We start from the raw sequence: 48339 nt of genomic DNA, 5'->3' as shown, positions 1-48339 counted from the left end.
AGAAAAAAGATGATATAATATGTATATGAAGTTTTCGTCTGGTGGCGATAGCGAAGAGGACACACCTGTACCCATACCGAACACAGAAGTTAAGCTCTTTAGCGTCGAATGTAGTTGGGCTTACGCCCTGTGAGACTAGAACGTTGCCAGGCAACAGTGAGAGCCTTCCTTTTGGAAGGTTCTTTTTTTACGTAGATTATACTAATAAATAAATGTATTATTTTTTTAATAGTATAATTTCATATATGATTAATAAAGAAAGAACTACTTAACATTTATTTGCTAAGTAGTTCTTTTATTTATTTTTTTGTTCTGTGGATATATGGTTTTCTTTCTGCTGGTTTAATTTCACCCATGATTGAATAAATATTAGTTTCTGTAGCTAATAAAGCATGTCCACAAGGAGCTTCAAAAGGAATTTCTCCTAATTGGTACCAGCGGTTTTCTTTTAAGTTGTATACTAATTCTTTTTTATTCCATCTGTAGTCACTTACAGGACGTCTGAAGTATGCATCACGGTATTTTGCGTGATCTTCACCTTGTAATGTTGTTAAGTTAAATACCGCATCTTTCCAAACATCTTTATTGAATCCACCGATTACTAGAAGTTCATGGTCATTTAATGGAGCCCAATCAGCACCTAATAGAGATACTTCTTCATTATCGATAACCACATCAGCAAGTTGAGTCCATGCTTTTGTTTCTAAGTTAAGTTTAAAGCCATCGTTATAAGTTTCACTCGCACCTCCACCATATACATAAAGTTCATTATTATGTACATAGCTTACAGCTTGATTACGTAATTTCCCAGGAAATTCAGAGAATACTTCAAATTTCTTAGTTGTTAAATCATATGCATATAGTTCATTGTTATTTGATCCATTAATAGATCCGATACCGAAGTATAGTTTATTGTCGTTAACTTTTGCGATAACATTTTCTACAGTAAGTGGAAGAGTATCGACTACTTCAACTTTTAATTTATTATCAACAACAGTGAATGCTAATAATTCTGATGATGTTTCGGTTTTATTCGCGATGTAGTACAGTGTATCGTTATGCACTGCACTTGGCCCATATGCTAGAGGGTAGTCAAATTGAATTTGATCTAATAAAGTTACTCCGTCAGCTGTTTCTTCATATAGATATATATCTTTATGATTTACTTTAACTCCTCCATCTACAGGAAGTCCACCTGGGAAGTTAGCCCCACCACCGAAGATTAGTTTATTGCCTAATACTCCTTTAACTAATCCTGCTGTACCAATATTATTTTCGTAGCCTTTTTGAGCCGCTACAGTAGCTATATTTGTCCATTTAAGTTGTGTACTCATATATTTTAGTACCTCCCTATTATTTTTAAAATCAAACGCTTACATCGATATATTTATTATAGTGGGAGGGCTCGACTAGTGATTTTTGTTTAGTCGAGGGCCACTCCCACAAATTTTGTTATTTAAAGTCGGCTTCTTTGTCTACTATTACATATACACTTGGGTGATTTTTTAGAACAGTACAAGGAATATCTTCAGTTATTTCCTCACCTGCTACTAAACTTTTAATCGCTTGTTGTTTTGCTTTACCAAAAGCTAATAAGATTATGTGTTTAGCCTTCATAATATCTTTTATTCCCATAGTTACTGCTTGTTTTGGTACTAGATTAATATCATTATTAAAGAATCTTGAATTTGCTTCTATTGTTTCTTGTTTTAAATCAACAATATGTACTCCAGTATCAAAAGAAGTTCCTGGTTCATTAAATCCGATATGACCATTTGAACCAACACCTAATAGTTGAACGTCAATATTAGCATTATTAAGCGCTTCTTGGTAAGATTTAAGAGCACTTTCTAAATCTTCAGCACTTGCGTCAGGAACATGTGTATTTTCTTTTTCTATATCAATATGATCGAATAAGTTTGTTTCCATGAATTTATGGTAACTTTCTGGGTGATCATAGCTGATACCTACATATTCATCTAAATTGTAAGATTTTACATTTTTATAGCTAAAATTTCCTGCTTTATGGTCTGCAATCATTTCTGCGTATAAACCTGTAGGTGATCCACCAGTAGCAAGACCTAGTGTTGAATTTTCATCAATTAAACTTCTTAAAATTTTGTACGCTTCTTTTGAAGCTTCTTGTTTAGAATCAAAAACTAAATATTTCATAGAATTACCCCTTACTTTTTAATCTTCTTTTTTATAAACTTCTTCTCCACGCGCGAATGTTGTTAGAACTTCGTATGTAGGACTAATAACAACAAGGTCAGCATCGAAGCCAACTTTGATTTTACCTTTACGATCAGCAAATCCTAACATTTCTGCTGGGTTTTTAGTACAAGAGTTAATGGCAGCATCTACAGGAACTAAAGCATCCTCAATTAAAACGCGTAGTCCATCGATAACTCTAAGTGTAGAACCTGCTAAACGGCCGTCATCGCGGTGAGCACTACCATCTTCATATATTTCCATATTTTCTCCACCAAAGATGTAAGAACCACGTCCACAACCCTTAGCACATAATGAGTCGGTAATCATAATTCCGTGATCGCGACCTTTAGCTGTGAAGTATGTGTTTAAAGCATCTGTAGTAGAGTGAATACCGTCGCAGATAATTTCTCCGTAAGCATCTCGTGCACGAAACGCGAAGCCTACTTGACCTCCGTCACGGTGATGGAAACCAACCATTCCATTATAAACGTGAGTTTGTGAAGTTGCACCGTTAGCGAATGCTAGGTAACTTTCTTTATAGTTACAAGCAGAGTGTCCTAGACTTACGCGAATGCCTTGGCTTACAAGGTATTTAGTAAGTTTGTAGTCGATGTCTTTTTCACATGCGATAGTAATAAGTCTAATTAGATTTTTACTAGCTGCTTGGAATTTTTTAAATTGTTCAACGCTTGGTGTTTGGATACAACTTAAAGGCTGAGCACCACGTTTTTCTACATCAAGATAAGGTCCTTCGAAGTGAATACCTAAAATTTCGGCACCTTCATAACCTTCTTCGTATACTTTTGCTACATTCGCAACAGCTTTTAGAAGAACTTCTTCAGTTTGTGTAATTGTTGTTGGTAAAAATGATGTTACTCCCTCAGAAACGATATTTTTAGTCCAGTTACGAAGCCCCTCTTCGTTAACATCATTTGTATCGTAACCATAAGCTCCATGAGTATGAACATCTATAAAACCAGGTAAAATACGATTAGATCCAAAGTCATAATCTACTTTATCGAATGCATCATAATCATAAACAGCAGTAATTTTTTTATCTTCTACTTCTACAATAAGAGGAAGAAATTGTCCGCTTGACCAAACTTTTTTACTTTTTATTAGCATAATAGCACCCCTTTTTTAAAAAATATTCTATCTTTAAATTTAATGTGTTAAATCTTCTTTAACTTAATGTTAACACATTTTAAATATATTTGTAAAGTAGAAAAGTAAAAGTTTTCAAAATTAATTTAAAGGTGTTTTTGGTAGTTTTTATAAAACAAGAAATTACTGATTTTTTAATGAAAAAATTTAAGGTGTTATGTCAATGTAGGAGAGCTAATAATGTAAAATACAAATTTTTTAATCGTGATATTTTCTTAGAATATAATGTCTTAAAAGTAAAAAAATTATGTAAACTGATAATAAAGTGGAAAATATTTCTAGAATAATAATTTTCTAAATATTACTTTTATTGATTTTATAGAGGAAAATCTCTTTTATATAATGATAAAAACTCAAGATACTTACTATTGACTTTGATTATAAGAGGAATATAATTATATTTAGAATATAATTACTGATTTTATAGAAGTAATTTTATGTTAACTTATTATATAAGAGGTTGAATATATGGATAAATCAAGATTAACCTTTCTTGGTGTAATAATAACAATAGGAATAATATTTGGTGATATAGGGACCTCGGTTCTTTATGTTATGAAATCATTTGTTAACAATGCTGATGCGACGATGAGTGAGAACTTAGTTCTAGGCTTTGTTAGTTTAATATTTTGGGTAATGACCTTACAGACTACGACGAAATATGTAATGATAGCACTGAAGGCTGACAACAAAGGTGAAGGAGGGGTATTCTCACTTTTTGCTTTAATAAAAAATAGAACAAGACGTAGTGTAGCACTTTTAGCGATGATAGGTGGAGCAACACTCCTTGCGGACGGAATAATAACACCTGCAATCACAGTTACATCTGCGGTAGAAGGATTACATGATATTATACCTTCTATAAATACCAATGATGTAATTGTCTTAGTGCTTATAATTTTTGTATTTATTTTTTCATTTCAACGCTTTGGAACGAAAAAAATAGGTTCGCTCTTTGGACCTATAATGAGTTTATGGTTTTTATCACTATTATTTTGGGGAGTGAAATCTATTAGTACTAGACCTGAAATATTAAAAGCTGTAAATCCTAAATATGCATTACAGTTGCTAATAAGTTATCCTGGTGTTTTTGTCCTATTAGGAGCGGTATTTTTATGTGTATCAGGAGCCGAGGATTTATATGTAGATTTAGGTCACTGCGGTAGAAAAAATGTCAGAATGGCGTGGTTTTCTGTAAAGGTATGCTTACTTGCGAACTATTTCGGTCAGGCAGCGTATCTGTTATCAACAAATTATAGCGCGATAAAAAATCCGTTCTTTGCGATAGTACCGGATAGTTTTATAGTATTTCAGGTAGTACTTGCGACACTTGCTGCGGTAATAGCGAGCCAAAGTTTAATCACAGGATCATTTACGCTAATATCAGAGGCGATAAAATTAAACCTTTTCCCGAAATTAATGATAAAATATCCTACAGAATTAAAAGGTCAGGTCTATGTATCGGCGGTTAATATAATATTATTTATCTGCAGTAGCTGTGTAGTATTATTTTTTAGAACAAGTAGTAATATGGAAGCTGCGTATGGATTAAGTATTAGTATAACGATGTTTGTAACAACATTGCTGTTAAGTATATATCTATACAAAGTGAAAAACAAAAAAACTTTTGCGCTAATTTTCTTATTATTCTTCGGAATAGAGGAGCTGTTTTTCCTATATGCAAATAGTTTGAAATTCGTAAATGGTGGTTATATAACTGTAATTATTGCTTTATTAATATTTAGTATAATGTTTATTTGGTATAAAGGAACAGAAATTAAAGAGCGTGAGAGTCAATATTTAACTGTAAAAAATTATACGAAACAGTTGTTGAAATTAAGTACGGATAAAAGTGTGCCAAAATATGCGACAAACCTAGTATATTTAACAGGGGCTAAGCAAGAGGAAGATGTGGATTATGCAGTCTTGTATTCTATCTTGAATAAACAACCTAAACGAGCAAATGTCTACTTCTTCGTTCATATAAATGTACTAGACGAACCTTATAGAAGAGAGTACAAAGTTACTAAATTTAGTGATAAAAAAATATTAAAAATTACCTTTAATCTAGGATTCAGAGAGAATCAAAGGGTTAATATGTTTATGCGACAGGTAATCGCGGATTTATTAGAAGATAAAGAGTTAGAATTGCAACCAACCAAGTATAACTTAAGAGGGAAAGCAGAAACTGTAGGAGACTTTAGATTCGTATTAATAGAAGAAGTATTAGGTAACAGCAATGGCTTATCTTCATTTGATAATTTTATTATGGGATTAAGGTTGAAACTGAAAAAAATTACAGTAACCCCAGAAAAATGGTTTGGATTAGATACTAGTGTTATTACTAAAGAAGCGGTACCTTTAAATGTTGTTCAAAGCACAGTAAAAAGATTAACAAGAATAAAATAAGAAAAACCAGCAACGCCAGAGGTTTCAAAGTTAGAAGAAAAACCAACACCAGAAATTCATAAAAAAGAAAATATTAAATTACTGAATACAGGTGAAAAAGAAGCTGAAACAGCAGCACTTAGAATGCTTATGTTACTATTATCAGGTGTTTTAAAAACTAAGAAAAACTAATAGTTATAAGTAAATAAGAGGAATCGATACTGATTCCTCTTATTTTTATGAAGTAAAAAGGGAAAGAGTATGGAAAATCCATACTCTTTAAAATTATTTATACACTAATTGCCTATTTAGAAAGTTTACGTCTTACAGCAAGTCCGATTAATCCGATTAAGCTTAATCCTAGAGCTGTAGTGCTAGATGTATTCATACCAGTGTTTGGTAATGATTTTTCATTTTTAGCTTCAACTTTAGCTGGCTCTTTAACTTCAGGAGCTTTTTGTCCGAAGTCTACACCAGGTGTAGAAGGTTGAGCAGTTCCAAGTTTAGCTAAGTCAAATGCTGGTACTTCGTGGATAGCAGGTTTGTTTTCTAATAAAGTATTTAATGCTTCTTCTAAGTCGTTGAATCTCTTTGTTAATCCTTCGATATAGTAAGGTTCAGCGCCATTTTCTTCACCATCTTTGATTTGTTGAACGATTTGTTCTAATTCGTCTAAGATTTTTTTGATTTCAGGGTTTTTAGCACCAAATGCAGGAAGTTCTGGTTGTACAAGGGCATCTCCGTTAGAAGCTTCAGGTTTAGAAGGTTTTGGAGCTTCTCCGTCTGGTTTACCAGGAACAGTTGTAGCATCTCCATCGTTAACTCCACCTTTAAATTCAGGAACTTCGTTAACAGCAGCTTCAACAGCGTTAACTCCACCAGTGAATTCAGGTTTTTCTTCAGCTACTGCAGCTTCAGCAGCATTAACACCACCAGTATATTCAGGAGCGTCAGCTACAGTAGGAGGAGTTGCATCATTTACCCCACCATTGAAATCAGATCCATTATCTCCAGATGGAGAGTCACTAGGGTTAACACCACCGCTGAATTCAGGAGCATTCGGAGCCGTAGGAACTTCGTCAGGTTGTTTAGCGTCATCAGTAGGAGCATCGCTAGGATTTACACCACCTGCGAAGTCTTTAGGTTCTTCACCTTTAGGAACTTCTTTTAAGTTTTCGATATAACCTAAAGTTGCGTTGTAATCGTCAGTTAGTTTGTCAATTTCGTCTTTGTATGCTTTTACTACTTCATTAACTTCGTCGAATTTAGCTTGAGCTTCATCAGCTGCAGTTTTAGCAGAAGCAACAGCAGCTTCTAATTTAGTTACAGCATCTTGTAATCCATCTTGAATAGCTTGCTCAGCATTGTTTTTCTTAGCTGTTTCAAGTGCAGTTTTAGCTTTTTCTAATGTTTCTTTTTGTTTATTTAATGCAGCAGTTTTTTCTTCTACTGCTTTAGCTTTTTCAGTAGCATCAGCTTTGTCTTTATCAGCTACTTTAGTTAATTTTTCGATTTTTTCAGCTATATCATCAGCGATATCTTGAAGTTTTTTAACGATTGGTTTATTAGATTCTTTGTTGTAAGCAGCATCTAATTTTTCTTTATCAGCAGCTGGAAGCTCAGATAGTGCTTTACCTTCTTGTTTTGTAGCACCGATTTCGTCTGCTTGAGGATTTTGATCTTTAGTTGCTTCAGCAGTCGTATTTTGATCTTCTAATTCTTTAGCAGCTTGAGTAGCTGTGATAACACCATCTTGGATAGCTTTTAGTAAAGCGTCTTTACCAATTGCAGCTTTAGCTTCTTCGATAGCTTTAGCTTTGTCAGTGATTTTAGCATTTTTATTAATTTCAGCTTCTGCATCTTTTTCAAGTTGATCTAAAGCAGCTTTAAGAGCTTCTAAGTTGTCTTTTTCTTCTTTTTTAAGTTCTTCAACTTTAGTTTTTGCTTTTTCAGCTTCTTCTTTAGCTTTAGCTAATTCAGCTTCTGCATCAGCTTTAGCTTTGTCTGCTGCAGTTTTTGCAGTTTCAGCAGCTGTTACATCGTCAGCTTCTTTTTTAGCTTTAGTTGTAGCTTCTTCAACTTTTTTAGCTTCTTCAGCAACTTTTTTCTCTAATTCAGCAACTTTAGCGTCAGCTTCTTTTTTAGCTTCAGCAGCTTTTTCAGCTTCTGTTTTTTCTTTTGGAGCTTCAGGTGCTGGTTCTTCTTTTTTAGGTGGGTTTTTAGCTTCTTCTTCTTTAGCAGCTTTTACTTGTTCTAGAGTTTTATTGTACTCGTCAGTAAGTTTGTTTAGTTCTTCAGCATAAGCTTGAGTATCTGAAGCAGCTTTATCGAATGCGTCTTGTGCAGCTTCTTTAGCTTTTTCGATATCTTTTACAGCTTTATCTAATAAAGTAACGATATCACTAGAAGAACCGTTGTCTTTAGCAGATTTTAATGCTTCTTTAGCTTCTTTTAATGTATCTTCTTGTTTTTTAAGAGCTTCAGCTTTTTTATCTTCTTCAGCTTTTAAAGCGTCAGTATCTTTTTTAAGAGCATCGATTTCTTCACCTAAGTCATCAGCTTTATCTTGAAGTTTTTCTGATGCAGGACGAGCAGCATCAGCTTTTTCAGCTTTATCGATTCCAGCTTTAATGTCTTGAGGAAGAGCATCTTTAGTTTTAGCTTCAGCAGCTGGAGTTGTAGCGGGTGTAGCACTATCAACTTGGTCTTTATTTCTTAATTTTTTCTCAGTTTCTTTATTAGCTTCAGCTTTTTCGTTATCATCAGCTAATTCTTTAAGAACATCACCAGCTTTTAAATCACCTTTTTCAACAGCAGCTAGTACATCTTCTTTAGCTAGTACTTTTTTAGCTTCTTCTTTATTTGTAATCTTAGCATTAGCATCGATATCTTTTTCTAATTGATCTAAAGCTTTTGATAGAGCGTCTTTAGAATCTGCTTCTTCTTTTTTAGCATCCTCTTCTTTTTTAGCTTCTTCGTCAGCTTTAGCTTTAGCTACAGCAGCTTTTTCTTTAGCAGCAGCTAATTCATCATCAGCAGTTTTTTTAGCTTCTTCTGCTTTAGTTTTTGCAGTATCAGCATCAGCAGCTTCTTTTTTCTCTGCTTCTAGTTTAGTAGCTGCTTCGTTAGCTGCAGGAGTAGTTGTGTCTACTTTTGCTTGAGCTTCAGTAACTTTAGCTTCTTTAGCTTTAGCATCAGCTTCAGCTTGTTTAATTTCTGGACTTGTAACTTCTGATTTAGGAGTTTCAGCTGTTCCAGATGCGTTAGTAGTACCAGTTTCTCCAGCAGGTTGTGTTTCAGCAGCTGCAGGTTGTGTTTCAGCAGCATGTGCTACAGCTGCTCCAGTAGTCGCTACACCTAGTCCAACAAGGACAGATGCTACACCTACCTTAAATTTACGTAATGAATATTTTCTTTTTGTTACCATAAAAATAAATCCCCTTTTTTAAAAAAATATATAATAATGACTTTGTTTCTAAAATGTTTGTTTTGAAGTTGTAAACAGAACTTTCAGAGACAATTAGTGTATTCATAATTTCTATTATACTAGAAGAAAAACTATAAAACAAGGACTTTGGTAAGTTATGTAATTTAATACCTGTATAGTAAACTGATGTTTTAAAAATTCTAAAACAAATAAAATTGCATAAAAAAATGAATAAATAAAAAATGAAAGTTAGGATGTAAGCATAGTAATACAGTGATATAAATAAATTGTATTTTCTGATAAAAATATAAATATAATTCTTAATAAGTGGATTTAAATGTTAAAAAAAATTAAATATTAAATTTATGTTACAAAGAATATGTAAAGCTTGAAATATTAATTTTTATAACTAAAGGAAGTTTGAATTTAAGGTGTATTTTATATTGAAAATAATATAAAATGCATTAAATTTTTAAAAGAATATGTGTGCAATATAGATTTTTTTATCTGTATCAAATAAAAGAAGAATTCCAAAAAATAAGATGTTCGAATCTGAAATTTTGAAATTCTTCTAAAAATATATATTATTAATAATTGTCTTCTAGTTTTCTGAATTCATCCCTAGTGTGTTGAGGTAAACTCTTACCGTAGTCCATCATTAGCACGATGTCTTTAAATGCGGCTTTTGGAATAGCTAGACGATCTATGTCTTCAACCCCAACATCTAGATTAATATCGTCTATATGATTTGATTTCAGTTTTTCTACAAAGTCTGGTTCTGCGACAAATGGTGAAGATAATCCAATCATATCTGCATGCAGTATAGCTGCTTCACATTTTTCTACAGTATTGATACCCCCTGATGCAATTAATGGAATTCTTCCATTTAAGTGCTCGTAGACAACTTCGTTAATAAGGCGACCGTGATGTGGACCTTCTGCACGTACCGTATTTAGATAAATATTTTGTCCCCAGCTGGCAATTGCCATATATGATAGAGGGACTCGTTCTAATAACCAATCTGTAAGTTGATTAAATTCTTCAACTGTATAACCAACTTCTTCTCCGCGAGTTTCTTCAGGTGTTGCACGATAACCGAAAATAAAGTCTTTAGGTGCTTCTTTTTTAATTACTTCATATACATCTTCAAAAACTTCAAGGATGAAGCGAGAGCGATTTTCTAATGTATCTACTCCATATTCGTCATGACGTTCATTAGAGAAGGTAGAGAAAAATGTCTGTAGCAGAAGACGTTGGGCACTAGAGATTTCTAAACCATCAAAACCAGCTGAGATAGCACGACTCGCAGCACGCTTGTAATCTTCTCTTATTTTTTGTATATCTTCTATAGAAAGAGGGTGAACGATATGTTCTACAGGTGAGTTAAGTTCCATATAGCTTGGACCGACAGCACGTTTATTAGTAGTAACGTAGTGGTTAGCGAAACGTCCTGCATGTGTTAGCTGTAGGATAGCTTTCGCTCCACCAGACTTCATAGCTTGCGCCATTTTTTTAAGTCCAGGAATACACGCATCATCATGAACACTAAAGCCGTATTCAAAAAGTTGACCTTCAAGATTTATATAAGCGGCTCCGGTAATCTGTAATGGTGCTGTGTTTTTTCGTCTTTCGGCATAAAGAAGATCTTCCTCTGTAATGTATCCTTCGGCAGTAGAAGAGTTCGTCGTCATAGGAGAAAGTACGAAACGATTTTCTAGTTCTATTCCGTTAGCTAATTTAACAGGTGTTAATAATTTTGATTTCATAAAAAATACCCCTTTAAGTAATGAAAATAACATACAACTAGAACCAATATATAAGTGATAAGAAATGCAGTACTAAAATCTGTAGTAACTTCTCTTTTATTTATGTAAATCTATAAAAGTTAAATAGATTAAATCACCATAATTTTTTTATAAAATTTTAAAGTAATGGTGCTAGGTGTGTGTACTTTTACTGAAAATGTGTTATAATAAATTCGTAGTTTCAGAAAAGGTTTTCTTACAATTAATTATATCAGATAATTTACTAGATAAAAAGGTAAAAATGAATTTGAGAATAGATAAATTTTTTAATAACTCTATAAAAAACAGAGGATAGAATTTATGTAAATCTAAATAATATGTAAGAAGTTGGCTGACCTGTCAAAATCGATTTCTCCGAAATCATGATTTTTGAGTCAGACCCAAATATAAAATAAATGTAAAACATAAGAGGATAATAATATGAAACTTAGTATTTTAGATTATGCTATTGTAGATGAAGGAAAGACTGCGATAGAGGCTATAGAAGAAAGTACAGAACTGGCTTGCCTAGCTGAAAAACTAGGTTACAGTCGTTTTTGGATGGCTGAGCATCATCAGGTATCAGCACTTGCTAGTAGTAGTCCAGAATTATTAATGTTGCACCTTCTTCAAAATACAGAAAAGATACAAATAGGTTCAGGAGGGATAATGATTCCTCACTATTCACCGTATAAAATTAGCGAATGGATCAAACTTCTAAGTGCTCTATATCCAAATAGGGTGAATCTTGGGATAGGGAATAATCCTGGGACCAAAGCAGTTCAGACGTTGATGGATACGACACCTATAACAAGAGAAGAGTACAATGATAGCTGTAGAGAATTACTAGAACTTCTTACAGGTACTGAAACACTAGTTCAACCACCGGAAGCGAAGGTAAGCCCTATGTGGTTATTATCTACTAGTGAAAAAAGTGCGAATCTAGCTGCGGAGCTAGGACAAAATTACGTGTATGGTCTATTCTTTAATCAAGCTGTAGATTATATAGAGACAGCTAAAAGATGCTTAAATACGTATCGTACTAAAATGCGTGAACAACAAAAAACACCCCAAGATGTGGTTGCTGTATTTATAGCGATAGGGGAAGATGAACAGGAAGCAAAAGATTTAGTACGCTGTTTAGATGTGTGGCTTCTTGGCAAGAAAGAATTTACAGAATTTGACAGATTCCCTAGTATAAAAACAGCTAGAGACTATGAGATAAGTGAAGCGGATATAGAAAAAGTAGAAAAGAACAGAACACGTTTAGTTTGGGGTACGAAGGAAACGGTGATAGAAAAACTTAAAAACTTAGCTATGGAGTTCGAATTAGAAGAGTTGATGTGTATACCTTTAGTACCAACGATAGAAAGAAGAAAGAATATTATTGAGATTTTAGCTAAAGAGCTAATGGAAAAAGAGGAGAAAAATTAATGACTTGGAAGGCTATAGAGTTAGAAGAAAACAATGCCGAAAAACTAGCACAGCTAATAGAAGAAGCTGAGGCGATAGTCATAGGAATAGGAGCTGGAATGTCAGCTGCGGATGGTTTTACTTATATTGGAGAGAGATTTACGAGTAACTTTAAAGACTTTGTGGAAAAATATAAGTTTTTAGACATGTTACAGGCGAGTCTGTTTGATTTCCCAAGTTCACAGGAATATTGGGCATTTCAAAGTCGTTTTGTTTTGTTAAATTACTTTGATCAACCTGTCGGTGCGAGTTATTTAGCATTAAAAAATATCCTAAAGGATAAAAATTATCATATTATTACGACAAATGCTGATAATGCTTTTGATGTTGCGGGTTATGATATGGATAAAGTCTTTCATATTCAAGGTAAGTACGGGCTTATGCAGTGTAGTAAACATTGCCATGCGAAGACGTACCAAGATGAAGCTTTAATGCGTAGACTGGCTGTTGAACAGGAGAATATGGAAGTTGACTACAGGTCTATTCCACTATGTCCAGAATGTGGAGCTCCACTTGAGGTTAATAAGCGTAATGCTGAAAAAGGAATGGTGGAAGATCCAATCTTTTTCGAACATCTTGATAAATACAATGAATTTTTAGAAAATAATCGTGATAAGAAAACATTGTTTATCGAAATAGGGGTAGGATTTACGACGCCTCAGTTTATAAAATATCCATTTTATAGAGAACTTGATAAAAATCCAGATGCTTTAATGGTTACTATGAATCAGAAGAAATATCAATTCCCAGAAAGAATTACTTCTAGAGTGCTGTGGTTTAACCAAAATAGTAAAGAGTTAACGTTAGAAGTAGATGAGTTGTTGAAAAAAAATGAGACTTAAAACCTCGCATAAGTTGACTCTAAACATAGTACAATGCGCATAAATTTCGCGCGATATAATTTAATATTAGCTAAAAAAATACATTAACAAAAATTAACAAATAAAGGAGAAAGAATTATGTATTTAATAGAACCAATTAGAAACGGAAAATATTTACCAGATGGAGCGCTAGTAATGGCGATGCAAGTTTACGTGCTTAACAACATCGATATCGATGAGACTGTAATCTTCCCATATTACTGCGAACCAAAAGTAGAAATCGGATTATTCCAAAATGCTGAAACTGAAGTAAACCACGAATATATGAAAGAAAAAGATATTATCCTAGTTCGTCGTGATACAGGTGGTGGTGCTGTGTACGTTGATAACGGTGCTGTTAACGTATGTTTCTTAATGCCTGGGGATACTGATGTATACGGAAACTACGAAAAATTCTACCAACCAGCAGTAGATGTACTTCACAGCTTAGGAGCTACAGAAGTTGAGCAAAGAGGACGTAACGACTTAACTGCTCGCGGTAAAAAAGTAAGTGGAGCTGCGATGACATTAGTACGTGGTAAAATCTACGGAGGATATTCATTACTTCTTGATGTAAACTACGAAGCGATGGTTAATGCCTTAACTCCAAACCGTAAAAAAATTGAATCAAAAGGTATTGAATCAGTAAGAGCACGTGTAATGGGTATGCGTGAACTATTAAAACCTGAATACCAAAACGTAACAATCGACGAGTTCAAAAACTTAATTATCTGCGGATTAATGGGAATCGAAGATATTAAAGATGCGAAGAGATATGAACTAACTGATGAAGATTGGGCTGCAATTGAAAAATTAGCAGATGAAAAATACCGTAATTGGGATTGGAATTACGGAAAATCACCACGTTACAACTACAACCGTGATGCTCACCTTGCGATCGGAACAGTTGATTTCAGCTTAGAAGTTGAAGAAGGACGTATTACTAAAGCGAAAATCTACGGAGACTTCTTCGGTAAAGGTAACGTACGTGACGTAGAAGAAAAACTTATCGGAGTAAGGGTAAAAGAAGAAGATTTACTAGAAGCATTAGGAAGCATTGATTTAACTCATTACTTCGGAAATGTAGAAGCTAAAGAATTAGTAGATTTAATCTTAAGCTAGTTTTACAAACTATGTAAAAGAGGTGTGAGTTTATGGAAAAATTATTAACTCCCATAAAACTAGCAAACGGGGTACAGTTAGAAAATAGGTTCGTACTATCACCGATGACGACTAACTCTTCCACAAAAAATGGAATTATCACAAAAGAAGACTTGGATTATGCATTAAGACGTGCTAAATCAGCGCCTCTGCAGGTGACAGGTGCGGCTTATGTCGATGTTGATGGGCAGTTGTTCGAGTTTGGTTTCGGAGCACATGATGATAGCTGTATTCCAGGACTTACGAAAATGGCAAGTGCGATGCAAGATGCTGGAGCAAAGGCTATTTTGCAACTGACTTATTCAGGTGCGGGTGCGAATTACTATGGGGTAAATCATAAGGTTTATGGTCCTAGTAAGTTGAAATTGCATCTTCCATTTGAACACGAGGTAGAAGAGTTGTCTCATGAGATGATCGATGAGATTAAACAAAAATACAAAGATGCGACGAGAAGAGCGATACGCGCAGGTTTTGCAGGGATAGAAATATCTACAGCGCAAAAACTAATGCTACAGACGTTTTTCTCAACTGTATCGAATAAACGCCATGATGAGTATGGTGTAGATTCATTAGAAAATAGAGCTCGATTTATCCTCGAAGTTTTTGAAGCGGTGTATGAAGTTATAAAAAACGAAGCACCTGAGGATTTTATTCTAGGATATAGAGCAACACCAGAAGAGACTCGTGGTGCGATAATTGGTTATACTGTCGAAGAGTTCAATCAACTCACAGATTGGATACTAGAAAGAGTGCCATTATCTTACATTGCGATAGCGAGTTGGGGTCAAAATATTTATCTAAATAAAGTTCGTGCTGAAGGTCCTAACGAAGGTCGTTTGATTAACGAAGTAGTTCATAAACATCTAGCGGGGCGTGTTCCTTTGATGGCGACTGGTGGAATTAATAGCATAGAAAAAAGTCGTGAAGCTATTATGCATGCTGAGATGGTAGGTTTATCTAGTGTTTTTGTTGCTGAACCGGACTTTGTAGCTAAATTCAGAGAAAATCGTGAGGAAGACATTAATCTAGATGTAGGTGTAGAAGATATCGAAAGACTAGCGATCCCAAAAGCTGCGTTTAAAGATATTGTGCTTATGATGGACTATGGTAAGAGTCTGCCACAACATACGAGAGATGAATTCAGAAAATTAGAAGAAAATTACTAAGAAGATTGTCATGATGAAGTGGTGAGAGTAGTAATTAAAGAATGAAAGACTATTAAGACGAAGCGGCTACTGTTAAGTAAGGGGAAACTTAGATAATGGTAGCTGCTTGTGTTGTAATATGAAGAATAAGGAGTGCTTATGTATTTAATAGAGCCAATAAGAAATGGACAATATATTTACGATGGGGCAGTAGCCTTAGCGATACAAGTACATGTTTTGAATAAATTGGATTTAGATGAGGATATTATATTCCCTTATTGTTGCAAACCGAAGGTGCAGATAGGTCTTTTTCAAAATGCCGAAAAAGAGATTAACCATGAGTACATGAAAGCTCACGGAATCACCCTTGTTAGACGTGATACAGGTGGAGGTACGGTATTTTTAGATGATGGTGCTGTGAATATCTGCCTTATTATGAGTGGTGATAGTAATGTTTATGGTAATTTTAAAAAATTCTATGAACCTGCGGTAAATATCTTGCATGATTTAGGTGTGAGTGAGGTTGAACAAACAGGGCGAAATGACCTTGTTGTCGATGGAAAGAAAGTTAGCGGAGCTGCCATGACACTTGTTAATGGTAAAATTTACGGGGGATATACGCTACTTCTAGATGTTAATTATGATGCGATGGTTAATGTACTAACACCTAATCGTAAAAAAATTGAGTCGAAAGGAATTGATTCGGTACGAAGTAGAGTTACAGGTCTTAGAGAGTATTTAGACGAGGAATATAGAGATTTATCTGTAGTAGATTTCAAAGACTTATACCTATGTCGTCTGTTTAATTGCGAAAGACTCCAAGACATAAAACGTTATGAACTTACAGAAGAAGATTGGCAAGAAATCGATGAGTTGCTTTCTAAAAAATATCAAAACTGGGATTGGAATTACGGAAAGTCACCACGTTATAATTATAATAGAGATGCTCGTCTTGGAATTGGGACTGTTGAGTTTAATCTGGAAGTAGAAGCGGGACGAATCACAAAAGCTAAGATTTACGGAGACTTTTTCGGGAAAGGTAATGTCGGTGATGTTGAGGAGAAATTAATCGGAGTAAGGGTAAAAGAAGAAGATTTACTAGAAGTGTTAAAAAGTATCGACTTATCACATTATTTCGGAAAAGTAGAAGCGCAAGAATTTGTAGATTTGATATTGAGTTAAGGTGAATATTAAATGATATCTTGACGCAGTGACTTATTAGTTTTTAGTTCTAACTGAAATTAAAAATCAATTTCTGTAGAATTAAAATTTTTGTTGACTTTTTTTTGTTTATGTTGTATAATTGTCACTTCAGTAAAAAATCAGTGTTAAATTAGAACATTGATACTCAAGAAAAATTATAAGAAAGAAGGTTGTAAAATGAAAAAATTAGCAAAAGCTTTATGGATTGAAAAGAACGAAGGAGTTTACATTGTTGGACCAACAGCAGAATTACAAGATGACGTTGGAACTGTAGGATTCGTAGAATTTTCAAAAAATGAAAAATTAGCAAAAGATGATGTTATCTTACGTTTAGAAGCATCAAAAACTGTATTAGACGTTAACGCACCATTAGCTGGTGATGTAGTAGAATACAACAAAAAAGCTGAAGAAGAGCCAACTGTATTAAACTCAGCTGATCCAAAAGAATCTTGGATCGTTAAATTAACAAACGTTGATGAAGCTGAATTTAACAAATTACCAGACTACAAATAATAACATTTGTTATTTAATAGATTCGGTGTATAAGAATTTTCTTATATGCCGAATTTTTTTATGTTGAAAACTTTTAATGTGGACAAAATTCCGCTAGAAAATAATCATATTTAATATTAATATAAAATTCAAAAGAAGATAGCTAAATTACTTAGTCGATGCTTGAAAAAATAAGCTAAATATAGTAATATAGAGTGGTATGTAATAACTTTCTAGCCGTTTTTGGTGAGGGAAATTACTATTATGGAAAATATTTATATAAAGAAAGAGAGATTAAAAGACTATGGGTCGTAAATGGAATAATATTAAAGAAAAAAAAGCGGCAAAAGACGCTAACACTAGTAAGATTTATGCTAAATTTGGACGTGAAATCTACCAAGCAGCGAAAACTGGAGAACCAGATCCAGAAAGTAACAGAAATCTAAAAGTAGTTTTAGAAAGAGCGAAAACTTACCGTGTTCCTAAAAATATTATTGACCGTGCTATTGAAAAAGCAAAAGGTGGAAGTGAAGAGAATTATGATGAATTACGTTATGAAGGTTTCGGTGTAAGTGGAACAATGGTTATCATCGATACTCTTACAAACAATGTTAACCGTACAGCAGCTGAAGTACGTACAGCATTAGGTAAAAACGGAGGTAACTTAGGTGTTACTGGTTCTGTTAACTACATGTTCGACAACACTGCGGTAATCGGTGTTGAAGGTAAAAGTGCTGATGAATTATTAGAAATTCTTATGGAAGCTGATATCGATGCTCGTGATATTATCGAAGAAGATGAATTAACATTAGTATACGGTGAACCAGAAAACTTCCACGAAATCCAAGAAGCTCTAAAAGCTGCTGGAATTGAAGAGTTTGAAGTTGCTGAGATTTCAATGATTCCTCAAAACGAAGTAACATTAAGCGAAGAAGACAAAGCTAAATTCGAAAGAATGTTAGAAATGCTTGATGACTGTGAAGATGTTCAACAAGTATACCACAACGTTGACTTAGAAGCCTAGGTGAATCATGGTAAAAAAGATTAAAAAAAATACTTCATATAGCTATAACGACAGAAATATAAAGCCGTCATTAAGTGATATTTCAGCACCAGCACAAGAACCAATATTAGATATAAATGGAGAAACAGCATCAATCGTTAAACGTTTCTTTGCATATCTAATAGACTTAGCGATTTATCTACCGATAGCTTTTGTATTCCAGTATACTACTGCGAATTTACGAGCTCAGGGTGGAGCGGAAAATGAAAGAAATGCATTATATATGACGATTTCAATAGTTATTTTTGCGGTTCTTTTATATGGATACCTACCTCATAAATGGCAAGGTCAAACAATCGGGAAAAAACTTTTTAAAATAAGATTAGTTCCAACTGACAACAAGAAAATTGAATTTTCTAGATACTTAATCAGAGAATTCTTAATTAAAGTTACAGTAGGTTGGGCTGCGGTACCAGTTTCAGCGTTATTCTGGCTGTATGAAACATATGTTCTTAAACGTAAAGATTCAATAATGCTATATGATAGACTATTAAATATGCGTGTTGTTGCGGCTACAGAACAACCAAAAGAAGAAAAAACAAAAGAAGATACAGAAAAATAATAAATAAAACTAGTTACTCCAGGTTGACATAAACCTAGATGTAGCTAGTTTTTTATGTTTTATGTTAGAATTAACGTTCGTTTTCATGTTTTTTTATGTTTTCAGTTTTATATTTTCAAAAAAAGTGTTAAAATATAAGTGTTAAATTTATTAGTTTAGAGTGGAGAAAAAATGTTAAAAATAGATAGACACAGCTATATTTTAGACGAGTTAAAAACAAAGCATTTAGTACGCGTGAGCAAACTAGCTCATGATATGAAGGTAACAGAGATGACGATACGTCGAGATCTACAGGAGTTAGAAGACTATGGTCACCTTACTAGAATACACGGTGGAGCAAAATTAAAACCGAAAAACTTTTACCAGGAAGACAATTACAATAAGAAGATTTCTGTAAATATTGAAGAGAAAAAACAAATAGCTAGAAAAGTAGCGGATCTTATAAAAGATAATGAGACAATTTTTATCGGTCCTGGAAGTACTACAAGTTATTTGGCAGAATTTTTACAAGATAAGAATCTTAATATAGTAACCAATTCATTGACGGTTTTTGAACAGTTCAAAGATAATCCATCTTGCGATCTTATTTTTATCGGTGGAAGATATCGTCAAAAAACAAAAGGATTTATAGGGTATTTCACGCAAGATGCGCTTAGTAAAATAAGTGTTAATAAGGCGTTTGTGGGAGTAAATGGTATAGATTTAGAGAAAGTTACTATCTCTGATGAAGAAGAAGGGCGTTGTAACGAGACAATCCTTAATAATGCGACTGAACGTTATGTTCTGGCCGATCACAGTAAGTTTTCAACTCATGCATTTTATACATTTTTCCAACTCAAAGACTTAACAGCAATCATCAGTGATGATGTTCTTGATGAAAATATTAAAGATCAATATAGAAAAGAAGTAGAAATAATATAAAAACATTAATTCAGGACTTGAAAATAGTCCTGAATTTTTTATGAGTCTTGAGGTTGCACAATTTACGTAATTTCAAACTTAAAGGAATACTCTCTGAAACATTAAAAAACCTAGATTTAGAAATTACTAAATCTAGGTTTTTGTTATTCAAATTATGATTTGAAGATAGAAGTTTTAAAGCTGTTTGTTTGTTGAAGAAGTTTTTTGTATAGTTTCTCTTTAAGTGCAACAGTATTGTCAGATTTAACTGCTCCATTTTTAAGAGTTGCTTTATCTTTTTCAACTGCTTCAGCAAATGCACGTTTTAAGTCGTCGTAACTACTGTATGTAGTACCGTCGATTGTAACAGGGTTAAATCCTGCTTTAGCTTTATCAACAACTTCTTTGAAGTATGCTTTCTTCCAATCTTCTAGGTTGTTAAATTTACCGTCAGAAATCTTATTGATGATGAAGTCATCACCTAGAGTATCTTTACCGGCTTTTTTAGATTCTGCTTTTAACATATTTGAAGCGTAGTTTAAGAATCCTTTTTCGTATCCGTAGTAACCCCAAATTCTGAATGTGTTATGTTTGAATGACATTGATCCTGGAGCACCTTCACTTGTGTTACCTCCGTAGATACCTGCAGTAATAGGTACAGTTACGTAGGCAGTTCCAAATCCAGTTGGATCATAGATAGCGTTACCTGGACCATGTTTAGTCATGAAGTTTTTATCTACTAAGTCGTTAACAGAGTTTAACTCATATCCTTTTTCTTCTTCATTTAGGTCTCTAACTTCATCGTATTGGTTCTTCGTATTAGCATTACGTAATTTCTTAGCAACTTTCTTGAACCAAGCGTTGTTTAGTTCTTTACTGTGTTTCTCAATTACAGCTTCCCCTTCAAGGTAATCAAGAAGCATTAGAGTATCGTTGAAACCTTTCATGTAATGATCGATTTCCGCGCGAGATGTAAGGTCGTTTGGATTAGTGTTATACCATTGGTTTCCGTTGTTTGGACGTTCGTATGCCATATTTAATCCAAGTGCTTTAAAGTCGCCATTTGGACTTGTTTCAGCAGGTGATTGTAACATACCTTGTGCGAATGCCTCTAGGTCAGTTCCTTCACGGTGTCTTGAGCCACCTAAATAAACCATACGGTCGTTTACGTGAGTAGTTTCGTGAGTGAACGCTGAGATACCGAAATCACTAATCATATCAGTAACCATGAAGAATACAGAATCATCTTTATAAGGGTTACCGTAAATACGAGCTACAGCTCCCATACGCCAGTCAGTTGCGTGGTAACGACCTGTTGGTCCGTATAATTCACGGATAGGAGCTACATCTTTACCACTATTAGTGTGTCCATATTTATCTGTGCTGATTCCCTTGTAATTTTGGTTGTCTAGGACTGGTGTTGGTACCATGTTATTGCTCTTAAGTAGTTGGTTACGAACTTTATCTAATGATAGACGAGACCAGAAGTCTAGGTAATTTTGTTGAGCTTTAGCTACTTTATCGATTTCTTTCTTGAATGCTTCACGTTCTGCTGCTGTGTTCTTACCATATTTCTCAAATGAACTGTAAGCCATAGTGTTGTATGTTGAGATTAAGAACATATGAGCATCTTTCAAGTTAAGAAGTGGTAGAATCATCTTACCGTGCATGTCGTTGTTTAATCCTTCGTACGCTCTGTGTTTCTTATCTGCGAATTCAGGTGTTGTTGTTTTCGGTTCAACAACATATACATTATCTTTAGTTGCTTTTATGAACCAATCGTTTAAGTCAGTATCACTTGTGAATAGACGCATGTTATAGTCTAAGAAACTGTTTAACTCACCTATACCAATAGTTCCACCGATAGTTTCGCGATAAGCTTCTAAAGTTCTATCACCTTTAATGTTACTTTCTTTAGAACCAACTTTAATCAAGAAGTCTAAGACGCTAACGTTCTTACCGTAGAAGTCAGGTTTGAATAACATTAACTCTTTAATGTTAAAGTCATCGAATTTAACACCGTAGTAACGGTTTAGGTAAGCTAATCCAAGAAGAACCGCAGCTTTATTATCATCAATTTTCTTAATTAATGCACGTTTAGCAGCTTCATCAGTGTTAAGTTGGTGATCTTCATTTTGAACTAACTTAGTAACGAATTTGTTAAGGTTATCTTTAACGTACTTGAAGCTTTCTTCTAAGTAAAGATCCTTAATTGCATTTACTTTGTTACCACCTGTTCTTCCTAAGTGTTGGTAAATAGGGTCAGATTGTAATTCTACTGGACTTAATTTGCTTTCGATAGCACTGATTAAATCGCTACGGTCTTTGTCAACGATATTAGGAGTATAAACTATTTCTCCAAGTTCAGCGATGCTATATTCTTTAACTTGTTTCACTTGAGATTCTTTAGGTGAAATGTTAAAGATTTCTTTTGTCTTATCAGCGTAGTGAACGATAATGCGGTTGGCATCACCAAGTTCAGTTACGAATTCATTATCTTTCATTGCAGTAACAGATAAAACTTCTGTAGTTAATAATTTAGATCCAGCTGGAATCTTGTTACCTTGGTTAACAATCCACTCTTTATTGTAGAATGGTTGAAGTTTTTCAATGTTACGGTAAGCAAGTTCGCGCTCAGCGTTGTAGTCCTCTGTATCTTTATAAGTGTCAGCTTTTGGTTTAATGTTGTTAAGAGTATTAACTACTGGTTCGTTAATTGCATACTCATGAGCAGTGATTCCCATTTTAGCAAATTTTTCTAATGCTTGAGCTTCTGTAATACCTTTAATTTGTTTAGATTTTTTGTATGAAGATAATCCTGTAGCTATATCTGTTACATAGAAGTTATTCTTGAAGTTATCGAATCCGAAGTATGAATCTCCAGTGTCAACTGAACTTGCTCCATACATGATTTCTCCGTTTGTAACTTTCATCATACTAACGTTGTTTTCAACCCATCCCCAGTCATAGTTTTCGTGGATTAAACCACCACTTTGACCGTGGTTTTTAAGTGTCATAGTACCTTTAACAAATGAATTTGTTAATCTACCACGTTGTTTGAAATCGTTAGGGTTTCCACCGTGATTAACTTTAGCGACAAGTCCACCGAATTTAGAGTTGTTACCTACAATATCACCATCGAAATAAACGCTATCTGTATTACTTCTCCAGCTTTCACTTACAAGACCTCCAGACCACCAAGATTTATCTCCAAGACTGTTAATCTTACCGATAAATGCAACGTTACGCATATTTGATTCATCAAGTTTGTTAACCATACCGGTAACATCGTTGTTACCTACAACATTACCTGTTACCTTAATATTTTCGATATTTGAGTTTTTGAACATTTCACCAAGAGGTGCAACTTTATTGTCCCCAGGTAAGTTAATATCTACATTACCTAAGTTAATATCATGAACATGGGCATTTTCGACTCTACCAAATAGAGGACGTGCTAAGTTATGGATAGTAAATCTTCCACCATCATTACTTAGTAATTTACCTTTGAATGTTGTAGTTACATAAGATTTCCCATTAGGTTTTACATTTGCTGCATTAAGGTCTGCACCAAGTTTAAACTCTCCAGTAGGGTTAGCTTGCATGTCTTTTACAAGTTCGTTGAAGTTATAGTAAACATTACCTTCTTTTAATTTTTGTTTTTCGAAGTAATGAACGTACTCATTAGCTAATTTAGAAGCATCTGTGTGTTGAACTAAATCAGGAGCAGTTGCAGTAACTTTGTATAAAGTTTTTCCGTCTTTAACTACTTCTTCAATCTTATCAACAGAAAGTCTTGTCACTTTGTTATCGTGAGTTGTAACTCGTAGGTAAAGTGGTGCAACATTCGCTGGTTTTTCTGAAAGTAGACTGATGTCAGTTTCGTTACCTTCAGGATCAACACTAATTAAACTTGTTTCTTTAATGTTTTTAATTTCAACTTTTTTAAGGTCTAATTGAATTGGTTGATCTTCTAAAGTTTCAGCTTCTTCACCATTACCTCTATCGTAAACCATAGTAGTAGATAGAGTGTATTCTTGGTAGTATTTTAGATTATCTAATAAAGCATCTAAATTATTTTCTGATAAATTAATTGTCTTAACAACTGCTCCATCTTTCTTCAGAGTAGCTGTGATTGATTTAATTTTTGTCTTAGTTGGATTTTCTAGAGAATACTTAGCAACTACTTCTTTATCTAATACTTTCTTGTCAGTATTTACGAATTTTAGTATTGGTTTCTCAGTTAATTTAACTAAGTTTTTTATAGCTTCTTCTAATTTTTCAGTAGCTGCATTCACCTTGCTTTGAGTAGTAGCTTTATCTGCATTTACAGTGTTTGCTGCTGCAAGGGCTTCTTCTAAAGCTTTCCATGTTTGAGTAGTGTATTCTTCTTTACGTTTGCTGTTAGCTGTGTTAATAGCGTTTTGTAATGCAGTTTTATCTACAGCAAGAGCTTTAATAGCATCTTGAAGAGCTTTAGTAGCCGCATCTATTTCACTTTGTTTAGGAAGTGGAGTAGTTTGGTTGTTGATTTCTTTAGCTTTAATTTCAGCATTTTTGAAGTTATTCCAAGTTGTTGGACTGTAGTCAGCTTCTTGTTTAGTAGCTGCAATTGTTATTTGTTCTTGTAATTTTGTTTTGTCAACATTAAGAGCATCGATAGCAGCTTTAAGTTTTTTAGCAGCTTCATCGATTTGAGTTTGTGTAGCAGTTGCGTTATCTTCTACAGCTTGAGCTGCTTTCTTAGCTTCTTCTAATGCAGACCAAGTCGCAGGACTGAAATCTGTAGAAACTTTAGAATTAGCAGCTGCTAGTTGTTTTTCAAGTTCAGTCTTATCTGTATTTAATCCAGCAATAGAGGCTTTAAGTTTTTCGTTAATGTGGTCTACTTCGCTTTGTTTTGCTGCTGGGTTGTTTGTAACTTTTTCAGCTTCAGCTAATATAGATTGAAGGTTAGCCCAAGTTGTATCGCTGTAGTGATCTTTAGTTTTAGATTTCGCATCGGCGATAGTTTTGTTTAAGTCCGTTTTGTTGACGTTTAGAGCATCGATAGCAGCTTTAAGTTTAGCAGTCTCGTTATCTACTTCTGGTTGTTTTACAGAATCTGAAGCGTAGACGTTTTGTGCGGCTGCTAAAATTGGTTTAAGAGCTTCGTAGCTTGCAGCTGAATAATCAGCAGGAACTAGTGCAAGAGCTCTATCGATTTGAGCTTTTAATGCTGTTTTGTCAACTTTTTCTTCAGGTTTTTCAGGTTGAGTTGGTTTAGTTTCCTCTGGTTTAACAGGTTGAGGAGCTGGAACTGCTTCTTCTTTAGTTCCCACAGCAATAACTTCATTTACAGGTTGTTCTGTGATTGTGTTTTCTAGTACTGTGCTAGTTTGTTTACCATCAACAGTAGTTACCTCTGTTAAAATAGTACGTTTACCGTTAGCTCCTTTTTGAACAACTTTAGTTTGCCCTTTAGGTAAAGTAGCATCATTTTGAGTGATAGTTTGGAATGGAACTACTTCTGTAGAAGTTACAACTTCAGGTTTTACTACAGATGGAGATTTTTCACCTTCAGCAGGTGTTACTTTAGTTGTTGGAGTAACGGGAGTAGGTGCAACTTCCTCTTTAGTACCAATAGCAATTACTTTATCTACAGGTTGTTTTGTAATTGAAGTTTTGATAACTTTGCTAGATTGTTTACCATCAACAGTAGTTACTTCGCTAAATACGATTTGTTCACCGTTAACCCCTTCTTGAACAACTTTAGTTTGTCCTTTAGGAAGAGTAGCATCAGCTTGTTCTACAGTTTTGAAAGGAACAGCTTCAGTAGTAGATTTAAGTTCAGGTTTGTTTTCTACTAATGTTTTAGGTGCTACTTCAGGTGTAGTTTTATATTCAACTTTAGGTGTTGGTTCTGGTTGAGGTTGTGTCGGCTCAACGATAGGTTGTGTTTGTTTTGGTAGAACTTTTTGTTCTGGTTGAGATAATACACCTAAATCACTAAGTGTGAAATATCCAACATAACGATATCCATCGATGTTGATTACACCATTCGCAAGTTCACTAGAATTAGCAACTGTTGTTTGTGTGTTGTAGCGTACTAATTCTTTGTTTTCGAAAGCGAATGATTGGTAAGGCATAACCATGCTTTGTCCCATAGCTCCGATTAACACAACGCTAAGAACTTTGTTTCTGTGTTTTTTCGACATTAGAAGAACTACTAATACCGCAGTTCCAATCCCAAGTCCAGCTACAGGTAGTGAACTTTGTCCAGTATTTGGTAATGATTTAATTTCTGTAGAAGGTTTAGCTTCTTTTTTATAAACCATGTAGTATGTTTCGTTGTTTTTTACATTTTCAGGTATACTTCTTTTGATTAAGCTTTTTTCAGCTTCGGTCAATTCATTTTCAGCTAAGTAAGTATACTTAACGCTTGAGTTGTTTTCATTGGCAAGCGCTTCGCTCGGTGCATGACTTCCAAAAAATAAAGCCCCGATAACAACCGGTGCTGCACCAAGAGATAATTTTCTAATTGAAAACTTTAAAATTTTATTATTATTTTCATTTTTCAATCGCATTAAATTTTTTCTCCTATACATTTTTTTGTTGCCCTTTAATTCTACCAAAAAAGGCGTGTTATTGCAATTAATCTAGCTTACATAAAGTAGTGTAAATTCAATAATTTTTTTTATTTGTGAATATTTAGAATAATAAATATTGTTATTTTATCTAAAGTATTAATCTATAGATTTATAAAAATGTAAATATGTAGAGATAGAAGCTACATAAATAATAAAATTTATAAAAAATTAATATTTATCAAAGAGGTGGATATTATAATTAAATAGAGAATAAATAAATGAAGAATACAGGAGAATACTTAGCTATAATATCTAAAGGAATCGTTATATTCTGAAAATTGTACTTTAATTAGTTATCATAGTATAGAAATAGTTGCGACACCAAAGGTTTTATGGTATAATGTATAAATTAAATTGTATTATTACAGTTTAAGGAGATTGAAATTGAAAATAAAATATTAGAATAAAAAATTATGAAAGGAAGATTTTTTATGGGCGAAGAAACAACAAAAAAACATAAAAAGAATGTAGTTGTTAAAAAGGCTGTAAGTTTAGAAACATTTGTCTTTTTAGCGATATTCTTCTCAATATTTGGACTTATGGCGAGAAAAATGGGAACACCGCTTATGTTTAAAACGATGATGGCAACAGCTCATGATTTATTACTGAATACAGTATTTTTCATTATGGCGATGGCTGTTATTGCCGGAGCTATGAGTGCTCTGTTATCAGAGTTCGGGGCGATAGCGTTAATTAATAAAATATTTGCACCGCTTATGAAACCTCTTTGGGGAATGCCTGGGGCGAGTGTCACTGGGGCAGTAGCGACGTATTTATCAGATAACCCAGCGATTATTCCATTCTCAAAAGACAAACGTTTTATAGCGTTCTTTAAAAAATACCAAGTTCCAGCGTTATGTAACTTAGGGACAGCGTTTGGTATGGGACTTATCGTAACGATGTTTATGATGGGACAAGGTGCTGGCTTTGTTAAAGCGGCGATTATCGGAAATGTCGGAGCTATTATAGGGAGTATAATAAGTGTACGTTTAATGTTAAGACAAACTAAGAAATTCTACGGAGATGAAGCTGAAGATCCAGTTGTAGATGCTGAAGTTGAAGGTCAATCACTAGATAAAGTTAGAATCGTGCGTGATGGTAACTTATTCCAACGTACATTAGATACTATCTTAGAAGGTGGAAAAGTAGGGGTAGAAATGGGTATGGCTATTATTCCAGGAGTACTTATCGTTTGTACTTTTGTAATGATGTTAACATTCAAAATGCCTGCTGGAGGATACACAGGAGCGGCGTATGAAGGAGTTGGCTTCCTACCTTGGTTAGGTGAAAAATTAAGATTTATTCTTGAACCATTATTTGGATTCCATTCTGCAGAAGCAATTGCCTTCCCAATCACAGCGTTAGGGGCTGTAGGTGGAGCAATCTCATTAGTACCAGAATTTTTAAGAAGTGGTCTTATTGGACCAAATGATATCGCAGTATTTACAGCGATGGGAATGTGCTGGAGTGGATACTTAAGCACACACATCGGTATGATGGATGCACTTGGAGTTAGAAAACTATCTTCAAAAGCTATTCTTTCTCATACAATAGGTGGTATAGTCGCGGGTATAGTAGCTCACTACTTATTTGTACTTTTAGGATAATAAATAATAGAAATTTAAGGAAAGATGCAACTTTTAAGTTGTGTCTTTTTTTATTTGTTAAAAAATAGAAAAATTGTAGTTTATGTTCATTTGTTCATTATTAATAGTTGTAGTTTTATAAATAGTTGCGAAAACGTATTAAGTTTGTTATAGTATAAATGATTATAAAATTAAGAAATTATGGAGAAAAAAGTATGCAGAAAGAGAATTTTAGAAGAAAGCAGTATTTCTCAATAAGGAAATATAAGATGGGAGCTTGTTCAGTATTGCTAGGAACAAGTTTGTTTTTATCTTTAAATTATACAGATGAAGTAAAAGCCGCAGAAGTGCGAGAGGTTACCACTCATGCGGTAGATAAGGATAGTTTATCAGAACAGATAAAAAAACAACTAAAAGTATTTGAGGAAAATAAAATAGAAGTAGAAGAAGGCAGAGAATATTATTTTGTTTATAGAAAAAATAATTTATTGCCGAATACTGGTGATATCCCAACAGGAACGTTGGCTTTAGGTGGAGCATTGTTGTTGGTGTGTTTAACGTTGATTAAGAAGAAAAAAGGGAAATTGATCTTTTTAGTCAGTATGTTAACTGTCAGTGGTAATTTAAGTCAAGTGATGGCTTTTGAAGATTTTAAAGAAATCCAACCAGTGGTGATGAAAACTTCAGTAGGTGGAATGTTACCAAGTCCAGAGGAAATACCTGGTTATAGTTTTACGGGTTACTATTTTGAAATAGGGAAAACATATACAAACAAAAGTAGTTCTATCAAGATAGAAGAACAAGGAGAGTTTACACCTGGAGTAGTGGAGGAAAAAACAGGTGTAGAGGAGAAAGTTGCAGTAAGTGAAAAAGGAAAACCCTTAGTACAGCCAGAGAATCCAGAAGCAGTAGTAAGTGAGAAAGGAAAACCCTTAGTACAGCCAGAGAATCCAGAAGCAGTAATAAGCGAGAAAGGAGAAGGTTTAGTACAGCCAGAGAATCCAGAAGCAGTAATAAGCGAGAAAGGAGAAGGTTTAGTACAGCCAGAGAATCCAGAAGCAGTAATAAGCAAGAAAGGAGAATCGTTAGTACAACCAGAGAATCCAGAAGCAGTAATAAGCGAGAAAGGAGAAGGTTTAGTACAGCCAGAGAATCCAGAAGCAGTAATAAACAAGAAAGGAGAATCGTTAGTACAACCAGAGAATCCAGAAGCAGTAATAAGCGAGAAGGGAGAAGGTTTAGTACAACCAGAGAATCCAGAATTAGAGATAAAACCAACACCAGAACAACCGACGCCGGATGGGAAGCTGGCCCCAGAGAAAGAAACGGAGCCATCAATACCTAACGTGAAACCAAATCCAGTGGAACCAGTAATACCTGATAAACCAGTAGTTGAGCCAAAACAACCTGGAACATCTCCAGAAATTATTGAAGGAAAAGAAGGTAAGACACCAGATGTGATTACAACTCCAAAAAAACCATCAGCAGACAAAGTAACCGCCGGAGAACCGGTTATTCCTCCTTCAATAACTACTGAAAAAGAACTGGATTATAAAACAATTTATAAAGCGTCACCAGACTTAAGGTATAATGAACAACAAGAAGAAACACCAGGGAAAAAAGGTAAGGAAGTGACTACTACTTCGTATACTCTTGATAAATCTACTGGAAAAATAGTAGAAAATGTTTCTACAAAAATAGAAAAACAACCAGTAAATAAAATTGTTAAAGTAGGAAATGTTGAGAAAGTAGTAAAACCTATAGCAATCACAGAGTCGAGAAAAGATGCTCCTGAAATTCTAAAAGGAAAAGAAGTAGTTGAAGATATAGGAGAACAGGGTGAAACAACAATAACTAAAACTTATGAAGTTAATCCTGAAACTGGAGAATTAACAAACCCTACAGAAAAAACTGAAACAACTAAAGCTATGCGACAAAAAGTAATTTTGGTTGGAACAAAAGAAGACAAACCACATCTGTTGCCAAGTAACAAAGAGCTGGAAAATGCAGTAAATGTAACAGAAGCTACTGCGGAGATGAAAAATGTAGACTTGTTGACGAATGAAAAATTAAAAGCTCAGTTAACACCATCAGATTTAGAAATAACTCGTGACTTATTCTTGAAACGAAAAGAATTACAAAAAACTAAACCAGGGATAACTGATGCTGAAGTTAAAGAAATTCTACGAAAAGAGTATCTAGAAAAATTATCTATTAAAGAAACGTTAGAAGAAACTAAAAAAGACTTAGAGTCTAATCTAAAAAAAGTTGCAGCTCACACATTAAGTATTATTGGAGATACTCCACAAAATAGAGAAAAAGTAAAACGTGATATTGAAGATAATAAAGAGAAAATATTACTGGGATTATCATATATAAATAGGTTTTATAATATTGATTTTGGAGATACTAATATCCGTGATATATTAGCGTACAATCCAAGCTCGTTTGGAAAGAAAGATGTTACTTCTTTAGAATGGTTAAAACACCTTGGATCTATGAGTTATGACGAGTTAAAACTTACTAATAGTCCAAAAACATTCGAAAAATATTTCGGGAAAATTACAGATAAACAAACATTATTAGAGTTCTTAGATTATAATAGAACTACATTTACTGATATGGATGGAGATACGTGGTTGAAGAAAGCTAGTCGAGCTATTGTAGTTGAAAAAGCTTCGAAACAAAAATCTGATGAAAAGGTCGGATTATATACTAAATTAACTACTGATCCTGAAAAATATGGAGCTGAAGGACTTCAAATAAATAATAGAAAACAACAAAATATTGCTACATTGTTAGGTTTGGTGAACATTAAAGAACCAAGCGTGTATGCCATAACTAATATAGCGACGGTGACTTACGGAAACATCGGAACGTATATGGATACTTCTTTAGAGAAAACGAATAAAACTAAGTATACCGAAGAGCTTAATAAGGTTAAAGAATTGATAGAATTAACTGCGACAAGGCAAGCTAATTATATTGATACTTTATATAGAATAACAAAATTGGAAAATCGTCCGAAATTAATTACTAATAGAGTAATTATAGATACGATGAAGAAATATACTGAGGATACAACTGCTGGAATAGCTAAAACATGGTCTAAAGATTCAGGACCAACAGCGGATAAAGGTGTTAAAGACTTCATGACACCATTAGGAATGTACTCACCATCGCAAATTGTAGGAGCTGAGGCGAACGGAGTAGGTGTGCGTTACTTCATAGATAGAGTTCTAGACAATAGAGGTTCAGCGACTTACTCTCACGAAATGACGCACTTATTAGATAGAACGGTATTATTCAATAATTATGGCCGTCGAGATGGTACAGCCGCGGAGTTTTATGCCCGAGGAATCTTCGAGAACTCTTATACACCAGAAAAAGATACATATTTCAACTTAAACTTTGTTTACGATGTAAGTAATAAAAATGGTTTCTACAACAAAACGCCAGATAGATTCAAAACAGCTGCAGATTTGAAATCTTATATGCATGGAAGTTTTGATGTGCTGTATAGTTTAGATTATCTAGAAGCAGAAGCAACAAAACAACTTACACTTGAAGAAAAAACTAAATATTTTAAAAAAATAACTCCGATAAATTCAACAGGTACTAGAACACCCGTAACATATACAAACCAAGCGGTTAAAGCTACGCATAATAGTGAAAAAATCTCAGAAATCACACTGGCAGAAGCGGAAAAACTAACTGATATTAATAGTTTAATCGATAATAATATTTTAGTGAACCGTTACATTATAAATGGATTTAATGGCAAAGGTGATATAAAAGCTAATGGATATTATTTAGTAGATATGTTTGATACGATTTTTGGAGTTAGTGAGAATCCTAAAGGAATGAGTGGGGATATTACATTCAGAAAACAAGCCTTTGAACTTATGGGAGCTCTAGGATATTATGAAGGATTTGTACCTTATGTATCAAATCAGTATAAACAACAAGCTGAAGCAGAGGGAGTACCGTTATCGGACAAATATATTTTCGAAAAAATTCTGAGAAAATCGTATGCGGAGTTTAAAAAAGAACAAATTAATGAACGTGTTACAAAATTAGATAGACTAAAACCAATTATGATAAATTATAATGGAAGAGAAGAAGTAATAAACAGCCCAGCGAAACTAAAACAGCTTATGGAACAAGCTGTTCGAGAAGAAATGACTCAAATAAATCAAGGTAACACAACGGCTCAGAGACTTTCATATATAGAAACTCCAGTGCAAAAACTTAAAAAAGAAATATATAAAGCTTATTTAAGACAATCACAAGACTTTACAGAGTCTATCTATAAAAATTAAAAAATAGACAGTAAGTTCAACAAATTTAAACTTAAAAATCAGACTTAGTATGGGAGTGACTCAAAAATCGTGATTTTGGAGAAACAAGATTTTGTCGAGTCACTCCCATCATTTTTTATTGAACATATTGTTTTGGAGGAGTATAATTAAGCTATATGTACTTTTTTACAAATATTATAAAAGGGGAAATCTTTTATGGAAAGATTTAAGAGTGTTAATTTTTATTATGCTTTAGGTATAATGTTAGTTATTTCGTTAGCTGCGAAATATCTTGCGCAAGTACCAGCGTTAAAACTTTTTGGACACTTGGTAATTGCACTTGTTATTGGTATGGCGTTACAAACGTCAAAAGGATTGAAAGAACAGGTTAAGGCGGATATTCCGTTTATAAGTAATAAGTTCTTACGTCTTGGAATAATTTTACTAGGATTTAAGCTAGCGTTGGATAGACTTTTAGCTGAAGGGAAGAAAACATTAGTTGTTGCCTTCTTTATTGTACTATTTATGATTACTTTAACTTACTTTATGTGTCGCGCGTTTAAAGTCGATCATGAACTTGCTTTGCTTTCTTCATGTGGTTGTGGTATCTGTGGTGCTGCGGCTGTTATGGGGGTAAGTGGTCAACTTCGTGCGAAAACAGACAATAGTGTTCTTGCTGTTGCGGTAGTAGCGATACTTGGTACAGTATTTACCTTGATAGAAGTAACTTTGCAGCCTTATCTAGGTCTCGATGCGTATAACTACGGAGTATTTACTGGAGGAAGTCTTCATGAGATAGCTCACGCAGTTGCGGCAGGAGGTGCAGGAGGTCAAGTAGCATTAGATGCTGCGATTCTTACTAAGTTATCTCGCGTGCTTATGCTTATAGTTGTTGCAGGTGTGCTAATTGTAGTTAATAAAAAGACTCAAGATGAAACAAAAGGTAAAGTTCCGATGCCGTACTTTATCCTTGGGTTTATTTTTATGAGTATCTTAGGAAGTTATGTTACTTTCTTAAAACCATTAGCACCTTTCTTCGTTGATGCAGCGTATATCTTCTTAGGTATGGCAATGGCAGCTCTTGGTATGAGTGTTAACTTTAAAGTTATTAAAGAACGTGGTGTAAGAGTATTCACAGCATGCTTCTTATCATCTGTAATCTTAATGATAGTTTGCTACGTAGTTGCTAGATTTATTTTCTAATGAGAAGATTAAGAGTATTTTCTAGGAAGAGTAGTCAGGTGGAAACAAAAATAATAAATCGATAGAGGAGAATAGTTATGACAATTACTAATCTTTTAGGGATAAAGTATCCAATTTTTCAAGGGGCGATGGCTCAAATAGCGAGACATGAACTTGTTTCTGCTGTTTCTAATGCTGGAGCGTTAGGAATACTAGCTTCAGGGGGAGTGAGCCCAGAAGAACTACGTAAAGAGATTAAACAGTGTAAAGAACTTACTGATAAACCTTTTGCGGTTAATCTAATGCTTATGATGCCGAATATCGATGAAATAATCGATGTTGTTATCGAAGAAGGTGTCAAAATCGTCACAACAGGGGCGGGAACACCTAGAAAATTCATGCCACGCTTAAAAGAAGCGGGGATAAAAGTTATTCCGGTTATTCCTTCTGTGAAAGCTGCGATGAAAATGGAAGAGTTAGGCTGTGATGCTGTTGTTGTTGAAGGTATGGAAGCTGGAGGACACGTTGGAACTAGCACGACTATGGCGCTATTACCACAGGTAACTAGTGCAGTTAATATTCCCGTAATTGCGGCTGGTGGTATTGCTGATGGACGCGGAATGGCTGCGGCGTATTGTTTGGGAGCTAGTGGAGTTCAGATGGGAACTGTATTCTTAGCTTCGGAAGAATGTCCGGTGACAGATGCATATAAAAATATGATCTTAGAAGCGGTCGACACATCAACAACCCTAACTGGAGAAAAATTCGGTGCGCCTGTTCGTGGTATTAAAAATGAACTTACAAAAAGATATCATGAACTAGAAGAACAATCTTCAACTCTTATGGAGTTAGAAGAATTGACGCTAGGTTCATTAAGACGAGCTGTTTATGATGGTGATGTAGAAAATGGATCTGTTATGGCGGGACAAATCGCAGGACTAGTTAGTGAGATTCGCCCTGTTAAGAACATAATAGAAGATGTTATGGAAGAAGCACGAGAAGTGTTGAAGAAAACAGAAATATAGAATATAAATTAGACCTTAGGGGAGTGACTCAAAAATCGTGATTTTGTCGAGTCACTCCCTCGCAGTTTATTAAATATCTAAAAAGATTTCATAAAGCGAATTTAGATATCAATAAACCACTACGTCTATGAACTTTATTAATTTTTGGGGCTTTTGGATAAATCCTTTATTTTTTTTGAATAAGTAATCTTCTCGAAAGAAAATATAATGTGAATTATAGTGTAAAATTAACCTTTGTTTGAATTCCTAAAGGTTGCAAAATTATAGAGAATAACCATATTTCAATTGACTATAGTTACTCTTTATTATATTATAGTTATATAATTTATCTTTATTACAATAGGAGGGTTTTATGATAGACCAAAGACGTAAACATGTTACTTATGGTTCTTCTTTTAAAGACTTCTTTAAAGGTTTCGTGGACTTCACAGGTTATACATCTGTATCTGGACACTGGTTTCCTGTAGGGAGTATTTTAGGGGGACTTATCTTACTAACAGTTATAGTATTCCAAGGTATGTTTTCTTCAATTACTAGTATTGGTAGAAAATCAAGCCGCAGCTCAGATTACCTATTAAGTGGAGGAGCGTTTAGTGATGGAGTATCTACTCTTCAAACAGGATTAGCATTCGGAATATTTATTATTATAGCTGGACTTATTTTAATTTTACCTCTAACTGCAAGTTTCGCAAGAAGACTACGTGATGTAGGTTTTGCAACATGGGGAATTGTTATTTTAATAGCTTTGTATTACATTTTAAGTTATTTCTCAGTGTATTTATTAACTCCGGTTTATACTATTGTATTCTTCTTTGTGTTAATGTCACTACCATCAAATGCGGCAGAAACTAACTCAAACAGTGAGTTTGCTAGATTTTTCTTAAGACAAACACCGCAAGCTCAACAATACTATAGCCAATTTGTAAATCCATTTGGACAACCAGTTCAATATGATCAATTCGGTAACCCAATTCCAAATCAACCACAATTCAACAATGGTATGAATCAAGGATTCCAAGGACAACCACAAGGATTCAATCCGAATGCACCACAAGGACGCGCGCAACAAGGATTCCAAGGACAACCACAAGGATTCAATCCAAACGCACCACAAGGACGCCCGCAACAAGGATTCCAAGGACAAGCACCGCAAGGATTTAACCCAAATGCACCACAAGGGCGTCCACAACAAGGATTCCAAGGGCAAGCGCCACAAGGATTTAATCCAAACGCGCAACATGGAGGACAACCACAAGGATTCAATCCAAACGCACAACGTGGAGGACAACCACAAGGATTCAATCCAAACGCACAACGTGGAGGACAACCACAAGGCTTTAATCCAAACGCGCAACACGGAGGACAACCACAAGGATTCAATCCAAACGCACAACGTGGAGGACAACCACAAGGATTCAATCCAAACGCACAACATGGAGGACAACCACAAGGGTTTAATTCAAACGCACAGCACGGAGGATACCCACAAGGGTTCAATTCAAATGCACAACAAGGAGTACAAGAACAAGCTGTTGTGAAAGAAGTTCAAGAAGAACAACAAGTGCAAGCTTCTCAAGAAGTGCATGTTGCACCAGAGCAACACGTAGAGGTAGCACCACAAGTGGAAACTGCGCCAGTAGTAGAAACACCAGCTCCTCAAGTTGAAGAAACTCACCAAGCAGAAACTGTAGCTGTTGCTGGTGGAGCAAGAAGCAGAAGACTTCAAAAGCTGAATAGAGCTGAAGAAGAAGTTGCTTTCAAAAAAAGAAGATAATTAATAAGGTGATCTAGTAGATCGATTAAAAGGTTCAAGTACAAAACTTGGACCTTTTTCTATTGGGAGTTCTTATTGATTTTCACGTTTGGTAATTTTACTACTCAAGAGTATAATACTTACGAGTAGTAAAAATTGAATTAGGGAAGTGTAGAGTTTAGATGAGTAAAAATAACTGAAACACATATTGTTGATTCTACTGACTATTATAGAAAAATGAAAAATCGCTCATCTATTTCTTGGGGAAAATTTTTGCGGTAATAATTTCAAAAAAACAGGCTTGATGCAAGATTACTCACACGTTATGAAAAATCTTAGAAATAATTATGAAAATGAAAAAACGCTCATCATTTAGAAAAACAATCAAATATTAAAAATAAAGCACTCATATTAATCATTTATTTTGATTATTTATGAGTGTTTTTGCTTGAATTTGATTGAATAGCTATATTATATTAGATATAATAATCATGGGAGTTAGGAGAGAAGAAAATGTTGAATGAAAGATGGAATAAGATTTTAGATTTATTAGATGAGAGAGGTTCATTGAATCTAAAGGAGTTGATGGAGCATTGTAATGTTTCGGAAGCTACAATAAGACGAGATCTTACAAATCTAGAAGATAAAAATTTATTATATAGAACACACGGTGGTGCGATGAAACGCTCAGCAGCCAGAGGAAGTGAAGAAAGTGTCGAAGCAAAACGTGCAGACTTCCTACAGGAAAAAAGAGAAGTTGCGAAGTACATTTGCGATAATATTTTACAATCAGGACAGACGATTTATCTTGATGCGGGGACATCGACATATGAAATGATAGAATATCTTCGTGATAGAAGGATAACTGTTGTGACGAATTCAACATATCATTTACCTAAACTTATTAATAACAAAATTCATACGATAATCTTAGGTGGAACGATAAAACATTCTACACAAGCTGTCATAGGTTCGGTCGCTATTGAACAGTTGAAGAAATACAGCTTCGACATATGTTTTGTAGGATGTAATGGAATAGATGAGACTTTTGGTGTGACGACTGCCGAAGAAAATGAAGCATTTATCAAAGCTACGGCGTTAAAAAATGGTAAGAGGAAGTACATTCTTGCTGATAAATCAAAATTTGGACATAGAAAATTCCAAAAATTTGCCGAATTAGATGATGTAACCATCGTATCTTATGAAGTTCCAGAAGAATATAAGAAATTTAAAAATATAATAGAAGTAAAAAGTATAAAGGAGGATTAATAGTGTATTATACAATTACTTTAAATCCAGCTGTTGATATGCTGACAACTGCGGAAAATTTTGTACTTGGAAAACTAAATAGAACACAAGAAGCGAAATATGTAGTAGGTGGAAAAGGTATTAACATTTCTATCTTATTAAACAACGTTGGTGTTGATAGTAAGGCGTGGGGATTTGTCGCAGGATTCACGGGATATTTTATAAAATCAGAACTAGATAATCTAGGTGTGAAACACGACTTTGTAGAAACGCACGGAGCGACTAGAATCAATATGAAATTAACTACAGAAACTGAGACAGAAATTAACGGTCAAAGTAGTAGTGTAAATCTAGATAACGTGAGCGAGTTCTTTACTAAATTAGAAGTACTAACGAAAGAAGATGTAGTATTCTTATCAGGTAATGTTATCGCGGGAATGGGTGTAGAAGACTTTAAAGCAATCGCTAAGAGAGTATCGGTATCAGGAGCAACGTTAGTTGTAGATAGTAATAAGGAGTTAGTGCTAGATACACTTCAGTACAAACCATTCGTAGTTAAACCGAATGAATTTGAACTTGGAGAAATGTTTGGTGTAACTTTAAATTGTATCGAAGAAATCCTACAATATGCTGAAAAACTACAAGAACGTGGTGCGAAAAATGTACTTGTTTCACGTGGAGCAGACGGAGCGTTACTATTAACTGAAGACAAAGAAGTATTCGAAGTAAACGTAGCTAAAGGTAAGATAGTATCGACTGTTGCGGCAGGAGATAGTATGCTTGCGATGTTTGTTGCCAAATACAACGAAACAAAAGACTATCAAGAAGCTCTACGCTATGCATCGGCTGCGGGTGGTGCGACATCATTCTCAGTAGGAGTAGGAAGTAAAAAGCTAATTGAAGAATTGCTACCACAAATTGAAGTAAAAAAAATAAAATAAAACTTCGACAGATTGTCGGTGAGCGAATCAGTAATTAACATTACAACTTGAAGTTGAAATAAATTATTTACAGAAAAAAACAAATATAAGTTAAACATATTTCCTCGGAAATATGAAATTAACAAAGGAGAAAGAAATGAAATTAACAGATGTTCTAAATTATGACTTAGTTCAATTCGAATTCAGCGCTGCTGATAAAAAAGAAGCTCTGGACAAACTAACAAGCATGTTAGTGGAAAAAAATATTATCGCTAGTAAAGAAAACTTCTTAAACGCATTATTAGCTCGTGAAGCTCAATCAACTACAGGAGTAGGAGAAAACGTAGCTATTCCTCACGCTAAAAGTGCGGACTTCGACAAAGCGATGATCGTTTATGCGAAAAGTGACGAAGGTGTTGAGTGGGAAAGTTTTGACGGACAACCTGCAAAACACATCTTTATGATCTGTGCGCCAGACGGTGGAGCGGACGAGCACCTTAAAGCTCTAGCTTCACTATCACAAGCTCTTATGGATGCAGATGTAAAAGCAGGATTAGATGCAGCTACAACTAAAGCAGACGTAGAAAAAGTATTCGCAGACTTCGTAGCTAAAACAGAAGCTCCAAAAGAAGAAGAAAAACAAGCAGCTCCAAGTGGAGAAAAACCATATATCATTGCGGTAACAGCTTGTCCTACAGGTATTGCCCACACATTCATGGCTGCTGAGAAAATAAAAGAAACAGCTAAAGCGATGGGATTAGATGTTAAAGTAGAAACAAACGGTCAAATCGGTGTAGAAAACAAACTTACAAAAGAAGATATCGAAAGAGCAGCGGGAATCATCGTTGCAGCTGATAAAAAAGTAGAAGTTGCACGTTTTGATGGACGTCCAACAATTATGACAAAAGTAGCTGACGGAATTAACAAACCAGAAGAACTTATCCAAACAATCTTAGATGGAAAAGCTCCTATCTACAAACATGACGGAGCAGCAGAAGATTCAGAAGATTCTTCAGCAAATGAAAGTATCGGACGTCGTGCTTACAAACACCTAATGGAAGGTGTAAGTAACATGCTACCATTCGTAGTAGCTGGTGGTATTCTTATCGCATTATCATTCATCTGGGGTATTAACTCATTTGATCCGAAAGATCCATCTTACAACAAAGTTGCAGAAGTATTATTCTATTTCGGTAAAATTTCATTTAGTATGATGTTACCAATCCTAGCTGGATTCATCGGTCGTTCTATCGCTGACCGTCCTGGATTCATCGTTGGTATGATCGGTGGTATTTTAGCAGATCCAAGTATTTTAGGTCTGAAAAGTGATTTATTAGCATACACTCCTTCAGGATTCTTAGGAGCGTTAGTAGCCGGGTTCTTAGCTGGTGGAATCATCCACGTATTAAAAATTGCATTCAGCTGGATGCCTCGTTCATTAGATGGTATTAAACCAATCTTCCTATTCCCTATCTTAGGGTCACTAATTATGGGATTATTAATGATCTTCTTAATCAACGCTCCGATGGCAAGTGTTATGGAAGGGTTAAAACACTTTATCGAAAGTCTTAACGGAAGCGGTAAATTCATCCTTGGATTCGTAGTAGCTGCGATGATGGCTATCGACATGGGTGGTCCAATTAACAAAGCTGCTTACGTAACAGGTACAGCTCTATTAACATCTGCAGGTTCAGCAGGAAGTGATGTGATGGCTGCGGTTATGATCGGTGGTATGGTACCTCCATTAGCAATCGCTGTATCAGCAACAATCAACAAAAACATCTGGCCAAAAGCTCAACGTAGTGGAGCGTTAGTAAACTACGTAATGGGATTATCATTTATCACAGAAGGTGCTATTCCATTCGCAGCAAGTAACCCAGCGCGTGTTATTCCACCATTATTCATCTCAAGTGGTATCGCTGGAGCGTTAAGTATGACTTTTGGAGCTGTATCAAAAGCTCCTCACGGAGGAATCTTCGCTATCGCTGCAGGTGCTGTAAGTAACCCACTTATGTATCTATTAGCTTTAGTGATTGGAGCAGTATTAGGTGCATTACTATTAATCGCATCACTAAGCTTTGGGAAAAAGATAGAAAATTAATACATTAAATATTTTCAAAATAAACACTACTTTACATATTGTAAAAGTAGTGTTTATTTTAATTACGAAAATTCATATAAAAGCTATGGTAAGGTTACTTGTTTTAAGGAAAAGAAAAATTTAAAACATTAAATATATTTTTTTAATGGTGGAATATTTAGTTTTAAAAATATCTAAAATATAAGAAAATATATACGTTTTTTTTTTTTTTTTAATTTACAAAACTTACAAATATATATATTTTATATTATTTATGTAGATAACGCTTTAAACATTGTTTATATAAGTTTTATTTTGATTTTAAAAAGTTTATATTGATTTTATTTTTTGAAAATGATATAATTAAGCATAAAAATTTTTAAGAAATATAGTTAGAATTTTAGGTATGTTAAAGTCAAGGGTATTTAAAAGATATACTATAATCGTTTTAATTTTTTATGCGTTTTTATTAAAAAATAGAAAAAGGAGAAGGTAATGTTTAGTAAGAACAATACGAAAATGAATAATAAGAAGCAATTCGAAAAAATTAACCATTACGGTATTAAGAAATTTAATGCTGGAACGGCATCAGTTCTAATTGCTTCTGCTTTTCTGTTTTTAGGGGGAGCAGCGCAAGCGGCAGATACTAACAAACAAGAAGCAACAGTAGCGACTACTGAAAAAGTAGCGGCAGAAAAACCAACAGAGGAAAAAGTTGAAACAAAACCAGCTGTAGCAGAAAAAGCTGCAGAAGCAAAAGAAGTAGTAGAAGCACCAAAAGCTGAAGTTAAAGCTGAAGCTAAAAAAGAGGTGAACAAAGCTACTCTTCAAGCAAAAATCAGTCAATTAGATAACTTATTCGTAATGTTAGCAGGAAAAGAGTTATCAGAAACAAAGCAAGCACAAACTGTAAGTGCGGCAGTAGAATTAAACAAAGCTAAAGATTTAGTAGCATCAGAGTCAGCTACACAAGCTGAAGTAGATGCACAAGTAGTAGCATTAGAAGCAGCTATCAACAGCTTAAACAAAGTTGAAAAAACTGTAGAAAAAGCTACAGACAAAAAAGAAGAAACTAAAAAAGAAGAAAAATCTGAAACTAAAGTAGCTAAAGAAAACCTAGAAAAAGCAGTTTCAGAAGCGAAAGTAGTGAACCAAGCTGCAACAACATTCGCAACAAAAGAAGTTAAAGAAGAAGCGCCAAAAGCAGAAATCAAAGCAGCGGTAGCGACATCTGAAAAAGAAATCGCAAAAGCTCTAGACATCTTCAACTCAGATTCTTCAACAAAATCAGATGCTGATCAACAACGTAAAGAATTAGAAAAAGCTATCGAAGCAGTGTACGTAACAATGCAACGTGCTGGACACCGTGGAAGAGTAGAAGCTATTCTAGCGGATGCAACAAGTGGTGACAAAACTATCACAGGTAAAGGTGTTATCAGAAATGGTAATGCAATAGTAACAGTTAACAATGCCTATGTAACTATGAATGCAGATAATACTGCACCTAAAGCATGGGGGATTGATGTAGTATTCGATACATCTCAGGCTCAAAATGGTGATACTACTACAATTGAAATGAAAAACTTAACAGGGTTTGGAGATAGTTTTAAACCTGGTACAAAAATAACAGCAGCAGACGGAACTGTAATTGGGGAAGTTGTTTCTAAAGCAACTACTAACTCTGCAGGAAATAGAAATGGAAAAGCTCCTTTCTGGGCACAACGTAACCAAGATGGTATGACTTATGAAGAGCGTGTCGCTGAACAACCAGCTATCCCGAATGAAGTAGGAACTACTACTTATACCATTCGTTGGAATGATAATGCGAAAAACTACGCTGTAACAACTTTTTATGCAGAAAACTTAACAGCGATTGATTATTATGCACCTAATATTTCTAAAGATACTGAATATACGGCAGCGATTAGTGTAAATGGACAACCAATTCTTGAACATAAGTATACGCACAAAGCATCTAAGTCAGCGGCACAAAAACAAAATACTTCTGCTACTATTATGGGAGATAACATTTTAGGGTATAAAGGAAGTGAACGCGTTAGAAAGAGTGATGCAGTAGTTATTAATACTGATAGTGATGTGCGTTACGGAAAAGGTTCTAAATTTACGATTACATTACCAAATGATGATTTCACATACTTTAAAGCAATTGAAGGTTCAAAAAATACTGCTACAAATACTAATAAAGATGACAGTATAACTTACCGCCCTGCAGGTCGTTGGAATAATGTTCAAGCTAATGCAAACAACGTTTGGATTCTTAATGATGGTCGTGATACAAATTTTACATTAAAAGCAACTGTAAAATCACCGACAGAATTAGAAATAGAAGTAATTGACGGTGCAATTCAAGAAGACTCAATAGTTTCTATTGGTTTAGATAAACTTGGGGTTGAAAAAGTTATAACAAACCGTACATTCTCAGACGAGTATTCTAAGTTTATATACGATGAGGCAGGTCGTCTAAAAGAAGGAAGTGTAGTAGGTGATACAGATAAAACGGCAGCTACTCTTACTGTATCGGGTGGAACACCTCTTAATGGAGGAGAAGAAAATGTAACTACTAAAGTTGCGAACGGTTGGAAAGTTGAAGTTGGAGCAGGAGGAAACAGTCAGTTTGAAACTGGAGCTGTTACTATCACTTTAGTAAACATTGAAACAGGGGAAGAGTTTGCATATGAACCTACAAATTATGATGGTTATGCTAAGCCTAATGAAGATGGTAGTTATGAAACTAAGAACATTTTAGGTAAAAAATATGATGTTTCAAACAAAGTTCCTGATTTAACTAAAACTATCAAAGGTGTTGAGTACATTCGTGTTGATGTTCCAGCTAAAGGAACATCAGGAACTGTTAATATTGGTCCAAAACGTGCTAGCGCTATTTATAGTTCGGAAGAACTTCAAGCGAATGGAGTAAACCCTAATGCCTTTGTAAACAATGTTGTTTACTACTATGTTAAGAAAACAAAAGTAGAAGAAGTAAATCGTACAATTAAATATGTATACGCAGAGGATGCTAAAGATCTTGCGGGACAACAAGTATTTGAACCGACAACTCAAACTGTAAGTTACACAGGAACTATCCAAGTAAATGATAAAAATGAAGCTCAAGTAGATGCTAATAGAAAACCGATTTACATTAATTGGGTTGGTAACGGAGATACTACTCTTCCAGAAGTAAAAGTTCCTCAAAAAGAAGGATACATAGCAAGTGTAGAAAAAGTAGCTGCGCAACCAACGACAGCAACTGATGAAGATTATGAGTTCGTTGTTACTTATACACCAATTCAAAAAGCAAGAACAACATTTGTTTATCAAGATAAAGACGGAAATGTTAAACAAGTAGAAGGAAACACACCAGTAACTGAAACAGGTAAAGGTGGAGACAAACTTACAAAAGCAGAAGAAATTGCTAACAAAATTAAAGAAGCTCAAAACAAAGGATATGAATTAGTATATAATACATACCCAACAGATGGAGTATTTGATAAAGATAAAGATGTTGATCAAGAATACACAGTAACACTTAAAGAACGAGTAGTACCAGTAACACCAGATCAACCAAAAACACCAGGAACTCCAGTAGATCCAAACAACCCAGAAGGACCTAAATACCCAGCTGGATTAGAAGAAAAAGATCTAAACAAAACAGTAACACGTACAATTACGTATGTATACGCAGATGGAACTCCGGTTATGGAAAATGGAGCACCAAAAGTAGTAATACAAGAAGCTAAATTCACACGTGAAGCAAAAGTAAACTTAGTTACAGGAGGAGTTACATACGGAGACTGGACACCGGCACAAGACTTAGCTGAAGTTAAATCACCAGAAATCGCTAAACATACAGTTGATAAAGCTACAGTAGCGACAGTGCAAGTAACTAACGCTTCAGAAAACATTAACGAAGTAGTTACTTATACACCGGTTCAAAAAGCAACAACAACATTTATTTACCAAGATAAAGATGGTAATGTTAAACAAGTAGAAGGAAATGAACCTATTTCTGAAACAGGTACAAATGGAGAAAAACTTACAAAAGCAGAAGAAATTGCTAACAAAATCAAAGAAGCTCAAAACATAGGATATGAATTAGTATCTAATACATACCCAACAGACGGAGTATTCGATAAAGATGTTAACACTGATCAAGAGTTTACGGTAACACTTAAAGAACGTGTAGTGCCAGTAACACCAGATCAACCGAAAACACCGGGAACTCCAGTAGATCCAAACAACCCAGAAGGACCTAAATACCCAGCTGGATTAGAAGAAAAAGATCTAAACAAAACAGTAACACGTACAATTACATACGTATATGAAGATGGAACTCCAGTTTTAGGGGACAATGATACACCAAGAACAGAAATTCAACAAGTTAAATTTACTCGTGAAGCAAAAGTAAACTTAGTTACAGGAGAAGTAACATATGGAGATTGGACACCAGCGCAAGACTTAGCTGAAGTTAAATCACCTGTAGTTAAAGGATACTTAGCTGACAAAGCAACAGTAGCGAAAGTGACAGTAGACAACACATCTAAGGATATTACAGAAGTAGTAACATACAAACCACTAGGATCATGGGTACCAAACATTCCAGGACAACCAACAGATCCAATTAAATATCCAAACGATCCAACAGATCCAACAAAACCAGGAACTGACAAACCAAAAGTACCATACGTACCAGGATTCACACCTAAGGATAAAGATGGAAACCCACTTAAACCAGTAAATCCAAATAATCCAGAAGAAGGATATGAAGTACCGAATATCCCTACAAATCCAGGTGAAGACACTCCAATCAACTACGTAAAAGATACTCAAAAAGCTAAAACAACATTCGTAGATGAAAAAGGAAACCCAATTCCAGGAGTAGCTGAAATTACTGAACAAGGTGGATCAGAAACACCATTAACAAAAGAGGATGAAGTAAAAGCTAAGATTAAAGAACTTGAAAATAAAGGATATGAATTAGTATCTAATACATACCCAACAGATGGAGTATTCGATAAAGATGTTAACACTGACCAAGAGTACACAGTAACACTTAAAGAACGTGTAGTACCAGTAACACCAGATCAGCCGAAAACACCAGGAACTCCAGTAGATCCAAACAACCCAGAAGGACCTAAATACCCAGCTGGATTAGAAGAAAAAGATCTAAACAAAACAGTAACACGTACAATTACATACGTATATGAAGATGGAACTCCAGTTTTAGGGGACAATGATACACCAAGAACAGAAACGCAACAAGTTAAATTCACTCGTAATGCAAAAGTAAACTTAGTTACAGGAGAAGTAACATATGGAGATTGGACACCAGCGCAAGACTTAGCTGAAGTTAAATCACCAAGAGTTAAAGGATACTTAGCTGACAAAGCAACAGTAGCGAAAGTGACAGTAGACAACACATCTAAGGATATTACAGAAGTAGTAACATACAAACCACTAGGTTCATGGGTACCAAATATTCCAGGACAACCAACAGACCCAATCAAATATCCAAACGATCCAACAGATCCAACAAAACCAGGAAGTGAAAAACCAAAAGTACCACACGTACCAGGATTCACACCTAAGGATAAAGATGGAAACCCACTTAAACCGGTAAATCCAAACAACCCAGAAGAAGGATATGAAGTACCAAGTATCCCTACAAACCCAGGTCAAGACACTCCAATCAACTACGTAAAAGATACTCAAAAAGCGAAAACAACATTCGTAGATGAAAAAGGAAACCCAATTCCAGGAGTAGACGCTATTACTGAAGAAGGTGATTCAGACACACCATTAACAAAAGAAGCTGAAGTAAAAGCTAAGATCAAAGAACTAGAAAACAAAGGATATGAATTAGTATCTAATACATACCCAGAAGGTGGTAAGTTCGATAAAGATAAAGACACTGATCAAGAGTTCAAAGTAACACTTAAAGAACGTGTAGTGCCAGTAACACCAGATCAACCAAAAACACCAGGAACTCCAGTAGATCCAAACAATCCAGAAGGACCTAAATATCCAGCTGGATTAGAAGAAAAAGATCTAAACAAAACAGTAACACGTACAATCGCATACGTATACGAAGATGGAACTCCAGTATTAAATGAAGATGGAACGCCAAAAACAGTAACACAAGAAGCTAAATTCACACGTGAAGCAAAAGTAAACTTAGTAACAGGAGAAGTTACATACGGAGACTGGTCAGAGGCTAAAGATTTAGCTGAAGTTAAATCACCAGTAGTTAAAGGATTTGTAGCTGATAAAGCAAGTGTTGCAGTAGTAAATGTAACTGCAGATTCAGAAGATATTAAAGAAGTAGTAACATACAAACCACTAGGATCATGGGTACCAAATATTCCAGGACAACCAACAAATCCAATTAAATATCCAAACGATCCAACAGATCCAACAAAACCAGGAGCTGAAAAACCAAAAGTACCATACGTACCAGGATTCACACCTAAGGATAAAGATGGAAATCCACTTAAACCAGTAAATCCAAACAATCCAGAAGAAGGATACGAAGTACCAAATATCCCTACAAACCCAGGTGAAGACACACCAATCAACTACGTAGCAAACAAAGCTAAACTAGTAGTTAAATACGTAGATGAAAATGGAAAAGACTTAGCTCCTTCAGAAACAACAGAAGGAAAAGTAGGAGATGAGTACACTACAAGTGGAAAAGTGATTCCAGGATATGTGCTTGTTCGTGTAGATGGAGAAGCTAAAGGTAAGATTGGAAAAGATGGTTCAACAGTAACATATGTGTACAAACCATTAGGTTCATGGATTCCAAACATTCCAGGACAACCAACAAACCCAATTAAATATCCAAATGATCCAACAGATCCAACAAAACCAGGAACTGATAAACCGGTATTGCCATATGTACCAGGACACACTCCAGTAGATGGAAATGGACAACCACTTAAACCAGTTGATCCGAAAGATCCATCAAAAGGATACATCACTCCAGATATCCCAGTAGATCCAGGTAAAGACACTCCAATCAACTACGTAGCGAACAAAGCAAAATTAGTAGTTAAATACGTAGATGAAAAAGGAAAAGACTTAATCCCTGCAGAAACAACAGAAGGACATGAAGGTGATGAGTACACAACAACTGGAAAAGTAATTAAAGGATACGTATTAGTACGCGTAGAAGGTGAAGCTAAAGGTAAGATTGGAAAAGATGGTTCAACAGTAACATATGTTTACAAACCACTAGGTTCATGGATTCCAAACATTCCAGGACAACCAATAAATCCAATCAAATATCCAAATGATCCGACAGATCCAACAAAACCAGGAACTGACAAACCGGTATTACCATACGTACCAGGATATACACCAGTAGATGGAAATGGACAACCACTTAAACCAGTTGATCCACAAGACCCAACTAAAGGATACATCGTACCAGATGTTCCAACAAACCCAGGTCAAGATACGCCGATCAACTATATTCCAGCTCCTAAACCACAACCTACTCCGGTTGTAACACCTGAAAAACCAGTTAAAAATGATGCTCCAGTTCAACCAAAAGCAAATGCTCAAGTTAAGAGATTAGCTAATACTGGAACAACAGAAACTAACACTGGATTAGCGGGGTTAGGACTAGCAACAATTGCTGGGCTCCTTACAGCGGCAAGACGTCGTAAAGAAAAATAAAATAAAAAAACATATAATAAATAAAATCATAAAAGACAAAATAGAATAAAGTAATGACTTGAAAGCACCCTTGATAATTTT

25 protein-coding genes and 1 rRNA gene are annotated in these 48339 nt (G+C 34.8%); 20 read left to right on the top strand and 6 right to left on the bottom strand.

Annotated elements, in window-relative coordinates; all coding sequences use genetic code 11:
• The first annotated feature begins 37 nt into the window (after positions 1-37).
• Positions 38-152: ribosomal RNA gene (gene rrf, locus O3884_RS06040) — 5S ribosomal RNA — on the top strand.
• A 147-nt stretch (positions 153-299) separates the two neighbouring features.
• Here rrf and O3884_RS06035 read toward each other — a convergent pair.
• From O3884_RS06035 to nagA, 3 genes are all read right to left on the bottom strand, one after another.
• On the bottom strand, positions 300-1334 hold the full coding sequence (locus O3884_RS06035; RefSeq protein WP_371452422.1) for a cyclically-permuted mutarotase family protein: 1035 nt from the start codon (positions 1332-1334) through the stop codon (positions 300-302).
• Between the two features lie 118 nt (positions 1335-1452).
• Positions 1453-2172, bottom strand: coding sequence for a glucosamine-6-phosphate deaminase (nagB, locus tag O3884_RS06030; protein WP_371452420.1), 720 nt, complete (start codon positions 2170-2172; stop codon positions 1453-1455).
• Between the two features lie 18 nt (positions 2173-2190).
• Positions 2191-3339: an N-acetylglucosamine-6-phosphate deacetylase gene (nagA, locus tag O3884_RS06025; protein WP_371452418.1), complete on the bottom strand. Its 1149-nt coding sequence runs from the start codon at positions 3337-3339 to the stop codon at positions 2191-2193.
• A gap of 507 nt (positions 3340-3846) precedes the next feature.
• On the opposite strand from nagA, the gene O3884_RS06020 reads away from it, so the two are divergent.
• The gene (locus O3884_RS06020) at positions 3847-5787 is read left to right on the top strand and encodes a KUP/HAK/KT family potassium transporter (RefSeq protein ID WP_371452416.1); all 1941 of its coding nucleotides are present in this window, start codon (positions 3847-3849) and stop codon (positions 5785-5787) included.
• Between the two features lie 283 nt (positions 5788-6070).
• On the opposite strand, the gene O3884_RS06015 is transcribed toward O3884_RS06020, so the two are convergent.
• Positions 6071-9193 carry an SIALI-17 repeat-containing surface protein gene (locus O3884_RS06015; RefSeq protein ID WP_371452414.1) on the bottom strand — a complete coding sequence of 1041 codons (3123 nt, stop codon included), beginning with the start codon at positions 9191-9193 and terminating at the stop codon, positions 6071-6073.
• Between the two features lie 587 nt (positions 9194-9780).
• On the bottom strand, positions 9781-10959 hold the full coding sequence (locus O3884_RS06010; RefSeq protein ID WP_371452412.1) for an NADH-dependent flavin oxidoreductase: 1179 nt from the start codon (positions 10957-10959) through the stop codon (positions 9781-9783).
• 459 nt (positions 10960-11418) lie between these two features.
• On the opposite strand from O3884_RS06010, the gene O3884_RS06005 reads away from it, so the two are divergent.
• From O3884_RS06005 to O3884_RS05965, 9 genes are all read left to right on the top strand, one after another.
• Positions 11419-12411: an MsnO8 family LLM class oxidoreductase gene (locus O3884_RS06005; RefSeq protein ID WP_371452410.1), complete on the top strand. Its 993-nt coding sequence runs from the start codon at positions 11419-11421 to the stop codon at positions 12409-12411.
• On the top strand, positions 12411-13292 hold the full coding sequence (locus O3884_RS06000) for an SIR2 family NAD-dependent protein deacylase (RefSeq protein WP_371452409.1): 882 nt from the start codon (positions 12411-12413) through the stop codon (positions 13290-13292). The genes O3884_RS06005 and O3884_RS06000 overlap by 1 nt, the downstream gene beginning before the upstream one ends.
• 117 nt (positions 13293-13409) lie before the next feature.
• A complete protein-coding gene (gene lplA, locus O3884_RS05995) occupies positions 13410-14432 on the top strand; it encodes a lipoate--protein ligase (protein WP_371452408.1) in 1023 nt (340 codons plus the stop codon).
• 32 nt (positions 14433-14464) lie between these two features.
• Positions 14465-15637: an NADH-dependent flavin oxidoreductase gene (locus O3884_RS05990; RefSeq protein WP_371452406.1), complete on the top strand. Its 1173-nt coding sequence runs from the start codon at positions 14465-14467 to the stop codon at positions 15635-15637.
• A 138-nt stretch (positions 15638-15775) separates the two neighbouring features.
• Positions 15776-16798 (top strand): lipoate--protein ligase, encoded by a 1023-nt coding sequence (gene lplA / locus O3884_RS05985; protein ID WP_371452404.1) that lies wholly within the window; start codon positions 15776-15778, stop codon positions 16796-16798.
• Between the two features lie 198 nt (positions 16799-16996).
• Positions 16997-17332, top strand: coding sequence for a glycine cleavage system H family protein (locus tag O3884_RS05980; protein ID WP_060914166.1), 336 nt, complete (start codon positions 16997-16999; stop codon positions 17330-17332).
• Between the two features lie 283 nt (positions 17333-17615).
• Complete coding sequence (locus O3884_RS05975) at positions 17616-18335, top strand: YebC/PmpR family DNA-binding transcriptional regulator (RefSeq protein WP_003144482.1); 720 nt, start codon at positions 17616-17618, stop codon at positions 18333-18335.
• A 7-nt stretch (positions 18336-18342) separates the two neighbouring features.
• Positions 18343-18936: an RDD family protein gene (locus O3884_RS05970; RefSeq protein WP_371452403.1), complete on the top strand. Its 594-nt coding sequence runs from the start codon at positions 18343-18345 to the stop codon at positions 18934-18936.
• A gap of 171 nt (positions 18937-19107) precedes the next feature.
• Complete coding sequence (locus O3884_RS05965) at positions 19108-19857, top strand: DeoR/GlpR family DNA-binding transcription regulator (RefSeq protein WP_371452401.1); 750 nt, start codon at positions 19108-19110, stop codon at positions 19855-19857.
• Positions 19858-20009: 152 nt separating this feature from the next.
• On the opposite strand, the gene O3884_RS05960 is transcribed toward O3884_RS05965, so the two are convergent.
• A complete protein-coding gene (locus O3884_RS05960) occupies positions 20010-26402 on the bottom strand; it encodes a ZmpA/ZmpB/ZmpC family metallo-endopeptidase (protein ID WP_371452400.1) in 6393 nt (2130 codons plus the stop codon).
• A 494-nt stretch (positions 26403-26896) separates the two neighbouring features.
• Here O3884_RS05960 and O3884_RS05955 point away from each other — a divergent pair, with 494 nt between their 5' ends.
• The 9 genes from O3884_RS05955 (at position 26897) to O3884_RS05915 (ending at position 48258) form a co-directional block, all read left to right on the top strand.
• Positions 26897-28072 carry a CD0519/CD1768 family membrane protein gene (locus tag O3884_RS05955; RefSeq protein ID WP_371452397.1) on the top strand — a complete coding sequence of 392 codons (1176 nt, stop codon included), beginning with the start codon at positions 26897-26899 and terminating at the stop codon, positions 28070-28072.
• Positions 28073-28266: 194 nt separating this feature from the next.
• Positions 28267-32373, top strand: coding sequence for a ZmpA/ZmpB/ZmpC family metallo-endopeptidase (locus O3884_RS05950; RefSeq protein WP_371452395.1), 4107 nt, complete (start codon positions 28267-28269; stop codon positions 32371-32373).
• 195 nt (positions 32374-32568) lie between these two features.
• A complete protein-coding gene (locus O3884_RS05945; RefSeq protein ID WP_371452392.1) occupies positions 32569-33555 on the top strand; it encodes a YeiH family protein in 987 nt (328 codons plus the stop codon).
• Between the two features lie 77 nt (positions 33556-33632).
• Positions 33633-34559 (top strand): nitronate monooxygenase, encoded by a 927-nt coding sequence (locus tag O3884_RS05940; RefSeq protein WP_371452390.1) that lies wholly within the window; start codon positions 33633-33635, stop codon positions 34557-34559.
• Between the two features lie 352 nt (positions 34560-34911).
• Entirely contained in the window at positions 34912-36333 is a 1422-nt protein-coding gene (locus tag O3884_RS05935; protein WP_371452389.1) for a polyadenylate binding domain-containing protein, read from the top strand.
• Positions 36334-36825: 492 nt separating this feature from the next.
• Entirely contained in the window at positions 36826-37581 is a 756-nt protein-coding gene (locus tag O3884_RS05930) for a DeoR/GlpR family DNA-binding transcription regulator (RefSeq protein WP_371452388.1), read from the top strand.
• A 2-nt stretch (positions 37582-37583) separates the two neighbouring features.
• Positions 37584-38501, top strand: a complete 918-nt coding sequence (locus tag O3884_RS05925; protein WP_371452386.1) for a 1-phosphofructokinase family hexose kinase — start codon at positions 37584-37586, stop codon at positions 38499-38501.
• Between the two features lie 136 nt (positions 38502-38637).
• The gene (locus tag O3884_RS05920) at positions 38638-40581 is read left to right on the top strand and encodes a PTS fructose transporter subunit IIABC (RefSeq protein ID WP_371452385.1); all 1944 of its coding nucleotides are present in this window, start codon (positions 38638-38640) and stop codon (positions 40579-40581) included.
• A gap of 474 nt (positions 40582-41055) precedes the next feature.
• Positions 41056-48258: a mucin-binding protein gene (locus O3884_RS05915; RefSeq protein ID WP_371452383.1), complete on the top strand. Its 7203-nt coding sequence runs from the start codon at positions 41056-41058 to the stop codon at positions 48256-48258.
• The last annotated feature ends 81 nt before the right edge of the window (positions 48259-48339 follow it).

The organism is Gemella sp. 20925_1_85 (assembly GCF_041433735.1).
Taxonomy (GTDB): Bacteria; Bacillota; Bacilli; order Staphylococcales; family Gemellaceae; genus Gemella.
Note: the sequence above shows the minus strand (reverse complement) of the source record. Positions and strands in the feature narration are given on the sequence as shown.

What these genes read in the sequence shown, in the direction of transcription:
- O3884_RS06035 (WP_371452422.1), bottom strand. Translation starts at nt 1,334, where the DNA reads ATGAGTACACAACTTAAATGGACAAATATAGCTACTGTAGCGGCTCAA.
- nagB (WP_371452420.1), bottom strand. Translation starts at nt 2,172, where the DNA reads ATGAAATATTTAGTTTTTGATTCTAAACAAGAAGCTTCAAAAGAAGCG.
- nagA (WP_371452418.1), bottom strand. Translation starts at nt 3,339, where the DNA reads ATGCTAATAAAAAGTAAAAAAGTTTGGTCAAGCGGACAATTTCTTCCT.
- O3884_RS06020 (WP_371452416.1), top strand. Translation starts at nt 3,847, where the DNA reads ATGGATAAATCAAGATTAACCTTTCTTGGTGTAATAATAACAATAGGA.
- O3884_RS06015 (WP_371452414.1), bottom strand. Translation starts at nt 9,193, where the DNA reads ATGGTAACAAAAAGAAAATATTCATTACGTAAATTTAAGGTAGGTGTA.
- O3884_RS06010 (WP_371452412.1), bottom strand. Translation starts at nt 10,959, where the DNA reads ATGAAATCAAAATTATTAACACCTGTTAAATTAGCTAACGGAATAGAA.
- O3884_RS06005 (WP_371452410.1), top strand. Translation starts at nt 11,419, where the DNA reads ATGAAACTTAGTATTTTAGATTATGCTATTGTAGATGAAGGAAAGACT.
- O3884_RS06000 (WP_371452409.1), top strand. Translation starts at nt 12,411, where the DNA reads ATGACTTGGAAGGCTATAGAGTTAGAAGAAAACAATGCCGAAAAACTA.
- lplA (WP_371452408.1), top strand. Translation starts at nt 13,410, where the DNA reads ATGTATTTAATAGAACCAATTAGAAACGGAAAATATTTACCAGATGGA.
- O3884_RS05990 (WP_371452406.1), top strand. Translation starts at nt 14,465, where the DNA reads ATGGAAAAATTATTAACTCCCATAAAACTAGCAAACGGGGTACAGTTA.
- lplA (WP_371452404.1), top strand. Translation starts at nt 15,776, where the DNA reads ATGTATTTAATAGAGCCAATAAGAAATGGACAATATATTTACGATGGG.
- O3884_RS05980 (WP_060914166.1), top strand. Translation starts at nt 16,997, where the DNA reads ATGAAAAAATTAGCAAAAGCTTTATGGATTGAAAAGAACGAAGGAGTT.
- O3884_RS05975 (WP_003144482.1), top strand. Translation starts at nt 17,616, where the DNA reads ATGGGTCGTAAATGGAATAATATTAAAGAAAAAAAAGCGGCAAAAGAC.
- O3884_RS05970 (WP_371452403.1), top strand. Translation starts at nt 18,343, where the DNA reads ATGGTAAAAAAGATTAAAAAAAATACTTCATATAGCTATAACGACAGA.
- O3884_RS05965 (WP_371452401.1), top strand. Translation starts at nt 19,108, where the DNA reads ATGTTAAAAATAGATAGACACAGCTATATTTTAGACGAGTTAAAAACA.
- O3884_RS05960 (WP_371452400.1), bottom strand. Translation starts at nt 26,402, where the DNA reads ATGCGATTGAAAAATGAAAATAATAATAAAATTTTAAAGTTTTCAATT.
- O3884_RS05955 (WP_371452397.1), top strand. Translation starts at nt 26,897, where the DNA reads ATGGGCGAAGAAACAACAAAAAAACATAAAAAGAATGTAGTTGTTAAA.
- O3884_RS05950 (WP_371452395.1), top strand. Translation starts at nt 28,267, where the DNA reads ATGCAGAAAGAGAATTTTAGAAGAAAGCAGTATTTCTCAATAAGGAAA.
- O3884_RS05945 (WP_371452392.1), top strand. Translation starts at nt 32,569, where the DNA reads ATGGAAAGATTTAAGAGTGTTAATTTTTATTATGCTTTAGGTATAATG.
- O3884_RS05940 (WP_371452390.1), top strand. Translation starts at nt 33,633, where the DNA reads ATGACAATTACTAATCTTTTAGGGATAAAGTATCCAATTTTTCAAGGG.
- O3884_RS05935 (WP_371452389.1), top strand. Translation starts at nt 34,912, where the DNA reads ATGATAGACCAAAGACGTAAACATGTTACTTATGGTTCTTCTTTTAAA.
- O3884_RS05930 (WP_371452388.1), top strand. Translation starts at nt 36,826, where the DNA reads ATGTTGAATGAAAGATGGAATAAGATTTTAGATTTATTAGATGAGAGA.
- O3884_RS05920 (WP_371452385.1), top strand. Translation starts at nt 38,638, where the DNA reads ATGAAATTAACAGATGTTCTAAATTATGACTTAGTTCAATTCGAATTC.
- O3884_RS05915 (WP_371452383.1), top strand. Translation starts at nt 41,056, where the DNA reads ATGTTTAGTAAGAACAATACGAAAATGAATAATAAGAAGCAATTCGAA.